At 33.7% G+C, this 57671-nt stretch carries 54 protein-coding genes, 1 pseudogene and 1 riboswitch (2 of these 56 only partly in view); of the genes and pseudogenes, 12 read left to right on the forward strand and 43 right to left on the reverse strand.

Annotated elements, in window-relative coordinates; all coding sequences use genetic code 11:
* The 8 genes in view from pheA to aroE are tightly spaced (at most 15 nt apart) and all read right to left on the reverse strand, a layout consistent with a single transcriptional unit that may run on beyond the window.
* A protein-coding gene (pheA, locus tag G7082_RS13320) for a prephenate dehydratase (RefSeq protein ID WP_166035675.1) crosses the window boundary here: on the reverse strand, window positions 1–729 show its 5' portion. 117 nt of this gene lie to the left of the window's left edge; only the first 729 of its 846 coding nucleotides appear in the window; its start codon is at window positions 727–729; the stop codon falls past the left edge of the window.
* A 5-nt stretch (window positions 730–734) separates the two neighbouring features.
* Complete coding sequence (locus G7082_RS13325) at window positions 735–1241, reverse strand: shikimate kinase (protein ID WP_166035677.1); 507 nt, start codon at window positions 1239–1241, stop codon at window positions 735–737.
* Window positions 1241–2527 (reverse strand): 3-phosphoshikimate 1-carboxyvinyltransferase, encoded by a 1287-nt coding sequence (gene aroA, locus G7082_RS13330; RefSeq protein WP_166035679.1) that lies wholly within the window; start codon window positions 2525–2527, stop codon window positions 1241–1243. Before aroA ends, G7082_RS13325 begins: the two co-directional genes overlap by 1 nt.
* Before the next feature lie 10 nt (window positions 2528–2537).
* Window positions 2538–3641, reverse strand: a complete 1104-nt coding sequence (locus tag G7082_RS13335; protein WP_166036101.1) for a prephenate dehydrogenase — start codon at window positions 3639–3641, stop codon at window positions 2538–2540.
* Window positions 3642–3656: 15 nt separating this feature from the next.
* Window positions 3657–4823 (reverse strand): chorismate synthase, encoded by a 1167-nt coding sequence (gene aroC, locus G7082_RS13340; RefSeq protein ID WP_166035681.1) that lies wholly within the window; start codon window positions 4821–4823, stop codon window positions 3657–3659.
* 15 nt (window positions 4824–4838) lie between these two features.
* A complete protein-coding gene (gene aroB / locus G7082_RS13345) occupies window positions 4839–5903 on the reverse strand; it encodes a 3-dehydroquinate synthase (RefSeq protein ID WP_166035683.1) in 1065 nt (354 codons plus the stop codon).
* Between the two features lie 11 nt (window positions 5904–5914).
* Window positions 5915–6949 (reverse strand): 3-deoxy-7-phosphoheptulonate synthase, encoded by a 1035-nt coding sequence (aroF, locus tag G7082_RS13350; RefSeq protein ID WP_166035685.1) that lies wholly within the window; start codon window positions 6947–6949, stop codon window positions 5915–5917.
* Window positions 6950–7837 (reverse strand): shikimate dehydrogenase, encoded by an 888-nt coding sequence (gene aroE, locus G7082_RS13355; RefSeq protein ID WP_166035687.1) that lies wholly within the window; start codon window positions 7835–7837, stop codon window positions 6950–6952.
* Between the two features lie 414 nt (window positions 7838–8251).
* On the opposite strand from aroE, the gene G7082_RS13360 reads away from it, so the two are divergent.
* Window positions 8252–9541, forward strand: a complete 1290-nt coding sequence (locus G7082_RS13360; RefSeq protein WP_420825013.1) for an alkaline phosphatase family protein — start codon at window positions 8252–8254, stop codon at window positions 9539–9541.
* A gap of 104 nt (window positions 9542–9645) precedes the next feature.
* Here G7082_RS13360 and G7082_RS13365 read toward each other — a convergent pair whose 3' ends face one another.
* Window positions 9646–10272 carry a histidine phosphatase family protein gene (locus G7082_RS13365; protein WP_166035691.1) on the reverse strand — a complete coding sequence of 209 codons (627 nt, stop codon included), beginning with the start codon at window positions 10270–10272 and terminating at the stop codon, window positions 9646–9648.
* A 110-nt stretch (window positions 10273–10382) separates the two neighbouring features.
* On the opposite strand from G7082_RS13365, the gene G7082_RS13370 reads away from it, so the two are divergent.
* Entirely contained in the window at window positions 10383–11240 is an 858-nt protein-coding gene (locus G7082_RS13370) for a LysR substrate-binding domain-containing protein (protein WP_166035693.1), read from the forward strand.
* A gap of 121 nt (window positions 11241–11361) precedes the next feature.
* On the opposite strand, the gene G7082_RS13375 is transcribed toward G7082_RS13370, so the two are convergent.
* The 21 genes and pseudogenes from G7082_RS13375 to G7082_RS13475 all read right to left on the reverse strand — a co-directional run bounded on the left by G7082_RS13375 (window position 11362) and on the right by G7082_RS13475 (window position 35441).
* Complete coding sequence (locus G7082_RS13375) at window positions 11362–13056, reverse strand: S41 family peptidase (RefSeq protein ID WP_166035695.1); 1695 nt, start codon at window positions 13054–13056, stop codon at window positions 11362–11364.
* Between the two features lie 217 nt (window positions 13057–13273).
* Window positions 13274–13921, reverse strand: coding sequence for a pyroglutamyl-peptidase I (gene pcp, locus G7082_RS13380; RefSeq protein ID WP_166035697.1), 648 nt, complete (start codon window positions 13919–13921; stop codon window positions 13274–13276).
* A 19-nt stretch (window positions 13922–13940) separates the two neighbouring features.
* The gene (locus G7082_RS13385) at window positions 13941–14864 is read right to left on the reverse strand and encodes a DUF979 domain-containing protein (protein WP_166035699.1); all 924 of its coding nucleotides are present in this window, start codon (window positions 14862–14864) and stop codon (window positions 13941–13943) included.
* A complete protein-coding gene (locus tag G7082_RS13390) occupies window positions 14864–15550 on the reverse strand; it encodes a DUF969 domain-containing protein (RefSeq protein WP_166035701.1) in 687 nt (228 codons plus the stop codon). Before G7082_RS13390 ends, G7082_RS13385 begins: the two co-directional genes overlap by 1 nt.
* Window positions 15551–15763: 213 nt before the next feature.
* Window positions 15764–17194, reverse strand: a complete 1431-nt coding sequence (gene gcvPB, locus G7082_RS13395; protein ID WP_166035703.1) for an aminomethyl-transferring glycine dehydrogenase subunit GcvPB — start codon at window positions 17192–17194, stop codon at window positions 15764–15766.
* Window positions 17191–18513, reverse strand: a complete 1323-nt coding sequence (gene gcvPA / locus G7082_RS13400) for an aminomethyl-transferring glycine dehydrogenase subunit GcvPA (RefSeq protein ID WP_166035705.1) — start codon at window positions 18511–18513, stop codon at window positions 17191–17193. The genes gcvPB and gcvPA overlap by 4 nt, the downstream gene beginning before the upstream one ends.
* Before the next feature lie 6 nt (window positions 18514–18519).
* Window positions 18520–18900, reverse strand: coding sequence for a glycine cleavage system protein GcvH (gene gcvH, locus G7082_RS13405; protein ID WP_166035707.1), 381 nt, complete (start codon window positions 18898–18900; stop codon window positions 18520–18522).
* Between the two features lie 19 nt (window positions 18901–18919).
* Window positions 18920–20002, reverse strand: coding sequence for a glycine cleavage system aminomethyltransferase GcvT (gcvT, locus tag G7082_RS13410; protein WP_166035709.1), 1083 nt, complete (start codon window positions 20000–20002; stop codon window positions 18920–18922).
* A 192-nt stretch (window positions 20003–20194) separates the two neighbouring features.
* Window positions 20195–21565, reverse strand: a complete 1371-nt coding sequence (locus tag G7082_RS13415) for an MFS transporter (protein ID WP_166035711.1) — start codon at window positions 21563–21565, stop codon at window positions 20195–20197.
* Between the two features lie 164 nt (window positions 21566–21729).
* On the reverse strand, window positions 21730–23364 hold the full coding sequence (locus G7082_RS13420) for a peptide ABC transporter substrate-binding protein (RefSeq protein ID WP_166035713.1): 1635 nt from the start codon (window positions 23362–23364) through the stop codon (window positions 21730–21732).
* A gap of 14 nt (window positions 23365–23378) precedes the next feature.
* Window positions 23379–24104 (reverse strand): gamma-glutamyl-gamma-aminobutyrate hydrolase family protein, encoded by a 726-nt coding sequence (locus G7082_RS13425; protein ID WP_166035714.1) that lies wholly within the window; start codon window positions 24102–24104, stop codon window positions 23379–23381.
* A gap of 299 nt (window positions 24105–24403) precedes the next feature.
* Window positions 24404–25462 (reverse strand): dual-specificity RNA methyltransferase RlmN, encoded by a 1059-nt coding sequence (gene rlmN, locus G7082_RS13430; RefSeq protein ID WP_166035715.1) that lies wholly within the window; start codon window positions 25460–25462, stop codon window positions 24404–24406.
* A 136-nt stretch (window positions 25463–25598) separates the two neighbouring features.
* Window positions 25599–26261, reverse strand: coding sequence for a DNA alkylation repair protein (locus G7082_RS13435; protein WP_338064233.1), 663 nt, complete (start codon window positions 26259–26261; stop codon window positions 25599–25601).
* Entirely contained in the window at window positions 26245–27237 is a 993-nt protein-coding gene (locus G7082_RS13440; RefSeq protein ID WP_166035716.1) for a sensor histidine kinase, read from the reverse strand. Before G7082_RS13440 ends, G7082_RS13435 begins: the two co-directional genes overlap by 17 nt.
* A 3-nt stretch (window positions 27238–27240) precedes the next feature.
* Complete coding sequence (locus G7082_RS13445; RefSeq protein ID WP_166035717.1) at window positions 27241–27933, reverse strand: response regulator transcription factor; 693 nt, start codon at window positions 27931–27933, stop codon at window positions 27241–27243.
* 114 nt (window positions 27934–28047) lie between these two features.
* Window positions 28048–29402: pseudogene (gene fumC / locus G7082_RS13450) on the reverse strand (class II fumarate hydratase).
* A gap of 1 nt (window position 29403) precedes the next feature.
* The gene (locus G7082_RS13455; RefSeq protein WP_338064234.1) at window positions 29404–30600 is read right to left on the reverse strand and encodes an NAD(P)-dependent malic enzyme; all 1197 of its coding nucleotides are present in this window, start codon (window positions 30598–30600) and stop codon (window positions 29404–29406) included.
* A gap of 14 nt (window positions 30601–30614) precedes the next feature.
* Window positions 30615–31982: an aspartate ammonia-lyase gene (locus G7082_RS13460; protein ID WP_166035718.1), complete on the reverse strand. Its 1368-nt coding sequence runs from the start codon at window positions 31980–31982 to the stop codon at window positions 30615–30617.
* A 27-nt stretch (window positions 31983–32009) separates the two neighbouring features.
* Window positions 32010–32975 (reverse strand): asparaginase, encoded by a 966-nt coding sequence (locus G7082_RS13465; RefSeq protein ID WP_166035719.1) that lies wholly within the window; start codon window positions 32973–32975, stop codon window positions 32010–32012.
* Window positions 32976–33129: 154 nt separating this feature from the next.
* On the reverse strand, window positions 33130–33285 hold the full coding sequence (locus G7082_RS13470) for a hypothetical protein (RefSeq protein ID WP_166035720.1): 156 nt from the start codon (window positions 33283–33285) through the stop codon (window positions 33130–33132).
* A gap of 20 nt (window positions 33286–33305) precedes the next feature.
* A complete protein-coding gene (locus G7082_RS13475) occupies window positions 33306–35441 on the reverse strand; it encodes a helix-turn-helix transcriptional regulator (protein WP_166035721.1) in 2136 nt (711 codons plus the stop codon).
* 126 nt (window positions 35442–35567) lie between these two features.
* Window positions 35568–35672: riboswitch (TPP riboswitch) on the forward strand.
* A 64-nt stretch (window positions 35673–35736) separates the two neighbouring features.
* Here G7082_RS13475 and G7082_RS13480 point away from each other — a divergent pair.
* Genes G7082_RS13480 through G7082_RS13500 form a run of 5 tightly spaced genes read left to right on the forward strand, consistent with a single transcriptional unit; the run spans window position 35737 to window position 39686 of the window.
* On the forward strand, window positions 35737–36498 hold the full coding sequence (locus G7082_RS13480) for an ABC transporter permease (protein ID WP_166035722.1): 762 nt from the start codon (window positions 35737–35739) through the stop codon (window positions 36496–36498).
* Entirely contained in the window at window positions 36491–37501 is a 1011-nt protein-coding gene (locus G7082_RS13485; RefSeq protein ID WP_275115394.1) for an ABC transporter substrate-binding protein, read from the forward strand. The genes G7082_RS13480 and G7082_RS13485 overlap by 8 nt, the downstream gene beginning before the upstream one ends.
* A 2-nt stretch (window positions 37502–37503) precedes the next feature.
* Window positions 37504–38241: an ABC transporter ATP-binding protein gene (locus tag G7082_RS13490; RefSeq protein WP_166035723.1), complete on the forward strand. Its 738-nt coding sequence runs from the start codon at window positions 37504–37506 to the stop codon at window positions 38239–38241.
* Between the two features lie 3 nt (window positions 38242–38244).
* On the forward strand, window positions 38245–38958 hold the full coding sequence (locus G7082_RS13495) for a TatD family hydrolase (RefSeq protein WP_166035724.1): 714 nt from the start codon (window positions 38245–38247) through the stop codon (window positions 38956–38958).
* 11 nt (window positions 38959–38969) lie between these two features.
* Entirely contained in the window at window positions 38970–39686 is a 717-nt protein-coding gene (locus G7082_RS13500) for an HAD-IIB family hydrolase (protein ID WP_166035725.1), read from the forward strand.
* Window positions 39687–39740: 54 nt separating this feature from the next.
* On the opposite strand, the gene G7082_RS13505 is transcribed toward G7082_RS13500, so the two are convergent.
* The 3 genes from G7082_RS13505 to G7082_RS13515 all read right to left on the reverse strand — a co-directional run bounded on the left by G7082_RS13505 (window position 39741) and on the right by G7082_RS13515 (window position 43001).
* On the reverse strand, window positions 39741–40838 hold the full coding sequence (locus G7082_RS13505) for a Glu/Leu/Phe/Val dehydrogenase (RefSeq protein ID WP_166035726.1): 1098 nt from the start codon (window positions 40836–40838) through the stop codon (window positions 39741–39743).
* 145 nt (window positions 40839–40983) lie between these two features.
* Window positions 40984–42138, reverse strand: a complete 1155-nt coding sequence (locus G7082_RS13510; RefSeq protein WP_166035727.1) for an MFS transporter — start codon at window positions 42136–42138, stop codon at window positions 40984–40986.
* A 26-nt stretch (window positions 42139–42164) separates the two neighbouring features.
* Window positions 42165–43001, reverse strand: a complete 837-nt coding sequence (locus tag G7082_RS13515; protein ID WP_166035728.1) for a bifunctional 5,10-methylenetetrahydrofolate dehydrogenase/5,10-methenyltetrahydrofolate cyclohydrolase — start codon at window positions 42999–43001, stop codon at window positions 42165–42167.
* A 210-nt stretch (window positions 43002–43211) separates the two neighbouring features.
* Here G7082_RS13515 and G7082_RS13520 point away from each other — a divergent pair, with 210 nt between their 5' ends.
* From G7082_RS13520 to G7082_RS13530, 3 genes are all read left to right on the forward strand, one after another.
* Window positions 43212–44390: an FtsW/RodA/SpoVE family cell cycle protein gene (locus G7082_RS13520; RefSeq protein ID WP_166035729.1), complete on the forward strand. Its 1179-nt coding sequence runs from the start codon at window positions 43212–43214 to the stop codon at window positions 44388–44390.
* Between the two features lie 165 nt (window positions 44391–44555).
* The gene (locus G7082_RS13525; protein ID WP_166035730.1) at window positions 44556–44858 is read left to right on the forward strand and encodes a hypothetical protein; all 303 of its coding nucleotides are present in this window, start codon (window positions 44556–44558) and stop codon (window positions 44856–44858) included.
* Between the two features lie 12 nt (window positions 44859–44870).
* Window positions 44871–45827 carry a LacI family DNA-binding transcriptional regulator gene (locus tag G7082_RS13530; RefSeq protein ID WP_166035731.1) on the forward strand — a complete coding sequence of 319 codons (957 nt, stop codon included), beginning with the start codon at window positions 44871–44873 and terminating at the stop codon, window positions 45825–45827.
* A 139-nt stretch (window positions 45828–45966) separates the two neighbouring features.
* Here G7082_RS13530 and G7082_RS13535 read toward each other — a convergent pair whose 3' ends face one another.
* The 6 genes from G7082_RS13535 to G7082_RS13560 all read right to left on the reverse strand — a co-directional run bounded on the left by G7082_RS13535 (window position 45967) and on the right by G7082_RS13560 (window position 51954).
* On the reverse strand, window positions 45967–47436 hold the full coding sequence (locus tag G7082_RS13535) for a DUF4947 domain-containing protein (protein ID WP_166035732.1): 1470 nt from the start codon (window positions 47434–47436) through the stop codon (window positions 45967–45969).
* A 22-nt stretch (window positions 47437–47458) separates the two neighbouring features.
* Window positions 47459–48529 (reverse strand): DUF5105 domain-containing protein, encoded by a 1071-nt coding sequence (locus G7082_RS13540; protein ID WP_166035733.1) that lies wholly within the window; start codon window positions 48527–48529, stop codon window positions 47459–47461.
* A 16-nt stretch (window positions 48530–48545) separates the two neighbouring features.
* Window positions 48546–50009 (reverse strand): transglutaminase domain-containing protein, encoded by a 1464-nt coding sequence (locus G7082_RS13545; RefSeq protein WP_166035734.1) that lies wholly within the window; start codon window positions 50007–50009, stop codon window positions 48546–48548.
* A 152-nt stretch (window positions 50010–50161) separates the two neighbouring features.
* A complete protein-coding gene (locus tag G7082_RS13550; protein WP_166035735.1) occupies window positions 50162–50878 on the reverse strand; it encodes a hypothetical protein in 717 nt (238 codons plus the stop codon).
* A gap of 58 nt (window positions 50879–50936) precedes the next feature.
* Window positions 50937–51470, reverse strand: coding sequence for a DUF4367 domain-containing protein (locus G7082_RS13555; RefSeq protein ID WP_166035736.1), 534 nt, complete (start codon window positions 51468–51470; stop codon window positions 50937–50939).
* Between the two features lies 1 nt (window position 51471).
* Window positions 51472–51954: an RNA polymerase sigma factor gene (locus G7082_RS13560; RefSeq protein WP_166035737.1), complete on the reverse strand. Its 483-nt coding sequence runs from the start codon at window positions 51952–51954 to the stop codon at window positions 51472–51474.
* 368 nt (window positions 51955–52322) lie between these two features.
* On the opposite strand from G7082_RS13560, the gene fabI reads away from it, so the two are divergent.
* A complete protein-coding gene (gene fabI, locus G7082_RS13565) occupies window positions 52323–53081 on the forward strand; it encodes an enoyl-ACP reductase FabI (protein ID WP_166035738.1) in 759 nt (252 codons plus the stop codon).
* A 119-nt stretch (window positions 53082–53200) separates the two neighbouring features.
* On the forward strand, window positions 53201–53449 hold the full coding sequence (locus G7082_RS13570; protein ID WP_166035739.1) for a DUF2187 domain-containing protein: 249 nt from the start codon (window positions 53201–53203) through the stop codon (window positions 53447–53449).
* A 46-nt stretch (window positions 53450–53495) separates the two neighbouring features.
* On the opposite strand, the gene G7082_RS13575 is transcribed toward G7082_RS13570, so the two are convergent.
* From G7082_RS13575 to G7082_RS13590, 4 genes are all read right to left on the reverse strand, one after another.
* The gene (locus tag G7082_RS13575) at window positions 53496–54203 is read right to left on the reverse strand and encodes a glucosamine-6-phosphate deaminase (RefSeq protein ID WP_166035740.1); all 708 of its coding nucleotides are present in this window, start codon (window positions 54201–54203) and stop codon (window positions 53496–53498) included.
* Window positions 54204–54279: 76 nt separating this feature from the next.
* The gene (gene abc-f, locus G7082_RS13580; RefSeq protein WP_166035741.1) at window positions 54280–55842 is read right to left on the reverse strand and encodes a ribosomal protection-like ABC-F family protein; all 1563 of its coding nucleotides are present in this window, start codon (window positions 55840–55842) and stop codon (window positions 54280–54282) included.
* Window positions 55843–56156: 314 nt separating this feature from the next.
* Window positions 56157–57158, reverse strand: coding sequence for a catabolite control protein A (gene ccpA / locus G7082_RS13585; protein WP_166035742.1), 1002 nt, complete (start codon window positions 57156–57158; stop codon window positions 56157–56159).
* A 180-nt stretch (window positions 57159–57338) separates the two neighbouring features.
* Window positions 57339–57671: the 3' portion of a YtxH domain-containing protein gene (locus tag G7082_RS13590; protein ID WP_166035743.1), read on the reverse strand. It continues 120 nt past the right edge of the window; the window shows 333 of its 453 coding nt (coding positions 121–453); its start codon lies beyond the right edge, outside the window — the gene reads right to left on this strand; its stop codon occupies window positions 57339–57341.

Below are 57671 nucleotides of genomic sequence, written 5' to 3' on the forward strand. Positions count from 1 at the left end.
TAAAAAGAAATAATCCCCTAGTTTTGTTTTTAAAGGACGAGACTCTATTTTGGTTAAATCAATTTCTCGCCAACTGAATGCTGAAAGAATCTTATGTAAATTACCAGGTTGATTTTGCTTCATGGAAACAGTCATTGTTTGGCGACATAATTCCTTTTTTAATGAACCTTTCTTTAATGCTTCTTTACCTAAAACCCAAAACCTTGTTTGATTATTAGGAATATCCTGAATTTTTTCTTTCACGATACTCAAACCATACCGCACTGCTGCTTCTTTTGAGGCAATAGCACCCATTTTTTTATTAGGATTGTCATAAAGCCATTCTGCTGCTTGAGTCGTTGAATCACTCACTTCTTGTTTTGCTTCTGGCAACCATTCACTTAAAAACTCTTGCGTCTGGGCTAATGCTTGGGGATGAGATCTGACTGTATCAATCCCTCTCCATTCCTCACTGAAATTTGGATGAACCATCAAATTTTGGTTTATCGGAAGAATCACTTCTGCTTGAATCAAATGAGTTGAATGATGGAAAATGAAATCTAATGTTTGATTGACCGTTCCTTCAATACTATTTTCAATAGGAACCACTGCATAATCAATATTGCCTGATTCTAAATTCTTGAGACAAGAGACAATGGTTGGATATGCTGCAGTGGTTTCTTTATCAAAAAGAAAGGTTGTCGCTGAGTAGGTAAATGAATCAACTGGACCTAAATAACCAACTTTCATATCTATTACCTCCCGACTTTGTTTAAAATTTCTTGAGCAATTTGCGTAATTGATTTGTGCGTCACATCGATGACATAGTTAGCGGCATCATGGTAAGACTGTTCTCTAATTTTATATAAACTAATAATTTCTGATTCTTTTTTTTGATTAGCTAAGGGCCTTTGATTTGTTTTATCCCTCGATATTCGCTCAATTAACACATTAATATCACCTTTTAGAAAAAAAACGTTAGATTGACGATTAATTAGTTCTGCACTTTTAGGATAAGTTAATATACCGCCACCTGTTGCGATGATTTGATTAGACAAGAGATTCTCTTTAAGAACTTCAAATTCTCGTTCTCTAAAACCAGCTTCGCCTTCCTCTTCAAAAATTTCAGGGATACTTTTCCCTGCAACATCAGCAATTAACTGATCTACTTCTACCAAGTTAATGTTTAACAGTTTACTTAATTCTTTACCCACACTCGATTTTCCAGAACCCATAAAACCAATTAAGATAATGGATTCCATTAGACTTCACTCATTAAACTATCTAAGTCTTCAAAGAAATTAGGATAAGAAACGGATACAGCTTCACTTTTATCGAGAACAACATCGCCCTCTTCAACTAAAAGTGCTGCCACTTGAAGCATCATTCCAATTCGGTGATCTCCGTAACTTGTAACATTTCCAGCATGGAGTTTTTCTCCTCCATGGATAATCAAACCGTCTTCTGTGGGCTCAATCTTAGCACCTAATTTACTTAATTCATCAGCAACCGCTTGAATACGGTCCGTTTCTTTGACTCTTAATTCTTCGGCATCTTTAATAATCGTAGTGCCTTTGGCTTGTGTCGCAAGTAGGGCAATAATCGGTAACTCATCAATTAAGCGCGGGATAATATCCCCACTAATTTCCGTTGCCACTAACTCGCTTGATTCCACAATAATCGTTCCTGATTCGTTTTCTTCATCTACGTCAACAATCTCTATTTGACCACCCATTGATTTAACGACATCAATGATTCCTGTTCTTGTTTGACTTAAACCAACATTTTTTAAAACAACTCGACTATTTGGGATAATTAATCCAGCTACAATAAAGAAAGCTGCTGATGAGATATCTCCTGGTACAACAACCTGTTGCCCTGTAAATTCTTGTCCACCATTTAAACGAATGACTTTTTCATCCACTTCTATTTCTCCGCCAAATTGTTTAATCATAACTTCTGTATGGTTACGGGTTTTTTCTTTTTCTATTAGTGTTGTTTCACCCTTTGCAAAAAGAGCCGCAAATAAAAGAGCCGATTTAACTTGAGCACTTGCAACTGGTAACTTATATTCAATCGCCTGAATTTTATTATTACCTTTAATCACGACTGGCGGAAATTCTGTTTCAGAATCTCCTTCGATAGCCACACCCATTTCTTGTAGTGGCAACATCACACGGTTCATTGGTCGTTTCTGAATCGAAGCATCCCCTGTTAAGGTTACATCAAAACTTTGCCCTGCTAAAATTCCCATTAACAAACGAATGGTCGTACCTGAATTACCAACATCTAATGTTTTCTGGGGATCTTTTAAGCCTGTTAGACCTTGACCTTCAATAGTAATGGTTGTTCCATCATCGTGAATTGGAACGCCCATTTGTTTGAATATTTTTAATGTATCTAAGCAATCATCTGCTCTTAAAAAATGAGTAATGGTTGTCGTGCCTTTAGCTAAAGAGCCGAACATGATGCTTCTATGAGAGATAGACTTATCTCCTGGAACACTGATTTCACCATTTAAGGACGAAGCATTTATTTTTAATTTCATTTTTTTCCTCCTAATTGATCAAACTACTATAAGCCGTTTGCTGATTAATAACTGTTTGAGCTTGTTTTAATTCTTTTTCATTTTTAAAAGAGATGCATAAAATCCCGAAAATATCATCTCTGGTTTCCATAATTTTGATATTAATTAAACTAATCTGCTCTTTTGCTAAAATCCCAGTTACTTCGGCAATGGCACCTGGATAGTCTGGTACATTGACATATAAATCATGGAAAGCTGGTATACTACCTTCTTTATGGACGGGGATATCATCCCGAATTTTTTTAGCTAGATCGAAAAAATCATACAGTTTCTGCCAATTTTTTTCTTCAATTGTTCTTTTTAAATTTCCAAGAGACACTAGCCATTTATCAAGTTCTCCTACTAATACTTCTTGATTACTAACTGAGATATCCGCCCACATCTTAGCATCCGATGAAGCAATTCGGGTGATATCTCTAAAACCACCTGCTGCTAGTTTTTTAGCCATGGGAAAATCACCAATTAACTGATCCGCTTGATGAACGAGTTCAGCAGCTATAATATGAGGTGTATGACTTAAAATACCAGTCATTTCATCGTGTTCATTCGCTGTTAGTTGGATAAATTTAGCTTTAGTTCCCCTTAATAAAACGTGTAAATCCGCTACTGATTGCTTATTTTTTTCAGATGAAGGCACTAAAATATAGTAAGCATTTTCAAATAAATTTTTATCTGCTGCTAAAAATCCCGATTTATGTGAACCTGCCATCGGATGTCCACCAACAAATTGATACCCCTTTGATGTTAGCAGTGTAGACTGATTCATGATTTCTTTTTTAGTACTTCCAACATCTGTGATTAAAACATCTGATTTTAGATTAAATGAAGATATTTCTTCCATTATTTTTAGTGTCACAGAGACAGGTGTACATAAGAAAATCACGTCAGCCGCTTCACTGGCTTTTTGTAAATCCATTTCCCAGTCATCAATAATTTGAGCAGATGTTGCTCCTTCTAACTCTTCTTGATTCAAACTAAATCCTGTCACTCGAAGATCTTCGTTACTTTCTTTTAAACAAAGGGCGATAGAAGATCCTATCAGCCCTATGCCAATCATTAATACATTTTTCATTATCCTATACTCCTTTCTTTAGTAATTTAGAGTATAGTCGCGATAACGTTTAACCTCCTGCTTCATTCTCTCAAATGAATCACTTTCAAATTTATCCAACATGGCTTTAGCAATCTCAATCGTTACCATGGCTTCTGCTACAACACATGCTGCTGGAACAGCCGAACTATCTGAACGCTCTACACTCGCTTTGTAAGGTTCTTTTGTGTCAATATTTACCGATTGAAGTGGTTTATATAGCGTTGGAATTGGTTTCATTACCCCACGAACAACCACTGGCATCCCATTTGTCATACCGCCTTCAAAGCCACCTAAATTATTGCTTGTTCTGGTATAACCTGTTTCTTTACTCCAGACAATTTCATCCATCACTTCACTACCATAAAGTCTAGCAGCTTCAAAACCGACACCAAACTCAACTCCTTTAAAGGCATTGATTGAAACGACAGCTTGAGCAATTTTCCCGTCTAATTTTTGATCCCATTGAGTATAGCTACCTAATCCAATTGGCACGCCTCCGACAACGACTTCAACAACGCCACCAATGGTATTCCCTTCTTTTTTCGTTGCATCAATTTTTTCTTTCATGGCTTCTTCAATTTTAGGATCCACACATCTCACAGCTGAACTTTCAGCTTTATCTCTAATTTCAGCAACAGTCATTGTTTCTGGTATTTCACCACGAACACCACCGATTTCTAACACATGCCCTGCTACATCAATCTCTAATTCTTTCAACATTTGCTTACAAATAGCTGCAATAGCCACGCGCATGGTTGTTTCTCTAGCTGATGATCTCTCTAAAACATTTCTTAAATCGTCATGTTCATATTTAATTCCACCAACCAAATCCGCATGTCCCGGTCTAGGTTTAGCTAAACGACGCATTTTTTTTGCTCGGTCATCGACTGGTTCAATGCCCATAACCGTTTCCCAATTTTTAAAATCATCATTTTTCACGATTAAGGTCACAGGTGAACCCAGTGTTTTTCCATGTCTAATTCCCGAAGTGATTTCGACTGTATCTGTTTCAATCAACATGCGACCACCACGTCCGTAGCCACCTTGTCTTCTTTTTAATTCATGATTAATTTCTTCAACTGAAATACTAATCCCCGCTGGTAGACCATCAATAATCGCTGTTAATTCTGGTCCATGTGATTCTCCTGCTGTAAAATAACGCATACTCATTCCCCCAATTTATTTTTCTAAGTACTGTTTCATTTCTTCTATTCTAATGGTCTCTATTTTAGCTTGTCCGATTTTTTCTAATAGAATAATCCGAATGTTGGAACCCTGTGTTTTTTTGTCATGAGTTAAGGCTTCATACAATTTTTCTTCTTCCCACTCTTCTAAACTCGTGGGTAAATTAAATTTAGCCAACATTTCCACTAGCTCAGATAAAATTCCTGCTGGCATTGTTTTTAGTTTCTCTGCCTGTTTGGTCATTTGACACATCCCTATGGCCACAGCTTCACCGTGAGTCACAACCCCAAAACCTTTTGTTTGTTCCACAGCATGCCCGATTGTATGCCCAAAGTTTAAAATCAGACGATTCCCTGTATCAAATTCATCTTCTTCTACCACTTTTCGTTTAACCTGACAACAGGCATAAATGATTTCTTCTGAATAATTTAAAACATCTTGATCGTCTTTTATTTTTTCTAATAAATGCCATAAATTAATATCTGCAATCGCAGCTGATTTCACCACTTCTGCCATACCTTCTCGGACTCTTCGATCTTCTAAAGTTAATAAAGTATTAGGGTCAATCAACACCCCATCTGGTTGAGCAAATGTCCCTACTAGATTTTTAGCGACACTCGTGTTAACTGCTGTTTTACCACCAATACTACTATCAACTTGCGCCAAAAGTGTTGTTGGTATTTGTAAAAAATGAAGTCCCCTCATATATGTTGATGCTACAAACGCTCCTAAATCGCCTATCACACCACCGCCAAGAATAATGACACCATCTCTTCTCGTCATTCCTTTTTCTGCTAGATAGTGATAGATTTTTTCAGCCGTCGCTAAATTCTTACTCGTTTCTCCTGGCGGAACTGTTATTAAAGAGACATCAAAACCAGCTTCACGGATTGATTTTCCAACTTGTTCTCCGTAAAGTCCTGCCACTGTCTCGTCTGAAATAATCACTATTTTTTGAGGTTCCCAAAGTGATTTAACCCATGTCCCGACATGAGCTAAACCTCCTTTTTCAATTAATAAATCATACATCTTATTTGGTAATGTCACACTTAACTTCATTTTTTACACCTCTAGATTTTTTCTCTAATTTTTTTGATTTCTTTCATGGTATTTTCCATCACATGAATTTGTTCCATCATATTCATGTAACGTTTTTCGTTTAGAGATTGTTGTCCATCTGACCAAGCGTTGTTTGGATCTGGATGAATCTCAACAATCATACCTGAAGCGCCTGCCGCAATTCCTGCAACAGCCATTGGTGTCACGTAATCCCAAACACCTACACCGTGACTTGGGTCTACAATAATTGGGAAGTGGCTTAATTTTTGAATGACTGGTACTGCACTTAAATCCATTGTATTACGAGTCGCTGTTTCGTAAGTTCTAATCCCACGTTCAACGAAAATAACTTTTTGATTACCTGTTGCTGCAATGTATTCAGCTGCGTTTAACCATTCATCAATCGTTCCTGAAATACCACGTTTTAAAGCAACGGGTAGACCTGTTTTACCGACTGCTTGAAGTAATTTGAAGTTTTGCATGTTACGCGCACCAATTTGTAAAATATCTGTGTATTTAGCCACTAATTCTAAATTCGCTTCGTCCATGACTTCTGTAATGACTTTCATATCGTATTTATCTGCTGCTTGACGAATGTATTTTAATCCTTCTTCTTCTAATCCTTGGAAAGCGTATGGAGATGTTCTTGGTTTAAAGGCCCCACCTCTTAAAATAGTTGCACCGCCATTTTTAGCAATTCTAGCACATTCCATGATTTGTTCTAACCCTTCAATCGAGCAAGGTCCTGCCATTGTGACAAAGTTTTCTTCTCCACCGATTTTTACACCATCCACGTCCACCACTGTATCAGTTGGATGAAACTCACGACTCGTTAATTTGTAAGAACTTGTGATTTTAACTGTATCTGAAACTCCGTCATAACTTCTAAAAGGCACATCAATCATTTTTTCCACATCTCCAACTAAACCAATAACAGTATGGTCTTTTCCTTCACTTAAATGGACTTCTAATCCTTCTTGCTTAATTCGATCAATCACTGCGTTCACTTGTTCTTTGGTTGCTTCTGGTTTCATTATTACGATCATTTATTTTTCCTCTTTCCTATTAAGTTCCGTTATTAAAAATTCTTCTATTTTTTTAGTGGGCATTTTTTTAGTTGTCATTAATTCAAACGCAATTGCCGCTTGATGAATTAACATGCCTAAACCATTGAAACTTACAGCACCTCTAGTTTTACTTTGTTTTAAAAATTCAGTTTCTAATGGATGATAAATTAAATCTACCACGACTTTTGATTCATCGATTGAACTCAAATCTTCGATAGGTAATTCTTGATTTTCTCCCATTCCAACTTGTGTTCCATTAACAATAATATCACTTCTTTTTAATATTTTGTTCCGATTTGTTTGGTCATGATAGTCATGAATCTCAATGTTAACACCAGTTTGTTTCTCCACGACTTTTAGTTCTGTTCTAACTTCTTCAAATGTTTCATTTTTCCTTTTAAACACATGAATCTCTTGCGCTTTTTCTATGGCAGATTGGCATATGACTGCTCTGGCAGCTCCACCTGCACCTAAAATTGAAATAATTTTATTTTCAATCTCAATGTTGCTTTCTCTTAAACTAGCAGTAAATCCCAAACCATCCGTATTATGACCGATCAAACGATTATTTTTAAGGATGACGGTATTCACAACACCTATTAATTCTGCTGAAGGAGAAACCTCATCGCAAGCTTGATATGCTTGTTTTTTATAGGGCATAGAGATATTAACACCTAACATATCTAATGCTTTAACAGATTGAATGGCTTGATTAAATGTTGCTTGATCCACTTCAAAAGCTAAATAAACAGCATCTGTATGAGTTAATTCATAGGCTTTATTATGAATACTAGGTGACAAGCTATGCTTGATTGGATTGGCGATAACACCTGCTAATTTTGTATATCCCGAAATTTTATTTTCCATTTTTTCTCCCTCCTAATTACAAATAAAAGACGATAACTCGACATAGATTGATTAAACAAATCTATAGTAGTTACCGTCTTTTGAATAAAATTATTCAACGTATAAGAAAAAGCCACTATAGATTTTAATCATCTATGTGGCTCTTTAAAGTCAATTTAAAGATCTCTAGCCCTCATAGATACAAACTGTCTTTGTTTGTATCCAAGAATATGGGTACAAACACTATCTATAATAGCTAAAGTAAAAGTTATTCAGTTGTGAGGTAAGACGGATATTATTTTTATTCATGTCATTCACTCCAACGTTTCTTTATTTAATAATTGTTCACAGTATACCCATATTTTTTTTCCTTGTCAATTTATTTTTTTAATTTTATTTTTTTTGGTATAATAACAAAAAAGGACGGTGACAACTGTGACACATAAACTAATCATTATATCTATTGATGCCTTAGGTGCTGTAGATATTGAACGACATAAAGATAAACTACCTACTTTAGCATCATTGATTGATAATGGGACTCATGTAAAAAAAATAAAGGGAATCTATCCCACGTTAACTTACCCATCACATGTCACGTTAATGACAGGCATGTACCCAATCCATCACGGAATTATTAACAATACCAAAACACAAGCAACACGGATTTCTCCAGATTGGTTCTGGTATGATAAAGAAATCAAGACACCTACTGTTTATGACATGGCAAAAAAAGAAGGCTTCAAAACAGCTGCCTTTTTATGGCCGGTAACAGCTAGTAGCGCTATTGATTATAATATTGCAGAAATTTTTCCTAATCGAATTTGGACGAATCAAGTCATGATTTCCTTAAAAGCAAGCTCGCCTCTTTTCTTACTACAAATGAATCAAAAATACGGTAAATTGAGAAAAGGCATCATGCAACCTTACTTAGATGATTTTATTACCGCTTGCGCTATTGATACGATTACTAATAAAAAACCTGATTTAACTTTGATTCATTTAGTCGATATGGATTCTATGCGTCATGCGTTCGGGGTTCAATCAGAAGAAGCGATTCACGCTTTGGAAAGACAAGACGCAAGACTCAAAAAAATTATTCAAGCGACCAAAGATAACGGTACTTTTGAAGAGACTAATTTTGTCGTTTTAGGGGATCATTATCAAATCGATGTCTCTACAATGATCAAATTAAATGCTTTGTTCGTCAAAAAAGGCTGGGCTGAAATGAAACCAGATGGTACCGTTAAAAATAATTGGCAAGTTTATGCTAAAAGTTGTGATGGGTCTACTTATATTTACACCAGTAAGTCATGCAAAATAGCTAAAGAATTAATTCGGGAGACTATTTCTCCTATAAAGGGTGTTGAAACGATTTATTCTCAACCAGAAATCAGTGAGATGGGTGCTGATCCTAACGCGACATTCATGGTTGAAGCAGAACCAGGATTTTACTTCAACGATGAAGCAAATGGCGGACTATTCGAACAAGTAACGTCTAAAGACATTGGAAAGCCAAATCGTTATTTAGGTGTTCATGGATTTCATCCGAACAAGCCTAATTACGAGACAACAGTCTGTTTTTACGGTCCTGATGTTAAGTGTGGTCATTCTGTTGAATCTGCTAACCTTATCGATGAAGCGCCAACTTTCGCTAAATTGCTTAACTTGAAGACTTTTCCTAAAAATACTGATGGGAATATTATTGAAGAAATTTTTAAATGATAGAAAAAGCAAGATTGACTTTGATCGAAGTCAATCTTGCTTTTTCATTATTTATTCCAGATTCAAAAGGTGGATTGTTTCTAATTACCTCCATTTGCTTGGTGCTATACGCCTTTTTCGTCTTTATTATTATAATGTGAGATATCACTATAAAACTCTACGTCTTGTTTCCCTTCGTCAAAAACAATCTTAGTTAAACTATTGGGAAGAACGTCTTCTAATTCATTCAGTGGTTTCCCTAATATTTCTGAAACCATTGTTTTAATCGTGATCCGATGCGAAACAATCGCAACTGTTTTTCCTTCGAGAACCTCTAGTATTTCGTTTATACTGTTAGTCGATCTTTCACCTAATTCTTTGAATGTCTCACCGTGATTTTCTCCTTTAAATTTCAATGGTTCATGCCAAAATAGTTCCCATTCTTCAGGATATTTACGACTGATTTCATCATAAGTTTTTCCTTCCCAATCTCCCATATCAATTTCTTGGAAACCATCGTCCTTCATGACTGGAACATTTAAAGATCGATTGATTAACTCACTTGTTTTTACAGCTCTAATACTCGGGCTTGTACAAATTATATCAACTTTTTCAGTTACTAGTTTTTCCCCAAGTAACGTCGCTTGCTCTACACCTTTATCTGTTAATTCGGAATTTTTCAATCCTTGCATTTTTTTCATTTGATTCCAAACAGTTTCCCCGTGTCTAATAAAATAAATCGTTGTTTTCATTTTCCTCTTCCCTTCTCACTTGAACCTACTTATTAGTTTAAAAGAAAAGCTATTTGATTTATAATACCAATAGTGTGTCGATTAATAACAAAAAGTTATAGGAGGATTCTATGAACCTACATTCTTTACGCTATTTTTATGAAGCGACTAAATATTCTAGCTTAACTGAAGCTAGTCATTATTTACATATCAGCCAACCTGCTTTAACTAAGCACATCAAAAATTTAGAAGAAGAATACGGCGTCCGACTTGTTGAAAAAAATGGACGACTGCTTTCTTTAACCGATTTAGGAGAAGAATTAATTAAGGAGTGCGATTTTCTTTTTCAACAATCAGAAAAAATTGAGCAGTTGTTAAAACAAAAAAGCTCTCATATACCATTAAAAGTGGGCGTCACTCAATTAAATAGTGAGGAATTCATCAAACACATCCTCGTGAATGATAAATTTAAAGACATTCAAATTGAACTAACCACTGACAATACACAAAAAATTAGCCAACTTTTAATTAATCACTTTATTGACGTAGCTCTACTTCCTGATACACCGACTCTTGTTGATTTCAAGCGAGAGAAAATATTTTCAGATAAATTAATTTTTGTAGCACACCCTGATTATTGTAAAAGTAATATTTCTTTAAAAGAATTAGATAGCTATAGTTTTATCAAACGAGAAGATGGCAGTTTTATTCAAGATACACTCGACAATTGGCAAACTGATGGCTTATATTTTTCAAATCAAGTTGCCACTCATAACGAAGCACTACTTTTGGCTCAATATAAAAATGGCATCTATCTATGTTCTAGTATGCAAGCTCAGACAATGATTAAATCAAATAAACTAAAAAAAGTAACCATTGAAAGTTTTCCTGTTTTCTCACGTGATTTCTACCTTTACTTTAATAAAAATAAACAAGTAAAATATTTCAAACGATATGTTAAAGAGATAATTGATGAAATAAAGCATTAATTGTTAGACAATACTAAATAAAAAACTTCCTTTATCCATAAAAATAAAGGAAGTTTTTATAATAATGAATCACATAGATTTTATATCAAACCAATACATTGAAAACATTTTACTAAAGTTATTAATTTTTATCTAAATACTTTATTGCGTATTCCATCTCTACATCTTTTTTATCTACATATTTCTTAAAAAATGTATCTTCATTCAATGGAATTAAACTATCTGGAGATACCCCTCCATTCCCATTAGCATCTGTATCTACTTGGACTTTTTTGTATTGATCCAATGAGCGACCATCAGGAATTTGAATATTATACCCTTCAGGCATTTTAACTTTAATTGGACTCGTTACAACACCAAAAGAGCCATTAGTTGATGAGAAACCGATGATATTAACATTTTTCATTCCTTTTAGAGCAAGAGGAAGTCCTTCACCCGAACTTATTGTTCGGTTATTTATCAAAACTGCTATGTTCCCTTTATAAGATGGGTTTTTAGCTTTTATTTTATAAGTCTCTTCATTGTTAATTTCAAATTTTTTGGTATTATGGTTATAATAACTTACGTATTCATATAACCTATTTTCATCAGCCAATTGACTGGCCATACCTACCACCATTTCATCCTCTCCACCAGGATTATCTCTTAGATCAATAATTATCCCCTTAACATTTTTATCATGAAAACTTTTTAATTCATTACTAAAAAATTCAACTGGGTCTTTAACTTTATCATTAGATAGAAAATATCTTATTTTTATATAACCATAATTATTTTCTAATATTTTTGACTCAATAGGCGATTGACTTTCTTTTGGCTTAACTCTAGTTCTCTTTAGACTTTCAAAATTATCATCATAAGCAGTTACTACTTTCTCTTGAACATTCTCTTCATTTGGATTTTTAAACTTGATAGACACGTTTTCGCCATTTTTAGCTCGTGCCATAAAACGTCCTTTATAGTAATTCTGATCATTTTTGGTCGTCATTGCCACTTCACTCCACGTGATGTTTTCGTAAACTTCCTTAGCAGATTCATTTCCCCAAGATACTATCTCTGCTCCTAATTTAATACCGTTCCGATCTGCAGGACTATCTTTAATGAGATCACTGACCATTACCTTACCATCATCAAGTTTTATTGTGCTGATTCCAAAACCACCACCAACTTCATCCTTAAATATTGGATTATTGGTAAATAAATCATCGTTAACAATTTCTATATGACTATCCCTAAAAGAATAAAGATAATCTCTTAATGTTTTATAGTATAAACTTTGATTTTTTGTTTCCTCTGCTTTTTTCATGAGCGGTAAGTATTTGTTTTCTAAATCATCCCAGTCCACTTTCTTCAATTGACCAAAAGGATATTCCTTTTTCATTCTTTCATTTAGTAAATGAAAGGATTCTGAGTAAGTTTTTTCACTAAAATCACTTTTGGGATTGTATCTTAATTGACCAGCGGACATTAAAGCTATCGTCATAATCCCCATTCCAACTAAAGATAAAATAGATTTTATAACTCTTAAAAAAAGTTTATCTTCTTTATTTTTATGTTTAAATAGATTCTTTAGAGTACTTAAAAATAAAACTATTGTTAGAAAATAAAGTGAGATACCTAACAAAGATTTATCTCCTAAAAATATACCAACACTCGCTATTATCATTCCCACAGAAGGAAGATAATCTATTATTTTAAATTTCTTTTTATGAGGTATCAAATACCATATTAGTAAACAAGCATTTAAAACAAATAAAGTAATTTGAATTTCGGTAAACCATTTAAATGAGCTTAATATTGAGATGAATGAATTCATGTGGATCCCCTCCAAATGTATTAGTAAGAGAAAATTTAATATTTCTTATACTTATTGTCTACCAATAATACGAAAATACATATAAAAAGACATCAGTCCGTAGACCTATTCAGCAAATAAAAAAAGCGTGACTTTTCGTCACACTCCCTTAATTATAAATAAGTACTGTCAAAGACCTAGCTAAAAAAGAAGAGATTTTTTAATTTCTTCTTTTTTATTAGTGTGTTTGTCCACCAACGATTGTTAAATCGTCTTTGCCATCGAATTCAACAATTGCTTCTAAAGCAGCAACGATTCCTCTTGTGATATCTTCTAAACTCATTGCAGGCATGCCTGGTCTTTCTAAGACTTGTTCTGGTAAGAACGGCACGTGCATGAATCCTGCTTTAACTTTTGGAAACTCAGTATGAGCCATATATAAACATTGGTACATGATGTGGTTACATACAAACGTTCCTGCTGTATTAGAAACAGATGCTGGTAAACCAACATTTTTCATTGCTGTTACCATTGCTTTAACTGGGTGTTGCGTAAAGTACGCACTTTCTCCATCAGCTTTGATTGCAACATCAATTGGTTGATTACCATCATTATCAGGGATACGAGCGTCATCTAAATTGATTGCCACTCGCTCAGGTGTTAAATCAAAGCGTCCACCTGCTTGACCAATATTTAACACATAATCCACATCATGTTTCACTAAAGCTTCGCGCGTTACTTCAGCGCTCTTTCCAAAAACAGTTGGAATTTCTAATTTAATAATTTCGGCACCCACAATAGTATTAGGCAAACGTTTCACTGCCTCAATAGCAGGATTCATTGTGTCTGTTCCAAATGGATCGAAACCAGTGACTAAAATTTTCATTTTTTTCTTCCTCTCTTAATTAAAATGCCCAGAAATACATTAAGGCAATGTGTACGATAATCATAATAACAGCAACTGGAACTTGCTCTTTGATCACACCATGCGGATTTTTCATTTCAAGCAGTGATGCTGGTAACGCATTAAAGTTGGCTGCCATCGGTGTTAATAACGTCCCACAATAACCAGCAGTTAAAGCTAAAGCTCCAGCAATCGCAGGATCAGCTCCTTGCATAATCACAAAAGGCACACCCACACCGGCTGTAATCACAGTAAATGCTGCAAAACCATTCCCCATAATGACCGTAAAAATAACCATACCTAATACATAAGCAATAGAACCTGCTAAACGATTACCTTCTGGCACGAAGCCACCAATCATTTGAGCAATCACATCTCCCACACCAGCAATCGTAAAAATAGCACCTAAAGCTGCTAATAACTGAGGTAAAATACCAGAAGTTCCCATGGCTTGCATCATGCGATCACTTTCATAAGCTACTTCTTTTGGTTTAGATTTGAAAATTCCCATAGCTAATAAAATACCAATTACAGCAGCAACACCAATCGCCGCCTTACTTGATTCTTTAATCGCAAAAGCTAATAAAACAGAAATAATCGCTAACGCCAATACTGGAATAAAAATAGCATTCCCATATTTCTTAGCGTCCGCTTCTAATTTTTCTTGTTTAACTGGTGTAAATTTACTAATTTCAAATTGTTTGAATAAAGAAATAACACCTAAAAAGGCTACTAAGCCACCGCTGACAACCGCTGGCATTACTTTTCCAAACATGAAGAGAATTCCTAAATCTAACCAAAAAAGAGAAGTTCCAATTCTTTTTGAGTTATTAACGTCTTTAAACACTTTAAAAGCAGTATAAACTAATTGTAACCCAATTAAAATAAAGAAGAATTCTAATAAATTATTAAAAAATGTTTCCATTATTTTTGTTCTCCTTTATTTCCATATTTTCTAGCTAATTTTTTATCAAAATAAATATTTGACACAATACCGATTAAAATCATAATCAAAGCAACTGGAATTGAAGCTTTAGCGATATCTAAACTAGTAACTTTATATCCCATTGAATCTAGTGTTCCAACGATTAATAAAACACCACCGGCACTCAAGAAAGTGTTTTGACCAAAGAAGTTACCATAGTTATCCATCGCAGCTGATTTAGCTTTGATTAACTCTTTATCTTTTTCTTCAAGTTCTCCGTATTTAGCTTCTGCAGATGCTTCTGCCATTGGTTGAACTAAAGGTCTTACAAATTGTGGATGTCCTCCTAAACGAATAGAGAATGCTCCAGCAATTTCTCTAATAATTAAGTAAATTGATAAGAACCAACCTGTGGTCAAACCGCTTACTTTTTTTATTAGATTAACTGCTTGTTCCTTTAATCCGTGCGACTCTGCCAAACCAATTAATGGTAACGTGATGAAGAAAATTGTTACGATTCGTTGATCCACAAAAGCCTTTCCTAATGCTTCTAAAAATTCTACAGGGGTAATCCCTGAAACTAGTGCTGTCGCTAAACCTGCCACAACGACTACGGCAATCGTATCGAACTTAAAAATAAACCCTAAAACGATGATAGCGATTCCGATTAATTTAATCCACTCCACTTATTTTATCTCCCCTTTATCTATATTTGCTAAATTGTAAACTTAGCTAAAATAAGTAACGCTATCTATTTTACTATACTTTTTCACAAAAACAAATTTCTAAAGATTAATTTATTTTTACAATCCAGTTCATTTTCTGTTCAATTAGCTATAAAATAACTGGGAAAATCAAAATAAAAAAGACTAACAATCAAATGTCAGTCTTTTCTTGATTTAAAATTGATACGTCAATATAGGGTTTCTGGCTGCGGTTGTTTCATCCACACGACCAATTAAGGTTTGACTTGGTGCGTCTTTAATAAGTTGTGGATTTTTGTAAGCTTGCTCGTGAATTTGTTTAAAGACTCGGATCACTTTATCAAGCGTTTCTTTACTTTCTGTTTCTGTTGGTTCTAGCATCAACGCTTCTTTCACCACATCTGGGAAATACATGGTTGGTGGATGCATGCCGTTATCTAATAAAGCTTTAGAAACATCTAATGCTGTCACGCCTGTTTCTTTTTTCAGCGTATCCAAACTCATAACAAATTCATGCATACATGGACCTTCATAAGCCATTTCAAAGTTATCTTTCAATTGTTCTCGCATATAATTAGCATTTAAAACAGCTGTTTGAGAAGCTTGTGGGATACCTTCTTTTCCTAAGAATAGGATATAAGTTACTGCACGAAGTACCACTGCAAAGTGACCATAAAATGTTTTGACCTGTCCAATTGATTTTTCAGGTGTATCAAAAACCAATTGGCCGTCTTTTTCAATTACGTGATAATTTGGTAAGTATGGTTTTAAGAATTCTTTACAGCCAATTGGTCCTGCTCCTGGTCCACCGCCACCATGAGGGGTTGAAAATGTTTTATGAATATTCAAATGAACCACGTCAAATCCCATATCTCCAGGTCTTACCGTTCCCATAATGGCATTTAAATTAGCGCCATCATAGTAACACAAGCCACCTGCATCATGAATGATTTTCGTAATTTCGATAATATCATGTTCAAACAACCCAACTGTACTTGGATTTGTTAGCATTAATCCTGCTGTATCATCTCCAACCACTTCTCTTAATTTATCTAAATCAACGCGACCGTTTTCTTTTGAAGGAATATTAATCGTATCATAATTAACCATGGACGCTGTCGCTGGATTAGTGCCATGGGCTGAATCAGGAACAATAATCTTATTTCGTTTAAAGTCTTGATTATTTTCATGATAGGCTTTAATTAGCATAATCCCTGTTAATTCACCTTGCGCTCCTGCTGCTGGTTGGAAAGTCATGGCATCCATTCCAGTAATTTCTGCCAGTAATTCTTCTGCTAAGTGATAAATCTTCATAGAGCCTTGAGCGGTTTCAATAGGTTGCATCGGATGAATTTGAGAAAATCCAGGAAGTTGTGTCATTTCATCATTAATCTTTGGATTATATTTCATCGTACAAGAACCGAGTGGATAGAATCCGTTATTAACACCAAAACTATTATCCGCTAATTCTGTGTAGTGGCGACTCATATCAACTTGAGAAATTTCTGGTAAACGTAACTCCTGTTTTCTTGAAAATTTATCAGGTAAAACAGTTTCTTCAACTTCAAGTTTCGGAATAAAATCATTTTTACGACCTTTAACACTTCTTTCAAAGACTAATTTCATGCCTCACAAGCCTCCTTCACTAAACTAACGAGTGTATCCATCTCTTCTTTCGTGTTCATTTCTGTAACGCACCATAGAATATTTTCTTCGATTGGTAAGCCACCTAAGATACCTTTTTCTTGCAATTTTTGATTTAAAATTTCTGGTTTAATCGGTGAAGTTGTTACAAATTCATGGAAAAATTCACTCGTATTTACTAAATCAAATCCTGAAATTTTAGCTAATTCTTTTTGTAAATAATGAGCGTTACTGTAACAGTGCGTTGCAACGTCTCGTAATCCTTCTGGCCCCATTGCTGATAAGTAAACACTTGCTGTTAGGGCACAATGCGCTTGATTGGAACAAATATTAGAGGATGCTTTTTCTCTTCTAATATGTTGTTCTCTGGCTTGAAGGGTTAATACAAATGCTCTTTCCCCATGCTTATCTGTTGTTTGTCCTACAATACGCCCTGGTAATTTTCTCGTTAATTTTTCAGTTGTTGCCATAAATCCAAGGTAAGGACCACCAAAATTCATCGCAAGTCCTAAGGGTTGTCCCTCACCTGTCGCAATATCTGCCCCATACTCAAAAGGTGTTTTTAGAATTGAGGTAGCCATTGGATTGATACCCATAATTAATTTAGATTTAGAAGCATGAACTAATTTTTCAATTGATTCCATATCCTCTAAGCAACCAAAATAGTTGGGATGTTGCACATAAAAACAAGCAATTGATTCATCCATCATTTCTTCCAATGCATCTAAATCTGTTTGCCCATTAATTGTTGGCACAATTTCAACTTCTGTTCCCATACCATGACAATAGGTTTTAATCGTTTCAATTGTCATTGGGTGAGTAGTACCAGAAATCAGTGCTTTTTTTCGTTTCTTATCTAAACACATATTCACCGCTTCTGCTGCTGCGTTTGATCCATCATACACGGAAGCATTGGAAACTGGCATCCCAGTTATTTCTGAAACCATGGTTTGAAATTCAAATATGGATTGCAAAATCCCTTGACTGATTTCAGCTTGATATGGTGTATAGGCTGTTAAAAATTCTTCTTTCATGGTAATTTGTTTAACAATAGAAGGAATATAGTGATTGTAAGAACCTGCACCTCTAAAAACACTCGTAAACACTTGATTCTTACGCGCGATTGCTTCGATAATTCGGCGAACCTCTACTTCTGATTTACCACTAGGAATATTTAATTCATCTATTTTCAAATCACTTGGGATATCTTTAAACAAATCATCAATGCTCTCTAATCCTAAAATTTCTAGTAATTCTTCTTGTTCTCTCGAACTTGAAGGAATGTAGTTATAGTTCCCCATGTATTTCTAAGCCTCCTCTTCAACTACTTTATTGTAAGCTGCTAAGTCAATTAAATCCTCTTTCTCAGTAATATCTTTGACTTCAAATAACCAGTTTTCAAAAGGTGCTTCATTCACGCTTTCGGGAGCGTCATCTAAATCTTCATTTATTCTTGAAATAACACCAGTAAAAGGTGTATAAATATCAGAAACAGTTTTCACTGATTCCACTTCAGCCACTTGATCTCCTTTGGTTACTTCTTGTCCTACTTCAGGAAGTTCCACAAAAACAATGTCTCCCAGTTGATCTTGAGCAAAATCTGTAATCCCTACAATAGCAGTCGTTTCATCAATAAATTTTACCCATTCGTGTGTTTCTAAGTAATTAATATCAGTTGGTCTTGTCATATTCATTTCCTCCTAGAATCTATTTTTTATAAAAAGGCATGGGAGTCACTTCGGCTAAAATTCTCCGCCCTCTAACTTCTACTTCTACTTGTTGACCTAGTTCTGTAAATTCTTGATCAATATAAGCCATAGCTATCGCATACCCTAAATGAGGTGCGTGAGTCCCTGATGTACTAAGTCCCACTTCCTCGTCTCCAATAAAAACAGGGGCATTTTCACGAACAATTCCCTTACCTAAAATTTTCAAACCGACTCTCTTACGTTTATTTTCAGCATTTTCGATTGCTTCTTTTCCTATAAATTCTGGCTTATTTAACTTCACAGCAAATTTCAATCCTGCTTGAATTGGATTGATTGTCTCGCTCATTTCATGTCCATAAAGCGGCATACCAGCTTCTAAACGCAAGGTATCACGAGCACCTAATCCACATGGTGTTATGCCAAATTCTCGACCTGCTTCCATGAGTAAATTCCAAATAGCAACAACATCTTCTGAACGCGTGTATAGTTCATATCCTTCCTCACCTGTGTATCCAGTTTCAGAAAGATCGATAATCATATCATTGACTTTAACTTTTGATTTAAATGTATAATATTTTTCAGGAAAATCAGCTGAATCAATTATTTTAAGAAGTGTTGCTTTGGCTTTTGGTCCTTGGATGGCAATCAAACCAATTCCTTCTGAATAATCAATAACCTCAACTTCTCCTGTAACGTGTTCCTTAATCCATTGATAGTCTTTTTCTTTATTGGCTGCGTTCACAACTCCCATGTACATATCTTCTTCGTACTTATAAAGAATTAAATCATCAATGATACCACCATCCTCTTGGCACATTAAGGTGTACTTAATTTGACCTTGTTTCATTGTTTCAAAATCATTTGTGAACAAATTTTGAACATTTTTTAAAGCATCTTTACCTTGAATAACGATTTCTCCCATATGAGACACATCAAACATTCCAACTGCTTCTCTCACAGCTAAATGCTCTTTTACTAATCCTGTTTCTTGATACTGAACAGGTAGTAAATAACCTCCAAAAGGAACAATCTTCCCTTTTAAAGCCACATGAGTCTCATAAAGTGGTGTTTTTTTATCCATGACATCCATCCTCTCCATCTTAAAACATAAAAAGTAATGTAACCGCTTTACATTTAAATGATAACACACTTTTAAGAGAGATAAATTAAAATTCATAAAGAATTCACACTATTTTTTCACAAAAAAACAGAATAAACTTACCTTTAAAAAAGGGAGTTTATTCTGCTTAGATTATTTATAAGTTGCTCGGAGTTAAGCGCTCTTTGTACCACTTTTACTTGAAAATGTTTTAATTACTGCTAGACCACTTAAGACAAGTAAAACGAATAGACAAATCAATGCAACTTTAGAGCCTGTACTTGTTCCTGCTTGATAATCTGTCGCATTACTTTGGAAGACACCAACAATAATCGCAACAAACGATGTTGACACAGCACCCATAAATTGTTGTAAGGTACTAAAAATGGCATTTCCATCATCTTGTAAAGAGGTATCAATCGATGACAAGCCTACTGTCATGACATTACTATAAGATAATCCGACCCCAATCATAAAAATTACATGAGACATTGTAATTAATGTCATGTTGCCCGTTTGAACAACTAAAATTAAACTTAACCAACCCACAACAGAAAATAGTATTCCTAGACCAATTGGTTTTTTAAAGCCCATTTTATCTAATATTTTCCCTGAAACAGGGGCGAATAACGCACCAACTAATGCACCTGGGAACATCATTAAACCTGCTCTTGAAGCTGGAACATCACTCACGATTTGAATAAAGTTAGGTAACACAAATGAAACACCTAATAATAATACTTGATAAACCAAGAAAGATACTAAGTAAATAGTAAACATTTTATTAGAGAATACTGATAAATTAAGTAATTCTTTTTGTTTGTTAGACCCGTAGAAAAGATATCCTGCTATTAAACCAACTGCTAGAGATCCCCAACCAATTGGTGATTGTAAATAACTAAAGAAGAATAATAAACCTGTAAACATCACTGACAAGTAACCAGCTGCTTTAATATTGATTCGATCTGTTTTACCTTGCTCTTCTTTTGGAATCGCATATAAACCAACAACTGTTGAAACAATTAAAACTGGAATTAAAAACTTATAAATATAAGTCCAATCTAAACTAGTTGTTAAAATCCCGCCATACGTTGGACCCATGGCTGGGGCAATGGATGTGGTTAAGTTACCAATACCAATCATCATCCCGCGTTTCTTAATCGGAACTTTTGTTAAAATAATATTAAACATTAATGGTAATGCGATACCCGTTGCTACCCCTTGAAGCAAGCGTCCAATAAGTAACATACTATAAGTAATTGAGAAGGCATCCACTGCCACACCTGCTAAAAAGAATAAACTTGAAGCAATAAATAATTGACGTTTACTATAGTTTTTCATTAAATACGATGATAAGGGAACGACGATTGAAATCATTAATAGATAGATCGTTGTCACCCATTGTACTTGACTTGTTGTAATGTCAAATTGTTTCATTAATGTTGGGAAGGTCACATTCATAGCGGTTTCAATTAACACCCCTGAAAAAGCCATCATCCCTGTTGCTAGTACTGCTAAATTAACATGAAATTTCTTTGTCTCCATTTTTCCACTCCTCACATAAAAAAGAGACGAAACTTATCTAATGATAAATTTCGCCTCTATCTCGACACAAATTTCTTTGTGTTATCTGTACGATTTATTCTATTACATTTTATGTAAGTTTTACTTAAATGTCAAGAAAATAAAAGTATTTTTTACTTTAACGTTTATTTTACATAAGCTAATCGATACGAAACTGTTCGACCAAATGGGAAAACTTGAATCCCTTCTAAACGGTCCGATTTTAAATAACCAACTGCTCCTTGATATAAAGGAAGAACAGCCGCATCTTCTTTAACTAATGTCTTTTCTAAATCACGTAGTTTTTCCCAACGTTTTTCAGGCTCATTAGCTAAATAAAATCTTGCTTCATTTAAACCTTTATCATAAGAAGTATTTTCATATTTTGCTGTGTTTAATCCACTTTTAGAATCATAAAACTCTAAGAAGTTAATTGGATCAGCATAGTCTGGTGTCCATGTTCCAAAGACTAAATCAAATTCACCCTTATTTTGTAAATCTAAACGATTTTGCAGTGGCATTGATTTCAAGTTAATTTTAAGACCTGGTAGATTTTGTTCTAATTGCCCTTGAACAAACTCAATTGTCTTTTTAGCAGCCCCAGTATCAGCAGATAATAATTCTAATTCAATTTTATCTTTACCTAATTCTTTTTTAGCTACTTCCCATGTTTTTTTCGCTTCTTTTTTATCAAAGGTAATCATATCGCCATTTTCTTTACGGAAATCTTCACCTGATTTTGGATCTTTCGCAAAATTTTCTGGAATAAAGCCATTTAATCCAATCGAACCATCTCCTAAGATGTCTTTTGCAAATTGCTCTTTATCAATAGCTTGTAAGAAAGCTTTTCTAACATTAACATTTCCTGTCACTTCACGCTTATGATTAGGACTTAAATAACCTACCATGGCTTTTGGAACAAATGTTGCTTGTTCTGAATCACGGTATTGTTGAGCGTAGCTATCTGCTAAAGTGATATAATCAACATCGCCTGCTTCAAACAATTGAACACTTGTTGCAACTTCTTTGACTACTTGAACATTGATTTTATCTAACTTAACATTTTTTGCATCCCAATACTCTGGATTTTTTTCTAATTGCCATGTATCATTGGTTCCGTTCCAACCTTTAATCAAGAAAGGTCCATTACCCACAAAATTTTCAGCGGTTGTTCCATAGTTGCTACCTTTTTCTTTCACGAAAGTTGTGTTTTTAGGCATGAATGGTGTTCCTACAAGAACTTGTGCCAAATAAGGAATTGGGTATTCTAAAGTTAGCTCCAAGGTTTGATCATCTTTAGCAACCACACCAAACTCATCTAATGTTTTGCTACCTTCACGAATACTACGGCCATTTTTAAAGATATCCATTTGGTTACTACTTGTCGATCCGTATTTAGGATCAACCACATTTTTAAAAGATGTCACAAAATCACTGGCTTTAACGGCATCTCCATTAGACCATTTAGCTTCTTCTCTTATTTTAAACGTATAAACTAAACCGTCTTGACTCACTTTAGGTTCTTCTTTAGCCATAGCTAGTTCAGGTTGTCCTTTTTCATTTAAACGATATAATCCTTCTGTTGTTTGACCAATCATATCTGAACTATTCACATCTGTATAAAACGCGCTGTCTAGTGTTGACAATTCACCACTTGAGACCACATTGATCTCTTGTTTCACATTTTTATTGTCTTTGTTTGCTTCTTTTTCTTTATTTCCACCACAAGCTGTTAGAAGTACCACACTTGCGATTAATAACATACCAATTTTCTTTTTCATTTTTCCTACCCCCATTAAAGTTCATTCACAACATATTGGAACATGCGACGTTCTTGTTCTAATTCTTCGTATGAAAAATCAGGATGCCACTGAACACCTAGTAACCGCTGCTCCTTATTCACGCTCTCAACACCTTCTACAATCTGATCCTCACTAACTGCTGTGAGTTTTAAAGGTGTCGCTAAATCTTTAATTGACTGAAAATGGAAAGAATTAACACTTGTTTCTTCTCCGTAAATTTCTCTTAAAATACTATCATTCTCAGTTTGAATTTTATGTGTGGGAACTTGTCTTGGAATTGGCTCTTGCATATGTGTCACTTTTTGATTTTCTCTTGTGCTAATATCTTGAAACAGCGTTCCCCCTAGTGTGACATTTAATAATTGTAACCCTCGGCAAACGGCAAAAATAGGTTTCTTTTGCTTAAGTGTTTCTTCGATTAATGCCATCTCAAATTCATCTCGAGCAGTCATCATTAAAGAATGATCAAAAATGGGTGTTTCATTATAAAACTTAGGATTAACATTTTGACCTCCTGTTAAGATCAACTTGTCAATTTGAGAAACATACATTTTTGCATCTTCTTTGGTTCCTAAAGGTAATAGTAAAGGCAATCCTCCCGCTAATTGAACCCCTTTTACGTAACCTGATGGAATATAACTAATCGGTAAATTATGTAACTTATCTCCTGAATCTGCGATATCGTTGGCTGAAATTCCTACTACTGGTTTCTTCGTCATTTGTTTTCCTCTTTTTCAATTTTTTTGTCTCATTAGAAAAAGATGCAACAACATTGGTGGTCTTCCGATTCTTGGACAGAAAAGTCCTTAACTTTGATACATAAACGACTAATAAAATAAGCTATAAATAATGATTGCGTCATTTCTTTCAAATTAACCACCCCTTTAATGTTATCACTAAAAACAAAATATGAATAACGTCTCATTTGATTTTAATGTATTGGAAAGAGCTTACCAAATTGCTTACTTAAAGTCAATAAAAAAAGAAACAGAATGTTATATTCCGTTTCTTTTTTGAATTATTTTTTCTTTTTCATCTGTTTACTTCTTAGCTGACCACATGCTGCATCAATATCTGTACCGAATTCTTGACGAATCACCGCGTTAATATTATTTTTTTGTAACACATCATAAAATGCAACAATGTCTTTTTTGGTGCTTCGTTGGTAATTATCATGTTCACTTACTGGATTATAAGGAATCAAGTTAACATACGTTAATTTTTTCTTATCGCTTAACAAATCAGCTAACTGTTGGGCATGCTCCGGACGATCATTAACATTTGATAGCATGATATATTCAAAGGTCACTCGTCGATTTGTCTCTGCGATGTAAAAATCAACTGCGTCCATTAATTTTTCCAATGGATAGGCTTTGTTAATAACCATCATCGCTGTTCTCACGTCATTATTAGGCGCATGAAGGGAAATAGCCAAGTTAACTTGTAACCCGTTTGTCGCAAATTTCTTGATTTTTGGCACTAAACCACTTGTTGAAACAGTCATATGTCTTGCTCCAATCGCTAGACCATTTGAATCATTCATAATGTGTAAGAAATTCATCACGTTATCGTAATTATCAAAAGGTTCACCAATTCCCATTACCACAATATGACTGACACGTTCACCTTGTTCTCTTTGATCAAAGTAATGTTGAACTTGCATAATTTGAGCAACAATTTCTCCAGCTGTAAGATTTCTTTGTTTTTTGAGTAATCCACTCGCACAGAAAGAACAACCAATATTACAACCGATTTGTGTTGTCACGCAGACAGAAAAACCGTATTTTTGGCGCATTAACACCGTTTCAATCATGTGTTTGTCTTCTAATTCAAATAAATATTTAACTGTTCCGTCATTTGATTCTTGAACAACGACTTCATTTAAAGGATTAATGATGAATTCTGCTTCCAATTTAGCTAATAAATCCTTAGAGATGTTCTTCATTTCACTAAATTCACGAACTCTTTTTTGATATAACCAATCCCAAATTTGACTGCCTCTAAATTTCTTTTCGCCGTTATTTACTAACCATTGATTCAACTCTTCTTGAGTTAATCCATAAATAGATGGTTTCATTTTTTAATTCCTACTTTCCAAAGTTTGTAGACTTTATCACTATAAAGGAAAACAACTCCTAATGCAATAATTTACCGGTAAATGAACTTGATAAATCCTTACTTTTTCGATTGACCAACAGGAAAAAGAAATTTTTTTAAAGGTTCTTATTTAACAACTTAAGAGCCTCTTTTTGTGCAAAAATGGTAAGCTCATTTTCCTCAACAAAAGCTATGACCCATTCCGGATTTGTTTTAGCGTATTGTCTCAGTGACCAACCGATTGCTTTTTGAATAAAAAATTCATCTGTTCTAATATCATACCAAATAGCTTTACTTAATAAGTCTGTATTGGTCAGCTCTTTTTCCATTAATTGTAAATTAATAGCCACTCGTCTCATCCATAAATTATCATGACCATAAAAATAATCAAAAACTTTTTCTTTGTCTTCAGGATACTTTTTGATATATAAACCATAAATTTTTCGCCAAGCATCCACTGTATCCCACCAAGACTTCTCCTGAATAAATTTCGTATACTTTTCTAATTCTTCCCAAGATAATCGTTTAAAATTGGCTTCACACATATCAATTGCTACATTTTGATATTCTCTTTCTTCTCTCTCATATAATTCTCTAATCATTTCAAAAAGCTCTTCAAGCGAAACCTTCTTGCTTTGACTAATCAGCTCTTTACTTTGTTCTCTACGAGCAACTGCTTTAACACCAACAAAAGAATAACGATTTTTCATATAATTTTCCATTGGTATTTTATTTTCAGCTAAGCCTTGTAGCTCAAATTCTCTAATCAATTGCCTCACTCCTTATATTATTCAGATGGATAATCATCACAGTTCCTTTATTCACTTTTGATTCAACAGAAATCCGGTGATTTAATTTTAAACAGACTTGTTGCGTTAAATATAATCCCATGCCTGTCGCTTCTTGAATTTCTCGCCCTGTTTTCCCTGTAAAAAAGGGACGGAAAATTCTTGGTAAATTACTTTGAGAAATCCCCATTCCATAATCTTTAATCATTACTTGAATTTCTTCTGAAGTTTCTACTGCTTTGATCTCCAAACGATGCTCATTTTTTTCTGTGTATTTAATACTATTTAAAATTATTTGAGTTAAGCAAAAACCTAACCATTTTTGATCGGACTCAATAAACAAATCCTTTTCAATTAATACTTTCGGGTAAATTTCATTTCTAATTAGATTTCTTTTCTGTTCATTTAAAATTTTTACAACTAGCTCTCTAATATTCACTTTCTCAATCATTAAATCATGTTGAAAAGCATCTAATCTCGCCATATTTAACGCAAGATTAAGACCTTCTTTTAGTTTATCTATTTCTTCTAATAAACTATCTTTTTCATAATTATCACCATCAATCATTAATTCCATCACAGTGATTGGCGTTTTCATTTGATGCACCCATTCGTACATAAAGTTTTGATGATCTGCCATTTTATTTTTGTAACCTTTAATTTCTTGATAGTAGTTTAATTGCTCCTTTGACATTAATCGATATAAGTCATTTGACAAGGTTGACCCATCTTCTGCTAATTTTTCGATGGAGCTACCCTTTTTTAAAGATAGCAAAGAGTATAATTGCCGTTGCCTAAACCAGGTAATCCCAAGCAAAGAAATAGTCGATACCAGAATTAGAAGACACCCATAAATTAAAATATTCCAATTGTGGTAACCATCCAAATACATTAAACTCATAAACAAACTAATCACGATAATAACTAATAACAAATAAGGTAAATGGTGTTTTATATATCGTTTCATTATTTACTCGCTCATCGATAAAACCAATCGATATCCCTTCCCACGGACTGTTAAAATACTGTCCTCTAATCCTAAACAATCCATTTTCTTTCTTAACCTCGTCATATTAACTGAAAGTGTATTATCATCCACAAAGGACTCCACATCCCAAATCTTAGCAAGTAATTCTTGCCTTGAAATGACTTCTGGATACTTACTTAGTAACGTTTCTAAAAGTTGCCCTTCTTTTTGGGAAAGCAGTTCTGTTTGGTTATTACATTTAACCTCCAAACGCTCCGGATAAAAAGTAATACCTTTTTGTTTAATAATGCGTTCTTCTTTTAAATCCGAATACTCTCCGTAAGCCCTTCTTAAATGAGATTTAACTTTTGCGATAAGTAGTTCATATGAAAATGGCTTCACTAAATAATCATCTCCACCATATTCTAAAGCCATTACCTGATCCATTTGACCATCTCTGGCGGATATAAATATAATCGGGGATTTAGATTTCTTTCTGATTTGAGTGGTCCAATAAAAACCGTCAAAATACGGAATATTGATATCCATCAAAATCAAATGAGCTTCACTTTTTTCAAACAACTCCCCTACTTTTTCAAAGTCATCTATTGCACAAACATCATATTGGTATTTTTCTAAATGAGTTTTGATTAACCCTCTAAGTTTTGTATCATCTTCAACTAAAAATATTTTCATTTTGTCACCAACTTTATTATTGTTCCTTTCATTTTACTATATATATTGCTCAACCGACAAAAAAGTAAGAATAAATCACAAAAAATACTGTGACCCATTCTTACTTTTAGTTTTTTATATCATTTTTTCTGGTTTAACCCAATTTGAAAACTCTTCTTCTGTCGCATATTCTAATTTTAATACTGCTTCTTTTAAAGATAACTTTTCTTTATGGGCAAATTTCGCTACTTCGGCACATTTTTCATACCCAATATGAGGGCTTAAAGCAGTCACTAACATCAATGAGTTATTAACTCCATCTGTCATAGCCCCTTTATCTGCCTTAACACCCACTAAGCAATGAATTCTAAATGAATACATCCCTTCTGTCAGTAGCTGTACACTCTCCAAAAAGTTATTAATAATTACAGGTTTAAAGACATTCAGTTCAAAGTTTCCTTGACTACTTGCTACTTGAATCGTTGTATCATTTCCCATAATTTGGCAAGCTATCATTGTTAAACTTTCAGCTTGAGTCGGATTAACTTTTCCTGGCATAATTGAGCTACCTGGTTCATTTTCTGGAATGGTAATCTCGCCTAATCCAGCTCTTGGTCCACTTGCTAACCATCTAATGTCATTGGCGATCTTCATTAAATCACTCGCCAAAGCTCGCAATGCCCGTGAGTAAAAGAAAGTCCTGAGTGACTTGTTAATCCGTAAAACTTGTTAGCTTCTGTTTCAAATGGATAGTTAGTGTGGTTGGCGATTTCTTGTGCCATTGCTACATCAAAACCATCAGGTGCATTTAAGCCTGTTCCAACTGCCGTGCCACCAATTGTTAAATGTTTTAATGATTCACTACTCATTTCAATAAAACTCTTCGCTTTTTCAATCATGGTTCTCCAACCACTAATTTCTTGCCCAAAGGTTAAAGGAGTGGCATCTTGTAAGTGAGTTCGACCAATTTTGATAATTTCTTTATTTTCTGACTCTAATTCGGCTAATAACTTAATCCATTCATCTAACTCTTTAAGAAGTGGTTGCAGCTCTAAGCAAGCAGCAATATGCATCGCTGTTGGAAACGTGTCATTCGAACTTTGGGACATATTCACATCATCATTTGGATGGATGTTGACACCTGATTCTGTACAAAGATGGGCAATCACTTCATTGGTATTCATGTTACTTTGCGTCCCACTACCTGTTTGATAGACTTTTAATGGAAACTCTTCATTCCATTTTCCTGACAAAATCTCATCACAGGCAGACTTAATCGCAACTTCTTTTTCTTCAGTTAATTTACCTAAACGGTGATTAACTACTGCAGCAGCACGTTTGATTTCAATTAAACCATAGATAACAGAAATCGGAATTTGATCCTTACTAATTTTGAAATTATCAATACTTCTTTGTGTTTGTGCTCCCCATTTATGATTAGTTGGTACCTTAACTTCTCCAAGTGAATCTTTTTCTATTCGATATGACACGTTAATTTCCCCCTGTGATTTCAGCAACACCTGTTGCAATAGCCGCTTTTGCGACCGCTGCTTCCACAGCACTAACCACGCGTTTATCAAAAGGATTAGGAATCACATACTCTGCTGATAACTCTTCCTCAGTAATTAAATTCGCAATGGCATACGCTGCTGCTTTCTTCATTTCTTCATTTATTTCACTGGCTCTAACACCTAAAGCGCCTTTAAATATTCCTGGAAAAGCAAGAACATTGTTAATTTGATTAGGAAAGTCAGAACGCCCTGTACCCATTACTTTAACACCAGCTTCAATTGCTTCGTCATACATAATTTCAGGAACTGGATTGGCCATAGCAAACACAATAGGATCTATGGCCATTGTGCGAACCATTTCAGGTGTTAAAATTCCCGGAACTGAAACACCTACGAAAATATCAGCCTCTTTAACCGCATCAACTAAACTACCTTTAATATTTCTAGGATTAGTGCTTTTAGCTAAATCAATTTTATGAGATTCCGTTAAATTTTCGCTTTCTAAATCTAAAATTCCAAATTGATCGCACGCAATAATATCAGTTGCGCCAAGTTCTTGTAATAATTTTATAATGGCTGTCCCTGCGGCACCTGGTCCATTCAAAACAATTTTGACATCTTCCATTTTTTTATTAACAATTTTTAAGCTGTTAATAATTCCTGAAGCCACAACAATGGCTGTTCCATGTTGATCATCATGAAAAACTGGGATATCAACTATTTCTTTTAATTTTCTTTCCACTTCAAAACAACGAGGTGCTGAGATATCTTCTAAATTAATCCCACCAAAACTATATTGCAAAGAGGCAATAATTTTAACTAACTTATCTGGATCTGTTTCATTTAGCACCAATGGATAAGAATCAATATCAGCAAATTCTTTAAACAAAATTGACTTCCCTTCCATAACAGGCATCGCTGCTCTTGGTCCAATATCGCCTAAACCTAACACTGCTGTCCCGTCAGAAATAACTGCTACCAGATTACCTCTTGACGTATATTTATAACTATCGGCTGGATTTTCAGCAATTTTTTTACAAGGTTCAGCGACACCCGGTGTATAAGCTAAAGCTAACTCTTCATTCGTTTTTACACTTAATTTGCTTTTAATTTCTAATTTCCCGTGATTTTCTTCATGTACTTTTAAGGCCGCTTCTTTAATATCCACTTCAGTCATCAATCCTTTTTAATCTATTTTACTAATGAAGCTACTTTTTCATGAGTTTCTATTTTTATCCCTTGGGCTTCTGCAATTTCACGAATCGTTTGTCCTGTCGTTAAACTCTCTTTCGCAATATCAGCTGCTCGAGTGTATCCGATTGTTTCTGAAAGAACGGTAGCTAAGTACGTGCTTCGTTCTAAATTATCAGAACATCTTTCTTTATTGGCTTCAATTCCTGATACGCAATGATCCACAAAGGTTGAAATACCATTGGTTAAAACTTGGAAAGACTCTAATAATTTATAGAAAACAACAGGTTCAAAGGCGTTTAATTCAAGTTGTCCTGCTTCTGCTGCTGAGCCAATAATCGCATTATTTCCCATTACCACAAAAGAACATTGCGTCACAACTTCTGGAATCACAGGATTAATTTTCCCTGGCATAATAGAAGAACCGTTTTGTCTGGCAGGAATCGTTATTTCTCCAATCCCTGAATTTGGACCTGAAGAAAGTAACCGAATATCGTTAGCGATTTTTGATAAACTAATGGCGATTGATTTTAAAACATCTGAAAGAATCACATATTGTTCGATATTTTGAGTGCCATCCACTAAATCATCTGAAGTTTGTAAATTTTGATTCGTTATTGTATTTAAATAGGGAATCACTGTCTGTGCTAACTCAGGATGAGCTGTAATTCCTGTTCCGATAGCAGTGCCACCCAAGTTAATAGTTTCCATTTCTTCCTTCACATGCTCTAAACGCTTAATATTTCTTTTTGTTACTGTATAATACGCATGGAATTCTTGTCCTAACGTAATTGGGACTGCATCGCTTAATTGAGTCCGACCCAATTTTAATACATCTTGAAACTCCAATGATTTTTCTTCAAACACATCTCTTAACCGCTCTAGTTGGTACATTAAATCTGGTATTTTTTTCAACATGGTTAATTTACCAGCTGTTGGGTAAACATCATTCGTTGACTGTCCTTTATTCACATCATCATTGGGATGAACGATTGAGAAATCACCTTTTTTACCACCTAAAAGCTCAATCGCACGGTTAGTTATGACCTCATTAACATTCATATTGCTACTTGTTCCAGCACCACCTTGTATCGGATCAACAATAAATTGATCATGAAGTTTACCAGAGATAATTTCGTCACTTGCTTGAATAATTGCTTTAACTTTTAAATCTGGTAATAGACCTAGTTTATGATTGGCTAAAGCAGTGGCTTTTTTGACTTGAGCTAAACTAATAATAAAGTCCTTATCAAGTCGTTGACTTGTAATTGGGAAGTTTATTTTCGCCCGTAAAGAATGAACCCCGTAGTAACTATCCGCAGGTACTTCTAATTCTCCAACACTATCTCTTTCTGTCCGATACATCATGTTAATTATCCCCTTTATATTTTTAGTTTATTCTGTCATAAACTGACGTAATTCATGATGTGATAAACGCGCGTTAAGACCGACTAGCATGCGCAATCTAGCTTTTGGTCCGGTTAATCCTTTAACAAACATGACACCTAGTTTTCTAAGCGGAATACCTCCACCTTCGTAATCATAAATATCTTGAGCAATTCCATTAGAACATCTTGAAACTAAAGCTACTGGAATCCCGTCATTTATCATCTCTTCTAAATTTTTCACCACATTAGGTGGCAAATTACCTGCACCCAACGCTTCAACAACGACACCATCGACCTTAGCATCCTTTAAAATTTCAAACAACATGGCATCCATTCCAGCATAAGCTTTTAAAAGAATGACTTTTCCTTCTACCGATGAAATCGATAAGGCATGATGTTCTACAACTTCTTTTAGGAAGATAACTTGGCGTTTTGAAATAATCCCAATCGGACCAAATGTTGGTGTTCTAAAGGTGTCAACACTTGTTGTATGTGTCTTTGTAACAAAACGACCTGCATGGATTTCATCATTCATCACAACTAACACGCCTTGATCTTTTGATTTATCATCTGAGGCAGTGATTATTGCTTGAACGTAGTTATAAAGTCCATCTGCGCCTAATTCATTACTTGAACGCATGGCTCCTGTTAAAACAACAGCTATTTCTTTTTTAAATGAAATATCAAGAAAATAAGCTGTTTCTTCTAAGGTATCTGTGCCATGAGTAATCACAACTCCATCAAAATTTTGGCCTTGAGCAATCTCAATTCGATTTTTTAAAATCAACATCTCATTAGGTGTAATATGTGGTGATGGTAAATTAAATATTTCTTCCACTTCTACTTGAATGTTATCAGGTAACAAATCCATCGTTTCCTTCAAAGGGTGTTGGCTAGATAAACCAACAGCTCCGTCTTTTTCTTGGGTCATGGAAATGGTTCCACCGGTATGTAATACTAAAACTTTTTTCATTAATTGCGCACCTCTTTAACGTTTTCACACTTCAATCATAGAATTATTCTTGTGAATTGTCGTGCCTTTTTTTGTTATTTATATGGTTTATATTTTCCTATTTGTAACTAATTTTTTGTAAAGGTCAAAATTAGACCTTCTTTTTTTAACCTTTTTAATCTTCTGTGATTCGGTTAATAATCACTAAGTAACATGCATTGATTTCTAATGAGGTTCTTTCTTCAATAACCCCATCATTCACTTCTATTTTTCTCATTTGAAAATCTGGTACTACAGATTGAAGTAGAAACTCTTGAATGTCTGTATCCATTTCAATCGTGCCACCAGCTTTTAACCATTGATTGTAAATCCCCCATGATTACTATCTAATAAAAATCGTTTCACTAAGTAGTTACCTTTCTTTAACTGATTAAACTTAAATATAGCTTCTTTTTTTGAAGTCTTCCACAAATTTTCATAAGCCGTATTAGCTGGATCAATGTAATAATAATTATAGAAAAGTAAATAGTAGGAATTAAATCGTTTGGTTAATATGTAGCGGTCCGTTTCACTAATTATTTGGTCTCCCACTCGCTCAAACAGAGTTAAAACAAAAAACAGAGGACGCCTTAATGGACCGTGTAAAAAGATAGATAAATTAGAATCTTGATTTCCGATATCTTGGCACAATTCACTTTCTAAATTAAGCCAAAAGCCAACGCCTTTCACTCTTGAAGATAACTGAACCAAAGACTTTAAAACAATTCCTGATCTAAAGAAAGTCCCACTCAAAACATGACTATCACTAGCAATAATATTCCATTCCGTCACTAAAATATCTGGCTGTCTTGAGATGCCTTGATAATTTGAAAGCCACAACAATAACTCATCTAATTTTTCAATAAACTCTAAATGATCTGATTCTTCCCGTTGACTTTTTAGGGCATAATCTCGGTAAGTAAAGGAAATAAAATGTGGCATTCTTTCCGTTTCAGCCATCCATTTATAGGCTTCTTTAAAGCACGTTTCTTCTTGATACGGATTGGTCACGCCTAAAAAACCTGTTGTAAAATTATTGTATAAAAAATCAAAAGCATAACGATAAAGTTCTTGGTAGCTAGCTAAAGAAATATCTCTTTCACTACTCAATTCCAAAAACCAGCCTGACTTAAAACTTGCTTCGAAATGAACATAACCTTGAATAACTTCTCTTAAATAAGCTAACTCTTTTTTCCAACTTTCCAGAGTAGTCTCTTTTTTTATCTCAAGAACAATCATTGGTTTAAGTCTCATTTCATTGATGAAACTAAACAAACGGTGGTTGTTAACATGTTTATCCATAATGACATAGTGCCTTTTATCAGACTCACTACACAAACCCGAAAAGCGAATATAGTCAAAAGGGATCTTTTCTTGTAATAACCTAATCTGATAACGAACGTCTTCTGAAATCCCGTTTTCAGCTAAACCAATATTAATAATTCGTTCTGGTTTCTTTAAAATTCCATAACTTTCTTTTTTTACATCTAATTGATATTGGCTAGGTAAATCTAAACTTTCTTTTTTCAAATTTTGATTTAACATGAATTGGGCGATAATCTGCAGCATTTCTTCTTTTGAAAAAATACTGTAATCCTCTGTCATCTCTCGATCAATTTTCAAGTCTTCTAATTTTGCTACTTCTTGCTTCCGGTAATTATGGGGTGTGATGCCATACTTTTCTTTAAACAATTTTGTAAATCGTTTACCCGTTGCAAAGCCATTATTTAAAGCAATGGTTAACACAGGAAGTCTAGAATTTCTAAGTTCTTCTACCCCATGTTTCAACCGAATATTATCCACATAATCCGAAAAATTAATACCTGTTTCTTCTTTAAAAAGTCTAGAAAGATAAGCTTCTGATAAGTACTCTTTTTGGGCGATATCTTTAAGTGAAATTCTTTGTTTATAGTACTCTTCCACGTACTCAATAATGGACATGATTTTCGGATGGTCACTCACTAATAATTGATTTTTTTTAACTGATTCTTCTATTAAAACAATCTTGTTTAAACCATCTAAAAACGAAAGTAAGTAAGTCATACTTTGAAACGGTCGATCTTTTGATTGGATATCAGAATACTCTAGGATTAAGCGAAACATCTTCTCAGATAATTTTTGTTTATCTTCTTCACTAAAATTTGCCAGTCTTTCATCACTAAAAAAAGGTCGCCAATCTTGACCAATCATTTTTTCGATTTCTGAAAAATAAAATGTTAAATGCAGTAATGAATTATGTTGCGTTGTTTGTTTTAAAACAAGTAACTCAGAACTGTTATTAATAACAAAGTTTCCTTCTTTTAATAAAAAGCTTGTTTGTTTATTTTTTTGACATAAAAAATCACCTTCTATGGCATAAAATAAACTAAATGAATGGCGATTGTTTTCATTCACCAATATCGAATTAACTTTAACTAATTGTGTGGCTAAACCTTGATGATATCCCATTCAAACCCCTCTTTATTTTTATATTTTCTATCCATAGTATAACGTTTTCTAATAATTACGCAAAACACTTTTTTAAGTCAATTGAGTTGACCGCTTACATTTTTTTGTGATACACTTCAACTACATTAGAATAAGCAGGGGAGGTCGTGTGACGGCCTGAGAGTAAGCTAAAGCTTAGACCCTTTGAACCTGTCGGTTAGAACCGTCGTAGGGAGTAATTAAGAGTACAAATCTGTATTTTTCGACAAGGTGAATTCATTTTCCTTGTCTTTTTTTATGCAAAAATTGAAACGAGGTGAAAAAAATAAATAAAAAAATACTCTACCCCATTATTAGCTTTTCAGTCATTATTTTACTTTGGGAAGGCTTAGGTCGAGCGTTTCATGTTCCACTATACGTTCTCCCCTTGCCCTCTCAAATTATTCAATCTTTACTAAGTGAAAAAGCAATTCTAATGAAGCATGCTTTGGTTACTACAAAAGAAGCTATCATTGGTTTAGTCTTAGCTGCTTTTTTAGCATTTTTCATTGCTATTTTGATGGACCGTTTTAAACAGTTACGTTTAATGTTCTATCCACACTTAGTTATTTCCCAAACCATTCCTGTCCTTGTGTTAGGACCAATTTTTTCAATTTGGTTTGGTTTTGGTTTAACGCCAAAGGTTCTCATTGTTATCCTAATGTGTTTTTTCCCAATTGTTGTGGCTTTTTCAGATGCTTTAAAAAATAGTAATCAAGAAAAAATTAATCTTTTAAAAACGTATGGTGCTAGTAACAAACAAATTTACAAAATGGTTAAAATACCTGAAGCGATGCCTGCATTTTTTTCTGGATTAAAAATTTCAGCGACTTACTGTGTTGGTGGTGCTATTGTTGGTGAATGGCTTAGTGCTTCTGCCGGTTTAGGTTACTACATGATTCGTGCAAAAAACGGCTATTTACTTGATAAAGTCTTTGCCACAGTTTTGGTCATAATGCTTTTAAGCTTAGTTCTTAATTTTTTAGTGTCTCAAATCGAAAAAATATTAATAAAAAAAAGGATGATTTCACGTGTTTAAATTTAAAAAAAGTTTAATTATAGGGATGTCTCTTCTAGGTTTATTTTTAATAGCTGGTTGTAGTTCAGGAAATAAGAAAGCAAGTAAAGATGAATTAAAGAAAGTAACATTGATCTTAGATTATCTACCTAATACAAACCATACTGGCATTTATGTAGCCAAAGAAAAAGGCTACTTTAAAGAAAAAGGGATTGATTTAGAGATTATTGAACCGGGTGAAAATAATACCAGTTTAGCTCTATTAGGTGCTGGAAAAGCTGATTTTGCCTTAAGTTACCAAGAAGATTTAACGTATGCTCAAACTTCAGATGCTCCCATCCCAGTTACAGCCATTGCCACAGTCTTGGAACATAACACTTCTGGCTTTGTTAGTTTAAAAAAAGACAACATTCAGTCTCCTAAAGATTTTGAAGGCAAAGTCTATGCTGGTTGGCAATCACCTAGTGAAGAAGCCATGCTTAAAGCTGTTATGACCAATGCTAATGCTGATTTTTCTAAATTATCGATTGTGGGAAATTCCGCAAATGGTGCCAGTGATTTAGGTAAAAATGTTAATCTAAAATGGTTCTTCGAAGGTTGGGATTTAACCAAAGCTAAGATGGATGGCTTTGATTTAAACTATCTACCACTGAAAGATTTAGATAAACGATTAGATTACTATACTCCGATTATCGTCACTCGTGATGAAACCATTGAAAAAGATTCACAACTTGTTAAAGATTTCTTATCCGCTTCTAAAAAAGGTTATCAAGATGCTATCAAAGAGCCTAAAGAAAGTGCCAAAATTCTTCACGAAGCAACGCCTGAGCAAGACTTAGAATTTTTAGAGAAATCGCAAGAATTCTTGTCTAAAAATTATACTTCTGACCCTAACAATTGGGGTGTCATGAAAGAAGAAGTTTGGACAAACTACACTGATTTTATGTTTGAAAACAAATTAATTAATCAAAAAATTGACTCAAACAAATTATTTACTAACGACTTTTTAACGAAGGATAAATAATTATGAACCAAATTATTTGTGAGAATTTAGGCTTAATTTATAAAAATCAATGGGTGTTCAAAGAGTTAAATTTTACGATTAACAAGAATGAATTTATTTCAATTGTTGGTCCTAGCGGTTGCGGTAAATCTAGTCTGCTTAATATTTTAGCTGGCACACTTGTTAGCTCATCGGGAAAAGTGATGGTCGATACTGAAGAAATCACTGGTTTAAATGCTCACTTTGCTTATATGCCACAAGACGATTTACTTTTCAACTCTAAAACTGTGGTTCAAAATATCTCTTTGTATCAAAAAATTCATAAACTAGAGATTAATCACGATCAAAATGAACAGCTTTTAAAAGAGTTTGGTCTATATGACGTTAAAGATAGTTACCCCGATGAGCTATCTGGTGGTATGAAACAACGCGTGGCTTTTCTTCGAACTGTTTTGGTTGACCGAGATATTTTATTACTCGATGAGCCTTTTGGTGCTTTAGACATTTTCACCCGCCAAACTTTACAAGATTGGTTAAAAAAAATTGCTAAACAGCTAAATAAAACCATTATTTTAGTAACTCATGATATTGATGAAGCCTTATATCTTTCTGACCGTATTTTTGTTATGGGAAATACACCAAGTTCTATCCTCTCAGAAGTGGATTTAACTGATCAAAATCAGACAAGAGAATGGCTCATCCAACAAGGTGAGTTGAAAGAGTCAATCTATAAAAAAATCAAACACACAAGTGAGGCATAAATTATGATTGACGCCCATTGTCATTTAGATGAGAATCAGACATTAATCGATTTACTAAAAGAGCATCACATTTCTGCCACTATTAATTGTCAATCCATTGAAGAGTGGCAAAGAAACAAGTTATTAACTCAAAACTCCCCCTTCCTAACCTTAAGTGCTGGTATTCACCCTTGGGATAGTGACAAAGTTTTATTTATGGATTTCTTACCTATTTTAAAGGAAACTCAAATTATTGGTGAAATCGGTATGGATAGGACTTGGACGAATGTACCATTAGATATCCAACAAGATGTTTTTACTCGGCAACTTGAATTGGCAAGTTCTTTAAAGAAGCCAGTCATTTTACATACGAAAGGACAAGAAGAGAAAATCGCCAAGATTATCAAAGATTACCCAAATACTTATCTTGTTCACTGGTATTCTTGCGATAGTTTTTTTAAATACTATCTCAAACTAGACTGCTATTTTACTATTGGTCCATCATTAAAGTATGATACAATCAGTCAAAAGATTGCTAAAGAGATACCCTTAAATCGCATCCTCTTTGAATCAGATGGTTTAGAGGCTTTAGCTTGGGCACATAATCTTTCCTATGAAAAGATTGATTACTTAAAACTTCAAGAAGACTCTTTAAGATATTTAAGCGATTTGAAAAGTATTTCTTATGACAATCTTTTAAATTTACTACAAAATAACTATGACAATTGGTTACGTTAGGAGAAAATAAAATGACTGTTGTATTTGACTTAGATGGAACAACTATCTTCAAAGGTAAAAAAATGACGGCTGACATTGCTTCAGCTATCTTAAAACTTAGCAAGAATAGAAAAGTTATTTTTGCTTCTGCAAGACCCATTCGAGATATGCTACCAGTTTTACCAGAAGACTTTCATGAGTTCACGTTAATTGGTGGTAACGGTGCCTTTATTAAAGATCAAGGGGAAATTACGACGACTGCCTTTTCTGAAAAAGAGAAAAACCTTATTTTTAAGTTAATCGAGAGTAATAACTTAAATTATATGGTTGATAGTTCTTGGGACTATTCTTATCAAGGAGACACGAATCATCCACTCTATTTAGGAATTGATCCTCATAAACAAGCAGAAAACAAAGAATTAAACGCTCTAAATCCAGTTGTAAAAGCAGTTCTTTTTACAATGGACGCAGGTATCATTGCAACACTTAAAGATGAAAATATCACTGTTCATTACCACGGAAGAGAGCATTTAATTGACCTGTCTCCTGCTGACATTTCTAAATGGACAGCTTTTAACTCACTTAACCTGAAAGATAAATTAACTATGTTTGGTAATGATGCTAATGACATTCCAATGTTTAAACAAGCCAATCAATCATTTATTATTGGAGATATACTTGACGAGAGTATTACAGGAACACGTTTAAGTAAAGATGCCGTTGCCCAGACTATTCTTTCTTTATGCTAAATATAAAAAATGATGAAGATGACTAAAAATCACCTTCATCATTTTTTACTATTTCTATCGTTTACAAATAGATGATTTTTCATTTTGTAAGAAAGTACTACGAACTTTTAAAATGTGTCCAATTCGCTCTTCTGCCAAATGATTGGCTGCTTCAACTGTAGTGATATTTTGTTCTTTGGCAATTCTAAACACATGGCCCATTTGATCATAAACAGCTTTAATTTTTAATAAAGCACGCTCTTCATTGTAACCACTTAATTCATCAGCTACATTGATTACGCCACCACTATTCACAATAAAATCTGGTGCATAAAGAATATTATGATCTTCTAGCATTTTATTATGTTTCAACCCTTCTGCTAGTTGATTATTTGCAGAACCACAAACTGCTTTTACTTTTAATTTAGGAATCGTCTCATCATTTAAAATAGCTCCTAAAGCACATGGCGCAAAAATATCCGCTTCCACTTCATAGATATCATTGATGCCCACACTGACTGCACCAAAGTTATCAACTGCACGTTTCACTGCGTCTTGGTTAATATCAGTAACAATCAACTGTCCACCTTCCTCATGAATTAAACGACATAATTCATAAGCAACATTTCCAACGCCTTGAACAGAGATTTTTTTATCTTTTAAAGAATCCGAACCAAATACTTCTTTTGCTGTGCGTTTCATTGAATAATAGATACCCAGTGCTGTTTTAGGACTTGGATTACCAGATGCCCCCACACGAGCCGTACTCCCTGTCACATAATCAGTCTCTAAATACATCGCATTCATGTCTTGCTCTGTTGTACCCACATCCTCAGCAATAATATAACGGCCATTTAAGCTTTCTACATAGCGGCCCATAGCACGAAATAGTGCTTCACTTTTATCTTTTTTTGGATCCCCAATGATAACAGACTTTCCGCCACCAATGTTTAGTCCTGCTGCTGCATTTTTATATGTCATTCCTTTAGATAAACGCAGTACATCTCTTAAGGCCTCTTCTTCTGTTTCGTAGGGCCACATACGGCAGCCACCAAGTGCTGGTCCTAAGGTTGTATCATGAATGGCAATAATTCCTTTTAATCCAGATTCCTTGTCTTGGCAAAATACCACCTGTTCATAATCATACAATTCCATCTCTTCAAATAAGTTCATAATAGAAATCCTCCTTATCAGTTCAAATAAAGAAAGCGCTTACTTTCACAAGTTAAGGGTATCATATATTCAAAAAGATAACCATTTAATATTCAACTTATGTGAACAATTCTAATTTTAGTCTAATAAAAAAGCCATGAAAATATCATGGCATTGTTGTTAATTTTTTGCGTAGTAATATTAAAAATATTAATAATAAAGCAAAAATGAATGTAAAAATATAAAACGGGAAGTATAGATTAGAGGTTCCACCTAAAAACGCCATCCCATTCATGACAAGTGGTGCTGTTAACACACCAAAATTACAACCTAAAAAGATAAAAGAAGTTAAAAATCTTGTCGGCATGCCACTTGCTATTTTTTCAATATGATTGAAAATGTAAGGAAGTACCCAAGCAACTGGAATACTTGAAATGAGTAATCCTACGACTAGTAATGAAAAAGATTGTTTAGAACTAGCAATCAATAAATTCGCCACTAAATTAACAATCACTGCTAAATAAAGAATACGATATTTTAAAAGAGACGCGATTTTTTGAAATAAGAACCCTGCAATAATTCCTAACACTGGCATTAAAGCCAAATAATTACTCGGGTTATATCCAGCACCCTTTAAATCAATCGCTAATGCAGGAAATCTAACGGCAATTGCAATGCTATTCATGACCATAATTGAAGCAAAAAAGAATGCTAACACGGGTAATATTTTTATCTTAACCTTTTTATCTGAGGCTACTTTTTCCTTTTTCACATCTGGAACAAATAAATAAAATAAAATCCCAACAGGAATCGCAAAAAGATAAATTAAATAAGAAAATTGCCAACCAACACTAAGTAACAAACCAGCAATAAACGTTAACGCCATTTGCCCAATACTTTCCATTGAATTTCTAATACCTAATAAAGCCATTCGCTGCTTCCCTGTAAAGAGTTCATTAATGTAATTAACCGCAGAGGATACATACAGTCCTAGTCCAGACCCTAAAATCAGGCGACTTACTAGAATAGCTTCATAACTATTAGGTGTAAAGACTGGTAAAACACCCCCGATAGCGACTAAAAACAGCCCTAATAACACGGTTGTCTTCATGCCAATTCGGCTAATAATAGCTGTTGATAATAACACAAAGGTCACCACTGTTAAACTTGGAATAGTGCTTAACAACTCACTCTGTGTTTGACTTAATGATAAATGTTCTTTGATATACGGTAGCGTTGCATTAATTGACATACCACTGGTTAAAAGCAGGGATAATCCCGATACTGCAAAAGGCGTTACCTTGTTTACTTTTTGATTCATAATACCCTACTTTCTCTTTGTTACTTCTACTTTTGTTGTTCATATGCTTCAAAAACATGGGTTGCTAAAACATAGGTTGTGACAGTGCCAACACCACCTGGAACTGGGGTCACACTAGCTGCTTTTTCTAGGACATCCTCAAAATTAACATCACCAACGAGACGACCTTTGTCATTAACATTAATTCCCACGTCAATAACCACTGCATCTTTTTTGACATGCTCTTCATTAATCAGATGAATCACACCTGTCGCAACGATTAAAACATCGGCTCTAGAGCTTTCTGCTTTTAAATCTTTTGTATATTCATTACAAACTGTGACAGTACTTCCTGCTTCCAAAAGAAGTAAAGTTAACGGCCGACCAATAACCATCCCGAAACCAACCATCACAATTGATTTTCCTTTTAATTCAATTCCAGCATAAGAAACAATCTTTAAAACGGCTTCAGCTGTACAAGGTAAGAAACCTTTAGGACCTTCTTGATAAATTTTAGCCATGTTAACCATGCCAATACAATCCACATCTTTCAATGAATCAATGGTTTGAATCACATGATCTAAAGATAAATGCTTCGGTAATGGCTTTAATAAAAGAATACTGTGTACCGATGAATCATGATTAATCTGATCAAACGCTGTATCAAAAGCTTCTTGTTCAATATTTTGATCATAGACATAAGAGACGCAATCAATTCCTAAAGGAACCAATTTTTTTATTACTGAACGTTCGTACGATATTTCACTTGGATGGTTTCCCACTCGAATTACTGCCAACCGTGGTTTTACTCCATCAGAAACTCTTTGACAGTTACTAATTAATAATGTTTGTGCAACATCTTGACCTTTAATAATATTTCCCACGCCGTCACATCCCTTTATTTTTTATCATCTTAATCATAGTGAAACTCTACAAATATTTCAATGAACTTTGCTATTTTCTCATAAAAAAAAATTTATTTATTAATTTTCTTTAAAATATCCTTTTTTTAGAAACTTATTTATGGAAACACTCGTGTCTTTTTACGGGATATGTTACACTAAATGCTGACCGAAAGGGAGTGTCACAAAGTTATGTTACATAAATTTAAATTTATTGATTTTAAAATTCTGATTCCATATATCATCTTAAACATCACTGGTATTATTATGATTTTCAGTGCCAGTTCCTATAATCTTGATCAGCGAGGACTCAGTTCTATATCCATCGCATCAAAACAATTGTTATTTTTAGTTATATCAATTTTACTGATTATTTTAATTTATCGAACGAGATTACAGCTTTATCAAACAGCCGTTTTTCACAAAATATTGATTGGTGCCTCTGCTCTCATTTTAATTTCTACATCCGTTTTAGGACTTGGAAATACGATTGGTGGGGCTCAGAGATGGATCAACATTGGGCCCATTAGTATTCAGCCTTCTGAGTTTATTATGGTAACGATTATTCTCTATGCGTCCTATATCTTTTCCAGGCGGCAAGAAAAAATTAATTCTCACTTTAAAGAAACTGTTCTAGCACCTAGTATCATTATTGGGATTCTTATTTTACTCGTATTTACTCAACCCAATGTTGGTGGAGCAACTATTTTGACCCTGATTTACTTAATCATCTTAATGGCAAGTGGCATCCCCTATCTATATATGATTGGCGGATTCAGTATTACTCTTGTTTTTAGTTTTATTATGACACAACTCGTTCTTTTTAAAGAGGGTTGGTTTATACCTGATCGTTATCATCATGTGTATGATCGTTTTTCGGTGGTTAAAAATCCATTTGAAGACCAACTAGATAACGGATTTCAATTAGTAAATTCTTACTTTGCTATCTTTAACGGTGGCTGGTTCGGACTTGGACTTGGTAAAAGTATTCAAAAAAAGGGGTTTTTACCTGTTGCTGAGACCGATTTTATTTTTTCAGTTACCATGGAAGAACTTGGCTTGATTCGTTCATTTATCATCTTAGGGATTCTACTCTTTCTGATTTTAAGAATTTTTGCGATTGGAATCAAAGCACAATCCCCCTTTAATTCATTAGTTTGTATCGGTATTGGCTCAGCAATTTTAATTCAAGTCTTTATTAATTTAGGCGGTATTTTGAGTATTATCCCAATGACAGGCGTTCCATTTCCATTTATGAGTTATGGAGGCTCGAATCTCTTAACCCTCTCTGTTATGATCGGATTTGTGTTAAATATTAGTGCCGATGAAAAGAGACGAAAAGTTTACGAAACAGCATTACAGTTGGTGTAATCAGAGTGGTGAAAAAAGTGCTTAGCTCCAAGCAGCTGGAGGAAATTAAATAATTTCAAAAAAGAAGGTGATTTTAATTCATCTTCTTTTTTTATCTTTTCTCTTGCTATGAGACGCGTTTCATAGATTATTGTGTAGTTAACAAACAATAAAGGAGACGATCAAATGAATGAAATGTACGGATTAGTTGAAGTTGAAAATGGAACGGAATTAGCTTTTTACTTTGTTTCGATTACAATTAATGAAAAAGCTGTGGTTTTAAGTGATAGAACTAATGGTAAAAAACCATTGAACTTGCATATTCCCTTAGGTGAAATTGAAAAGTTTAAAACGCAAACTATTTTTGGAACGGAAGAAATTTCTTTTTATTTTGATAATCATCAGTATAAATTTATTGAATATGGTAACCAAACCATCAAACGATTTGGTAAACTATTAGATGAAGTATTAAGTTTAGTCGTTTGCTAAAGGAGGACGTTTATGAGTATTAGAAAAATCGCTAAACTAGCTGGAGTATCCACCAGTACAGTCTCTCGGGTCATTAATCATCACCCCTATGTTAAGGAAGATAAGCGCCAGAGAGTTCTTGAAGTAATGAAGGAAATCGACTATGTTCCTAATCAGAATGCGATTAATTTAAGTAATGGTAAAAGCAATATCATCGGATTAGTCGTCCCTTACATTAGGAACTCTTGTTATGACCAACTCGTTGAAAGTATTTTAGAAGAGGCGACAAAAGAACATCAAAAAGTTATGATACTTCCCACTTATTTCGACCAAGAGTTAGAAAAAAACTACTATACCCTACTTCGAGATAAAACGGTAGACGGGATTATTGTCACTTCAAAAACTCAAGATGATGATTTTTTATCTGAATTAAGTCAATACGGACCTATTATAACGACTGAAAAAACAAGGTTTAACAGCACGCCTTCCGTCTATCCTGATCGAGTGTCTATGTTTGATTTAGCTTTTGATCATTTAGCAAAATTAACACAATACAAAAAGATTTTTGTGACGGTTCATCGTTCAAAATCCGCTAGTTATAGTACTGAAAGAAAAATGACTAGTTTTGCCAAATATTTTCCTCATTACCCAATTGAGGATGCTTTTCTGATTGGTTTGACTAATTTTGAGAATGGTTACATCTTAGGTCAAAAGTTGTTTGCTGAATTTAAAGAGCCATTTATTCTTTATGGTAATGGAGATGAAGTGGCTGCTGGTGTATATAAAGCGAGTTTAGAAACTAACTATCAAATGAATCGAGATTTTTATTTAATCAGTGAAGATAATCAGCTATTTAGTGATATTTTCTCAATTGACAGTCTTGATTTTCACTTAAAGGAAGTTGGTAAAAGAGCTGTTCATCATTTACTTAATCATGAAACAAGCAATCAAAAAATTATGGGCCATTTTGAAAAAAGACAAGAAGACTGATTTAAATACCAGTTTCCTTGTCTTTTTATTTAAAATAATCTTCTTTGATGACTGACACAATGATTTCATTATAATTTTCTCCTTTAAAAAAACAGAACAAAAGCGCCATTTGACATAAACTTTTGCTCTATCTTTAGCTTTAAACTGATTTGTTTCCGATTTTACCTTTGAAATCCATATAATCTGTTTTTGGTGTAATAAAGACTGCTTTTTTATCTGTAAAATAAACATTAGGTTTTCCGTCTTCATAAACCCAAACTTTAACTTTCGTTCCCATGCCAACTGCGATTGATAAGTCTTTGGCAGCAAATGCAAAAGCTTTCGCTTGAGATTCTGTTAGCTTATCTGCTTGAAATTCTTCAGCAATTTTATCGAATTCTTTTTCAGATAACATGTCAGAAATAACGTTTGGATCATCTAAGATGACACTTGGTTCACCTAACATTTGTTTCACTTCATCTTCTGTATAATGCTCATAGTCTGGAACATAAGCCGCTATTTTGTCCCCATCAGATTCGTAACGAACTTCCTCATCTCCCACTGGATTTGGTGTAAAGACTTTTAAGTTGATGTCTTTTTTCTCTACCTTACTTTTTGGTGCTTCTTTTGAAGATTTACCAGGATCACCTAGTAAATCATTAACATCTGTTTGTCCTAGTATTTGGTCAAACAACTCTTCCATATCTAAAATATCAATTCTTTCTGGTTGTTTGATACTCACTTTTTTATCAACTTTTTTATATTCTACACTGAAAGCCATTTTTTTGAATCCAGCTTCTGTTGCTTCTTTTTCACTAGGTTCCATCACTATTTCCACTTTTTGTTGTTTGGTTTTCAAATTGATGTGATGTTTAATCTCAAAATTTTTGAAATCTTCATATATTTTGAGAAGTTCTTTTACCTCTTTTTTGTTGTCTTTAGACTCTGATTTTTTGATAAACTCCACTATATCTTTTTTCTTAAGTAATAATGTAATTTCATCTTCTTTTTGTTCATACTTTTTACTATCTAAACTCGATAGCCACATTGCTCTTCCTTCATTAAGCTCTTTTGGAGATTCTAATAGTGGTTTAATATCATTTTTGCTATCTAAATTACCTGGCATTTCTTCAGAAATTAAACTTGTATAATCGATATATTTCCCTTCAAAAGGTTTTTTATCAATTTTTGCGCCCATCACGTCTTCACCCGTCATAGAGTTAAATAGATCCAGTAGACTGAAAAAAGAATCAATGCTCATGTAAGTTTTATTATCGCCGCCAATATCGCCGATTAATTTCACTGGAATTTCTGTACCCAAAACTTTTATTTTTGAATCCACCGAAAATTGGCTTTTTTTGTCTTTTGATTCAGCTTGGAAATTACCCTTCATTGAAAAATCTTTCATTTGAGTTTCTGTTACTTTAAGAAATGGATTAGGCGTTTTACTGCCTGTTGTATCTACCAACTCCAAGTCTGTTAATTTCAAATTAAAATCATAGTTAATATTCTCTATTTTACCCTCGTCTTTAATAAATTTTACGAATTTATTTTTAGAACCACTACCACAACTAACTAATAACAATCCGGTTAATACAATTGTCACTAACCAACCTAACCGCTTTTTCATTTTACTTCCTCCTAATAACTAATTAGTAATTTTTGCCTAAGAAACCACTAACTAATTGTTTATTTTCATAATAATTATCTGAACTAAGTTCAATGTGCCATTTTTTATCTTTTTTGGTCATCGTTACTTTTGCATCTTGTAAATGATTAACTTGTCCTTCTTTTAACGCTTTTTCAAAGTTATTTACTAAATACTCACTTTCTTTTTCCATGTCAAAATCACCCGTTTTGTCATAGTATTCTTCTTTTATTTTTGATGTTGCTGTAAAGAGTGATTGATCATTAATGCCCGACATCTTCACTTCAATCACAGCAAGATCACTCAAACGTGTTTCCATTTCTGATTCCACTTTAAATTTTGATGACTGTTCTTTATAAAATTGTTCGTAAGCTTTCGCCATTTTATCATCACTTGTATTGGCAGAAAAAATCATGCTTTTCATATTTTTTGAAAATTCTTTTTTGATCACTTCTTGATCTTTGGCCTTATCATTACCAACTAAGGTTTCGTAATCTTTGTTTTCTTTATTTAAAAAGACCACATCCATATATGCTTGGAAGGCTTTCATTGGTTCATCTAAAGCTTTTTTAGAGTCTTCCATTTTTTTCAAATCTAAAGGAACTTCAACTTCTTCTAACTCTTTACCAGCTTTTTCATCAAAACCATGACTAGAAAAATTCAAAGTATACTCTTTCCCCTCTTGGATTTCAAAGAAAATTTTTCCACTTAAACTTTTTTCTGGAGATAAGTCTCCGTTAATAACTGTTTTATAAATATCAAGTGATCCCATATCAGAACCAAGCATTGCTTTCGCAGCAATTTTTTCATCTTTTCCTTTTTCAGTCAAATAGAAAGAATCTTCTGCAACATAAAATTTTGATTTAGAATTATTTTTTACATTAAGATCTAATTCAATACTTTCTTTACCTTTATCACTTGGTAATTTAACGTAGCTTCCTTCTTTAACTTCAACATTCGCCACATTATTTTTAGACCCTTTTGTTGATCCAGATTCATCGCCTTTTTTTCCACCACATCCGACTAAAACCATTCCTAAGACTGCTGGTACTACTAACATTTTTAATTTTTTCATTTTAATTTTCCTCCGATTATTTATTACTTAAAAAGATAACTCCATTCCAATAAGTTCCTTTTAAATCTTCATTTCTAAGTTCAGCATTAACTGCTTTAACAATGGACATGAAATCATCATCATCAATTTGATAGTCTGTTCTTAAAGTAATTGACTCTTCTTTTTTCAAGCCTTCGATTAATTTTTGAGCGACTTCTTTTTGATCAAAGAATTTTTTCTCAACATGATAATATTCTTTGTCCTTATCATCATCACTTGCTTCATAGTCTTTCAAATAATCATCAACAAGATAACGCTCATCTTCTTGTAAAATTTTCTTCGTTGCTTTTTTAGGCGCATTTAACAACGCATTCAAGATTAATTCATTGTCATTATTAGTTGAATCCACTGAATGCCAAGCATTATCTAATTTGACTTTGTTCCAAGCATGAGGAACTTCTCCGTCAAGATAACCTGTCACAACAATTGACTCTAATCCAACTTCATCAGCTAGGAGTTTAAAGGCTCCCGCGTAGCTTGCACAAACGCCCACTTTATTAACTAATACTCCGTATGGTGTAAATGAATCATTAAATTCCTTATCTACATTTTTGAATTGATTTTTTTCTGCATTTTCAAGTGCAGCGTCATCATATTTTGCTGTTTCAATTAAATATTGGTTAATCGCAAATTCTTTTTGCAGATCACTCATATCGTCTTTGACAATTTTTTTAGCAACTTCTTTGACTTCTTTTCGAATCGATTCCTGTTTCTTCTCAAATTCTTTTTGATTGTCTTCATAACTAACAATTAACATGTGTCCATTTTTAGAAAGAGCAATGTTTTTAACCCCTAATATTAAAGGATTTTGATACATGGCTTCTTCAAAATTATCCATTAAAACATCACTACTAGTTGTTTCAGAGTAATCTGAAATATCAATCCATTCTTGTCTTGTCAACATTTGTTGCGCTAAGTATTCACTGAGTTTCGTATGAGCTGTTACTTGATCTTTTACTTTTTCAGTTGCTTTTTTACTTGATTCTTTTAATTTACCCTTATCAATCTCAACATCTTTTTGAGCGATTTCAAAATTAATCATTCCTGCTTTTGATTTTAATTTATTTTGACGCTCATCAATTTGTTTAAGGTGGGCTTGCCAATTGTCTTTATTGTACTTAGATACTTTGGCAACTCCTTTAAATTTCGTCCCATCAACGGTATAAGGAATACTAATAATTTTTACCCGTTTTGATTTTAAATCGGAAAGATCTTCTTTTTCATATTCTCCCCAAACCTCTTCAGTTTCTTTTGCCTTTGAGAGATCATAGTTAATCAAACGTTGAACCAACGTGCCGTCAGCCATAGTAATCCATCTAAAGGATGGTAAAAGGGACATATCAGTAATGGTTGTATTTCCTTCTTCATCAAAACTTTTTTTAACTTCTTCATACAAAGGAATTCTTTCTGAAATATTACTCAACTTCACCATGTTACTCATGGCTGTGGTTCCATCTGCATTAACCCCAACTACGGCGTAAACTGTGTCACTGTCCGTTTCCTGTTTAATTGGTTCATTGCCCTTACCATATTTCTTAATATTTTCCTCGGTACCTCTTTCTAATTCAGATACTTTAAACGTTTTGAAGGCATTTAAATTTTCAGGTTGCCATTTCGTATCGGTGGTTTTGTCCCCACGAATCCTTGGAAAGTGATTCCTTTATCATCTTTGTAATCATATGAAATCACGTAATAATACTCTGCTTCTTTGACTTTATTCCAGTGAAAAATTGGTTGACCTTCTTTACTCAGTTCTAGAGAAAGTTTCATCTCTTCCTCAATTTTCTGATCAACATTTAGCACCTGAACAAGTGGTTCTGGTAATTTTTCACCAGTTTTTACATCAACTTTTGTGACAAGGTACAACTGATTCATGCGCCCCCACTGAGTATTAGGTTTGTCATAGAACATTAACGTGTCATCTGTGTAACCATGGTCTTTTTTATCCACATCTAAAGTACCAATACTTCCCACCGGAATTCTTGGTGGTTTTAAGGATATTTTATTTTTCTCCTTGTCGTACTCGTACTGGGTTGCGACTGGTTGTTTCAAATTAGCATCTTGATAGATTTCGAAAACTTCCGTCATATTGGTCATTTTCTTTTCCTTGGGATCAAATTCAATACCCATTGTGATTGTTTCATCTTGTTTGATCTGTTTTGAATTTTTATCAAATTCTTTTGTTTTCTTTTCTTTAACCTGAGAAACTACTTCTAAATCTTTTGTTGTATCTTTCGCTTCTTCTTGTGAAACGGAGCATCCTGTTGCTAGTAACACAAATGCTAAACAAGCTAACCCTACCTTTTTCATTTTGTCCTCCTTTACCTCTTTATATAACTAATACTCTTGAAATATAAAAAGGTGACACTTAAAATAATTTTTTTAAATAATCAATGAATTCTTTTTCCGTAATATCTTTTCCCTCTATATAATAAAAAGTTTTGTCTTTTTCAAAGCTTGCATAAAATTTACCTTTTTTATCTTTAGCAACTCTGACATTAACACCTTTAATCTTTCCTTCTTTAACTTCTTTTAAGAATTCTGGAATAACATCTGCCGAATCACTTTTTTGAATAGTGTATTGATCTTTAGACGAAACATCCCCTAACTTGCCTAAATTGGGAGAGAAGTTAAATTGATTGGGTTCAACTGAGACAACTTTGTAATGATTTTGAGAAAAATAAATACTTGGAATAACGATAATCCCAATAATAACTGCGACTTGTAGTAAGTGTTTGTACTGTGGTTTTATTTTTATAATTTTAGCTTTTTCTTGTTTTATTTCTTTAGTGACTTCTTTTTCTGTCTGATTTAATTCTTGTTCCATGAGTTCTTTGGTTCTCATTTTTAAACTTTCTGGCGTTTTAATTTTACTTACTTGTTTTTTATAATCGTTCGTCATCTTAATAGTCGCCTCCTATCTCTTTTTTCAATGTCTGCCTCGCTCGTGATAATCTTTTTTTCGTGGCATCCAAACTCATTTCCAAAAAGTCAGCAATTTCCTGTAAGGCGTAGCCTTCAAAATAATGCAAGTGAATAATCATTCGATCCTTCTCATTTAATCCATGACAGGCTTCTAGTAAATCATCTAGCTCCTCATCTCTTTTGATACTTGGTTCAAGCACACTTTGATTGTCTTCATATCTCGCTTTATGTTTGTTCCAGCTCGAACCTAGTTGAGAATAGCAACAATTAATAGTGACACGAATTAACCAATGCTTTAAATGAGCCTCACTTTTTATTTTTTTATAGTTTTTAACTAGTCTTAAAAAGACCTCTTGATAAACATCTTCCGCATCTGTTTGCGATTTCATTTGCGTGTACGCAATTCGATAAACCATATCAGAATAGGTTTCTAATATGTTATCTATATCTAAATGATCCATACATACCCTCTCTATACTTATTATTAGTAAAAACACTACTTAAACGTAGCATTACAAAGGTTATGTGTCAATTTACAAAAGAAAAAAAACTTGTATTTCTAATTAATAAATAATTCAGCTTAAATAATTGTTTTTATTATCATTAATCATATTTATGATTTTTTCTTTTGTATCTTTAATACTTTTCAAATTGATTAAAAGTGACATTCAATTTATAAGAGCTATTAAAAAAAATTTCTAATAAAAAAGCCTATAAATCAACCATTCTAATTACTTTTTTAAAAAATAGTTTGATATTCAAACTATTTTTCTGTTAATTTTCACAAAATAATTATATAATGAAAAAAACGAATTAGGAGTGTAATTAAATGAATACATTATTAAAAGGTAAAAAAATCGTCTTAATGGGAGTAGTTAATAAATCAAGTATCGCTTGGGGTTGTGCCTTAGCGCTTAAAAAATGTGGGGCAGAAGTCATCTTTACTTATCAAAATGACCGTGTAAAAAAACAATTGGACCGCTTAATAGATGAGAACGACGCCACTGTAGAATGTGATGTAGCAGAAGATACAAATATCCAAGTTGCTTTTGAGGAAATCGAAAAAAGATTCGGTAACATTGATGGAGTGATTCACTCAATCGCTTTTGCGCCTAAAGAAGCATTAGAAGGCGAACTTACTGATGCTTCAAGAGATAGTTTTAAAATCGCTCACGAAATCAGTTCATTCTCTTTTGTGGCTGTTGCCCGTGAAGCCCGTAAAATATTAAATCCTGGAAGTAGTATCACAACCTTAACTTATATTGGTTCAAGTCGTGCTGTTAGCAATTATAATATTATGGGATTAGCCAAAGCCTCATTAGAAGCTTCTGTTCGTTATTTAGCATTAGACTTAGCCGAGCAAGATATTCGTGTGAACGCTGTTTCTTCAGGTGCCATTAAAACTCTTGCTTCATCTGGTATTAAAGGTTTCCGTGAGCTTTTAGATGACGCTGCAACTAGAACACCTGCTGGTAAACAAGTCACAATTGAAGAAGTTGGTAACACGGTTGCCTTCTTAATGAGTGATTTATCAACTGGTATCACAGGGGACTTGATTTATGTCGATAAAGGAACACATATATCATAAAAAAGAGCGACTATAAAAATCACTTTAATAATTAAATTTATCTTAAGTTTATTCAATACCTATAATTTTCATACGATATAATATAGCTATTAAGTTTCTAACTTTTAGGAGGAAAAATAATGGCTTATAATAAAAATACCTACTCACTTGAAATTGAAGTAAAAGAAAATAACTATAATATTCAGTATGAAAATGGCGCTCGAATTACTTTTGGTTATCCTGACGACTCACGTGTTTTTTCAGGAACAATCTTAAAGAAATACACGCATAGTTGTCTAATTGATATTACATCCAACCAACACCTAAGCTATCAAGAGAAACAAATGTACAAAGATCGTATAGTTATTTCCTACAAAAATATTCTTTAAATAAAAAAGACTCCCAATCAATATGTGATTGTGGAGTCTTTATGTTTTATTTCAATAATTTTGCAGCTGCTTCATCAACAATGATGATGACATCTGAATGATTTTGAAGAGCGCTCCCTGGAACATCTTCTGTCACAGGACCTTGTAAACTATTGAAAATAGCTTCTGCTTTTTTCTCACCATACGCTAGTAAAATAATCTTTTTAGATTGCATAATTGATTTAATTCCCATTGAATAGGCATGAGTAGGAACATCTTCTTTTTTAGCAAAGTTACGACTGTTTGCAGCGATTGTTGATTCTGTTAATTTCACTTCGCTTGTTGTTCCCTCAAATGAAGAACCTGGTTCGTTAAATCCAATATGTGCATTTTCACCAATTCCTAAGATTTGAATATCAATTGGATTTTCTGCAATCACTTGATCGTATCGCGCACATTCTTTTTTAGCATCAGATGTGGTTCCATCTGGTAAATAATTATTCTTAAAAGGTTTTGCTTCAAATAAATGTTTCTTCATAAAGTAGTGGTAACTTTGATCGTTACTAGCTTCTAAACCAACATATTCATCTAAGTTGACTGAGTTCATGTCAGTAAAATCTAAATCACTGGCAACAATTTCTTGGTATAAAGTTTCTGGCGTACTACCTGTTGCTAAACCTAATGTTTTAACATTTCCTGCAACCATTTCATTTTTTATAATATCAAAAGCGGCTTTTCCACCTTCAACTTGATTAGTTACTTTAATTATTTTCATAAGGGATACCTCCGTTGTTTTTGGTATAGTCCAATTATACAACCATTATTCCTTAAACACAAGCGGGAGATAATTTTTACTTCATTTTTTCAATTTCTAAGCTTCTATTAGCTAATTTTTTAATAAAATATCTGTCATGACTAACCATAATTAAAGTACCTTCAAAACTAAGTAGCTGCTCTTCTAGCCATTCTCTTGTTTGAATATCTAAATGGTTTGTCGGTTCATCTAAAATTAAACAGTTTACGGGTTGATTCATTAAACAAGCTAATTCAAGTCGAACTTTCTCACCACCACTCAGATTAGATACCTTTTTAAAGACATCTTCCTTAAAGAATTTGAAGTAGGATAAAATTCGTCTCGCATCTTCCTCAAACACATCCACATGTTCTTTAAAATAATCAAGAACTGTTTGATACTCAAATTTATAAGTTATTACTTGTGAGAGATAGCCAATTTCAACGCTATTCCCTATTTTTATTTCTCCTGAACTAATTTCTTCCATACCAATAATACTTTTAATCAACGTTGATTTACCCGATCCATTTGCTCCTAAAATCGCTAAATGATCTTGACGGTAAATTGTTAAATTAATGTTTGAGAAAATTTGTTTATCACCAAAAGATTTACTTACCTCTTTTAACTGAATTACTTCTTTACCTGAACGTTTCTCTTCTTTGAATCCCTGACTAGCAGCAATTTGTTTTGGATTTTGAGGGGAATCAACTTTATCCATTTTTTCTAAATTCGCTTCTAATCGCTTTGCCTTTTTAAAGTGTTTTTCATTATCACTAATAGCACCCCAGTGTCTGAATCGTCGAATAGCATCTTCAGTTTGTTTAATTTCCTTTTGCTGAATGAGGAAGTTTTTTTGCTGTTCGATTAGTTCAGCTTCCCTCAATTCCTTAAATTTTGTATAGTTACCTACATAGCTATTAATTTTTTGATGATCAATTAATAAGACTCTTTCTGCTACTTCATCTAAAAAGAAACGATCATGGGAAACAATAATGACTGTTTGTTTACTATGTTTTAAATGGTTCTCTAACCAATTAAGCCCGTCCACATCTAAATGGTTAGTCGGTTCATCTAATAATAGGATTTCTTTATTTTCAAGTAGGCATCTAGCTAATTTTGCTAATGTCTGTTGTCCACCGCTTAACTCTGCAATCGAGCGATACAGCAGCGATTCAATTTTCAAACCTGTTGCAATACTCTTAATTAGCTCTTCAATGACATAGCCATCTTTTTCAATGAATTCCTCTTGAATTTTTCCATATCGATCCATGACCTTTTCTAGTTCTTTTTCTTCTGGATCTGATAATCGACTTTCTAAGTTGGTTAATTGATAGGCTAACTTTTTAATTGCTTCTTGACCATTATAAATATAGTCATAAACTGTTTCTTCAGTCGTTACAATACTTTGTTGTTCTAAATAACTAATTTCTTGATTTTTAGAAATCGAAATTGAACCACTATCAACGCCTTCAATTCCTGCGATAATTTTTAGCAATGTTGATTTCCCGGATCCATTATCTCCCACTAAAGCGATTTTTTGACCGTCATTAATTTGAATCGTTGCTTTTTTAAATAATGTATTTCCAAACATTGATTTAGTAACTTGGTTGATTTGTAACATCTTTTTTCCTCTTTCCTAGACCTCTAAAGAGAAAATAAAAAAGATCGTAGATAGACTACGACCTTGTTATTTAACTTGATAAAAAGTTTCTCATTAAATGGTCGTTTTCATGTATTTTCATTAAATTTAGACAGACTAATCCAATTTATGAGAATACGGAAATAATTGCACGACAAAGGTACAAGAACTTTAATTCAGTTTTGTTATTTAAATTGTCTATGCAAACCATTGAATGATCACCTCTTTCATTTTTTTACAGTATAACATAATTTGATAAAAAAAAGAACCGAAGCTTAACTTCGATTCTCTTTACTTTATTTAGTTGAACCTTTTTCGATTAATCCGTAAGGCAAGATAACTGTTTTTTCATCAATATCTTCTTTGTTCATTAATTTTGTTAATAAACGCATTGACACCGCACCGATATCATATAGAGGTTGAGAAATACTAGAAACGCTTGGACGAGCGATATCACTAAATAATGAGTTATTACTTGTAATGATTTCAAACTCACTAGGAACGCTAATACCGTTGTCTGTTAAGCTGTTTAATAAGCCCACAGCTAATTCGTCATCAGCAACAACCGCAGCAGTTGCTCCGCTATTTGCCATACGATCGTGTAATTTTAAACCAGCTTTATAGCTATATTCAGATTCAAAAACTAATCCTTCGTTAAATGTTAGTCCGTTTTCTTTTAAGGCTTCTTTATAACCATTTAAACGGTAAACACCATTGATTGGATCTAAAAGTGACCCTGAAACAAAGGCTACTTTTTTATTACCAGATTTGATTAATTTAGTTGTCGCATCTTTAGTAGCTTCTTTATAATCGATATTAACCGAACCAACTTGATCATCAGGATCAATTGAACCCGCTAAAACAACAGGTGTTTTAGAGCGTGAAAACTCCCCACGAATTTCCTCTGTTAAATGATGTCCCATAAAAATAACACCATCTACTTGTTTTGCTAATAACGTATTTAATACGCTGATTTCTTTTTTATCATCGCCATCTGAGTTAGCTAAGATAATGTTATATTTGTACATAGTCGCTACATCATCAATCCCACGAGCAAGTGACGCAAAGTAAGCATTACTTACATCTGGAATAATAACACCGACTGTTGTTGTACGTTTACTTGCTAAACCACGAGCGACAGCATTTGGACGATAATCAAGACGATCAATTACTTCTAAAACTTTCTTTCTTGTTGCTGGTTTAACGTTAGGATTGCCGTTAACAACACGTGATACGGTTGCCATTGAAACTGCAGCTTCACGAGCCACATCATAAATAGTGATAGTTTGTTTTTCCATTATATTTTCTCCTTCAACGCCAAAAAATGACGTTTGGCATGTTTATTGATATTAGGTTATCAGATAACCTATTTTTTTGCAAGCGTTTTATTCTCTTTTTCATGAAAAGATTAAGAAATTTTCATAGAAAAAAGCCAAATCTAGTGATTTGACTTTCATTAAAAGCTATCTAATTATATACTATTTTTCATTATTTTCAAGTGCTGAGTATAAATCTTCTGAAATATTTTCATCTTTTAAAATAATATCATCGTGAGTTAGGTCGTTTACTTTGCCTCTCACTTCAGATGACGTTCTTTTAAAATCATCTTGAATGTCAGCTGTTTTATCTTTTAAGCCTTCTAAAAGATCGCTTGAAGTTGCTTTGGCTTGATCAACATGTGTTGATACTTTATCGCCTACCCAGCTATATTCATCTTTTTTTTGTTTAGCAAAATCACTAATTTCATTTCCTCTTACTTGAGCAATTCCTGCTAATTCACTTGCTTTACCTTCTGAAACGCCATCTAATTG

It is taken from the genome of Vagococcus hydrophili (assembly GCF_011304195.1).
GTDB lineage: Bacteria > Bacillota > Bacilli > Lactobacillales > Vagococcaceae > Vagococcus > Vagococcus hydrophili.

Bases quoted from the DNA above. Each gene is read 5' to 3' on its own strand.
- G7082_RS13325 (WP_166035677.1), bottom strand. From the start codon at position 1,241: ATGGAATCCATTATCTTAATTGGTTTTATGGGTTCTGGAAAATCGAGT.
- aroA (WP_166035679.1), bottom strand. From the start codon at position 2,527: ATGAAATTAAAAATAAATGCTTCGTCCTTAAATGGTGAAATCAGTGTT.
- aroC (WP_166035681.1), bottom strand. From the start codon at position 4,823: ATGCGTTATTTTACAGCAGGAGAATCACATGGACCAGAATTAACAGCG.
- aroB (WP_166035683.1), bottom strand. From the start codon at position 5,903: ATGAAGTTAAGTGTGACATTACCAAATAAGATGTATGATTTATTAATT.
- aroF (WP_166035685.1), bottom strand. From the start codon at position 6,949: ATGATCGTAATAATGAAACCAGAAGCAACCAAAGAACAAGTGAACGCA.
- aroE (WP_166035687.1), bottom strand. From the start codon at position 7,837: ATGGAAAATAAAATTTCGGGATATACAAAATTAGCAGGTGTTATCGCC.
- G7082_RS13365 (WP_166035691.1), bottom strand. From the start codon at position 10,272: ATGAAAACAACGATTTATTTTATTAGACACGGGGAAACTGTTTGGAAT.
- G7082_RS13370 (WP_166035693.1), top strand. From the start codon at position 10,383: ATGAACCTACATTCTTTACGCTATTTTTATGAAGCGACTAAATATTCT.
- G7082_RS13375 (WP_166035695.1), bottom strand. From the start codon at position 13,056: ATGAATTCATTCATCTCAATATTAAGCTCATTTAAATGGTTTACCGAA.
- pcp (WP_166035697.1), bottom strand. From the start codon at position 13,921: ATGAAAATTTTAGTCACTGGTTTCGATCCATTTGGAACAGACACAATG.
- G7082_RS13385 (WP_166035699.1), bottom strand. From the start codon at position 14,864: ATGGAAACATTTTTTAATAATTTATTAGAATTCTTCTTTATTTTAATT.
- gcvPB (WP_166035703.1), bottom strand. From the start codon at position 17,194: ATGAAATTAGTCTTTGAAAGAAGTGTTAAAGGTCGTAAAAATGATTTT.
- gcvPA (WP_166035705.1), bottom strand. From the start codon at position 18,513: ATGGGGAACTATAACTACATTCCTTCAAGTTCGAGAGAACAAGAAGAA.
- gcvH (WP_166035707.1), bottom strand. From the start codon at position 18,900: ATGACAAGACCAACTGATATTAATTACTTAGAAACACACGAATGGGTA.
- gcvT (WP_166035709.1), bottom strand. From the start codon at position 20,002: ATGGATAAAAAAACACCACTTTATGAGACTCATGTGGCTTTAAAAGGG.
- G7082_RS13415 (WP_166035711.1), bottom strand. From the start codon at position 21,565: ATGGAGACAAAGAAATTTCATGTTAATTTAGCAGTACTAGCAACAGGG.
- G7082_RS13420 (WP_166035713.1), bottom strand. From the start codon at position 23,364: ATGAAAAAGAAAATTGGTATGTTATTAATCGCAAGTGTGGTACTTCTA.
- G7082_RS13425 (WP_166035714.1), bottom strand. From the start codon at position 24,104: ATGACGAAGAAACCAGTAGTAGGAATTTCAGCCAACGATATCGCAGAT.
- rlmN (WP_166035715.1), bottom strand. From the start codon at position 25,462: ATGAAACCATCTATTTATGGATTAACTCAAGAAGAGTTGAATCAATGG.
- G7082_RS13440 (WP_166035716.1), bottom strand. From the start codon at position 27,237: ATGAAACGATATATAAAACACCATTTACCTTATTTGTTATTAGTTATT.
- G7082_RS13445 (WP_166035717.1), bottom strand. From the start codon at position 27,933: ATGAAAATATTTTTAGTTGAAGATGATACAAAACTTAGAGGGTTAATC.
- G7082_RS13455 (WP_338064234.1), bottom strand. From the start codon at position 30,600: ATGACTGAAGTGGATATTAAAGAAGCGGCCTTAAAAGTACATGAAGAA.
- G7082_RS13460 (WP_166035718.1), bottom strand. From the start codon at position 31,982: ATGATGTATCGGACAGAAAGAGATAGTGTTGGAGAATTAGAAGTACCT.
- G7082_RS13465 (WP_166035719.1), bottom strand. From the start codon at position 32,975: ATGAAAAAAGTTTTAGTATTACATACCGGTGGAACCATTTCCATGACC.
- G7082_RS13470 (WP_166035720.1), bottom strand. From the start codon at position 33,285: ATGGATACAGACATTCAAGAGTTTCTACTTCAATCTGTAGTACCAGAT.
- G7082_RS13475 (WP_166035721.1), bottom strand. From the start codon at position 35,441: ATGGGATATCATCAAGGTTTAGCCACACAATTAGTTAAAGTTAATTCG.
- G7082_RS13490 (WP_166035723.1), top strand. From the start codon at position 37,504: ATGAACCAAATTATTTGTGAGAATTTAGGCTTAATTTATAAAAATCAA.
- G7082_RS13495 (WP_166035724.1), top strand. From the start codon at position 38,245: ATGATTGACGCCCATTGTCATTTAGATGAGAATCAGACATTAATCGAT.
- G7082_RS13500 (WP_166035725.1), top strand. From the start codon at position 38,970: ATGACTGTTGTATTTGACTTAGATGGAACAACTATCTTCAAAGGTAAA.
- G7082_RS13505 (WP_166035726.1), bottom strand. From the start codon at position 40,838: ATGAACTTATTTGAAGAGATGGAATTGTATGATTATGAACAGGTGGTA.
- G7082_RS13510 (WP_166035727.1), bottom strand. From the start codon at position 42,138: ATGAATCAAAAAGTAAACAAGGTAACGCCTTTTGCAGTATCGGGATTA.
- G7082_RS13520 (WP_166035729.1), top strand. From the start codon at position 43,212: ATGTTACATAAATTTAAATTTATTGATTTTAAAATTCTGATTCCATAT.
- G7082_RS13525 (WP_166035730.1), top strand. From the start codon at position 44,556: ATGAATGAAATGTACGGATTAGTTGAAGTTGAAAATGGAACGGAATTA.
- G7082_RS13530 (WP_166035731.1), top strand. From the start codon at position 44,871: ATGAGTATTAGAAAAATCGCTAAACTAGCTGGAGTATCCACCAGTACA.
- G7082_RS13535 (WP_166035732.1), bottom strand. From the start codon at position 47,436: ATGAAAAAGCGGTTAGGTTGGTTAGTGACAATTGTATTAACCGGATTG.
- G7082_RS13540 (WP_166035733.1), bottom strand. From the start codon at position 48,529: ATGAAAAAATTAAAAATGTTAGTAGTACCAGCAGTCTTAGGAATGGTT.
- G7082_RS13545 (WP_166035734.1), bottom strand. From the start codon at position 50,009: ATGAGTAACATGGTGAAGTTGAGTAATATTTCAGAAAGAATTCCTTTG.
- G7082_RS13550 (WP_166035735.1), bottom strand. From the start codon at position 50,878: ATGAAAAAGGTAGGGTTAGCTTGTTTAGCATTTGTGTTACTAGCAACA.
- G7082_RS13555 (WP_166035736.1), bottom strand. From the start codon at position 51,470: ATGACGAACGATTATAAAAAACAAGTAAGTAAAATTAAAACGCCAGAA.
- G7082_RS13560 (WP_166035737.1), bottom strand. From the start codon at position 51,954: ATGGATCATTTAGATATAGATAACATATTAGAAACCTATTCTGATATG.
- fabI (WP_166035738.1), top strand. From the start codon at position 52,323: ATGAATACATTATTAAAAGGTAAAAAAATCGTCTTAATGGGAGTAGTT.
- G7082_RS13570 (WP_166035739.1), top strand. From the start codon at position 53,201: ATGGCTTATAATAAAAATACCTACTCACTTGAAATTGAAGTAAAAGAA.
- G7082_RS13575 (WP_166035740.1), bottom strand. From the start codon at position 54,203: ATGAAAATAATTAAAGTAACTAATCAAGTTGAAGGTGGAAAAGCCGCT.
- abc-f (WP_166035741.1), bottom strand. From the start codon at position 55,842: ATGTTACAAATCAACCAAGTTACTAAATCAATGTTTGGAAATACATTA.
- ccpA (WP_166035742.1), bottom strand. From the start codon at position 57,158: ATGGAAAAACAAACTATCACTATTTATGATGTGGCTCGTGAAGCTGCA.